54 protein-coding genes, 1 tRNA gene, 1 other RNA gene and 3 pseudogenes (2 of these 59 cut by a window edge) are annotated in these 56,338 nt (G+C 65.7%); 28 read left to right on the plus strand and 31 right to left on the minus strand.

Annotation, left to right across the window (positions count from 1 at the left end):
• The 10 genes from ACQI5H_RS04175 to ACQI5H_RS04220 form a co-directional block, all read left to right on the plus strand.
• On the plus strand, positions 1-520 hold the 3' portion of the coding sequence (locus ACQI5H_RS04175; protein WP_427078137.1) for a class I SAM-dependent methyltransferase. 158 nt of this gene lie to the left of the window's left edge; 520 of the gene's 678 nt are visible here — the last part of the coding sequence; its start codon lies beyond the left edge, outside the window; its stop codon occupies positions 518-520.
• Between the two features lie 98 nt (positions 521-618).
• Positions 619-1,362 (plus strand): helix-turn-helix domain-containing protein, encoded by a 744-nt coding sequence (locus ACQI5H_RS04180; RefSeq protein WP_427078138.1) that lies wholly within the window; start codon positions 619-621, stop codon positions 1,360-1,362.
• A gap of 557 nt (positions 1,363-1,919) precedes the next feature.
• Entirely contained in the window at positions 1,920-3,275 is a 1,356-nt protein-coding gene (locus ACQI5H_RS04185) for an FAD-binding oxidoreductase (RefSeq protein ID WP_427078139.1), read from the plus strand.
• Between the two features lie 399 nt (positions 3,276-3,674).
• Entirely contained in the window at positions 3,675-5,249 is a 1,575-nt protein-coding gene (locus ACQI5H_RS04190; protein ID WP_427078140.1) for an aldehyde dehydrogenase family protein, read from the plus strand.
• A 420-nt stretch (positions 5,250-5,669) separates the two neighbouring features.
• Positions 5,670-5,996, plus strand: a complete 327-nt coding sequence (locus ACQI5H_RS04195) for a hypothetical protein (protein ID WP_427078141.1) — start codon at positions 5,670-5,672, stop codon at positions 5,994-5,996.
• 65 nt (positions 5,997-6,061) lie between these two features.
• Entirely contained in the window at positions 6,062-7,657 is a 1,596-nt protein-coding gene (locus tag ACQI5H_RS04200) for a GMC family oxidoreductase (protein WP_427078142.1), read from the plus strand.
• On the plus strand, positions 7,647-11,156 hold the full coding sequence (gene car / locus ACQI5H_RS04205; RefSeq protein WP_427078143.1) for a carboxylic acid reductase: 3,510 nt from the start codon (positions 7,647-7,649) through the stop codon (positions 11,154-11,156). The genes ACQI5H_RS04200 and car overlap by 11 nt, the downstream gene beginning before the upstream one ends.
• A complete protein-coding gene (locus ACQI5H_RS04210; RefSeq protein WP_427078144.1) occupies positions 11,120-11,371 on the plus strand; it encodes a GMC oxidoreductase in 252 nt (83 codons plus the stop codon). Before car ends, ACQI5H_RS04210 begins: the two co-directional genes overlap by 37 nt.
• Positions 11,372-11,857: 486 nt before the next feature.
• On the plus strand, positions 11,858-13,201 hold the full coding sequence (locus tag ACQI5H_RS04215; protein ID WP_427078145.1) for an FAD-binding protein: 1,344 nt from the start codon (positions 11,858-11,860) through the stop codon (positions 13,199-13,201).
• A gap of 13 nt (positions 13,202-13,214) precedes the next feature.
• Positions 13,215-14,165: a VOC family protein gene (locus ACQI5H_RS04220; protein ID WP_427078146.1), complete on the plus strand. Its 951-nt coding sequence runs from the start codon at positions 13,215-13,217 to the stop codon at positions 14,163-14,165.
• Positions 14,166-14,504: 339 nt separating this feature from the next.
• Here the strand turns inward: ACQI5H_RS04220 and ACQI5H_RS04225 are convergent, their stop codons facing one another.
• The gene (locus ACQI5H_RS04225) at positions 14,505-14,729 is read right to left on the minus strand and encodes a hypothetical protein (RefSeq protein WP_427078147.1); all 225 of its coding nucleotides are present in this window, start codon (positions 14,727-14,729) and stop codon (positions 14,505-14,507) included.
• A 37-nt stretch (positions 14,730-14,766) separates the two neighbouring features.
• On the opposite strand from ACQI5H_RS04225, the gene ACQI5H_RS04230 reads away from it, so the two are divergent.
• Positions 14,767-15,051 (plus strand): adenylate/guanylate cyclase domain-containing protein, encoded by a 285-nt coding sequence (locus ACQI5H_RS04230; protein ID WP_427078148.1) that lies wholly within the window; start codon positions 14,767-14,769, stop codon positions 15,049-15,051.
• 32 nt (positions 15,052-15,083) lie between these two features.
• Here the strand turns inward: ACQI5H_RS04230 and ACQI5H_RS04235 are convergent.
• Together ACQI5H_RS04235 and pgm are read right to left on the minus strand one after the other, a co-directional pair.
• Positions 15,084-15,156, minus strand: a tRNA-Ala gene (locus tag ACQI5H_RS04235).
• Between the two features lie 65 nt (positions 15,157-15,221).
• A complete protein-coding gene (gene pgm, locus ACQI5H_RS04240) occupies positions 15,222-16,862 on the minus strand; it encodes a phosphoglucomutase (alpha-D-glucose-1,6-bisphosphate-dependent) (RefSeq protein ID WP_427078149.1) in 1,641 nt (546 codons plus the stop codon).
• 77 nt (positions 16,863-16,939) lie between these two features.
• Between pgm and crcB (ACQI5H_RS04245) the strand changes: the two genes are divergently transcribed.
• The 3 genes from crcB (ACQI5H_RS04245) to ACQI5H_RS04255 are packed head-to-tail and all read left to right on the plus strand — an operon-like array spanning position 16,940 to position 18,806.
• Entirely contained in the window at positions 16,940-17,338 is a 399-nt protein-coding gene (gene crcB / locus ACQI5H_RS04245) for a fluoride efflux transporter CrcB (RefSeq protein WP_427078150.1), read from the plus strand.
• Positions 17,335-17,712: a fluoride efflux transporter CrcB gene (gene crcB, locus ACQI5H_RS04250; protein ID WP_427078151.1), complete on the plus strand. Its 378-nt coding sequence runs from the start codon at positions 17,335-17,337 to the stop codon at positions 17,710-17,712. Before crcB (ACQI5H_RS04245) ends, crcB (ACQI5H_RS04250) begins: the two co-directional genes overlap by 4 nt.
• The gene (locus ACQI5H_RS04255; RefSeq protein WP_427078152.1) at positions 17,709-18,806 is read left to right on the plus strand and encodes a DUF190 domain-containing protein; all 1,098 of its coding nucleotides are present in this window, start codon (positions 17,709-17,711) and stop codon (positions 18,804-18,806) included. The genes crcB (ACQI5H_RS04250) and ACQI5H_RS04255 overlap by 4 nt, the downstream gene beginning before the upstream one ends.
• Here the strand turns inward: ACQI5H_RS04255 and ACQI5H_RS04260 are convergent, their stop codons facing one another.
• The 5 genes from ACQI5H_RS04260 to ACQI5H_RS04280 are packed head-to-tail and all read right to left on the minus strand — an operon-like array spanning position 18,807 to position 22,356.
• Positions 18,807-19,433, minus strand: coding sequence for a GNAT family N-acetyltransferase (locus tag ACQI5H_RS04260; RefSeq protein ID WP_427078153.1), 627 nt, complete (start codon positions 19,431-19,433; stop codon positions 18,807-18,809).
• Position 19,434: 1 nt separating this feature from the next.
• Positions 19,435-20,310 carry an LLM class F420-dependent oxidoreductase gene (locus ACQI5H_RS04265; protein ID WP_427078154.1) on the minus strand — a complete coding sequence of 292 codons (876 nt, stop codon included), beginning with the start codon at positions 20,308-20,310 and terminating at the stop codon, positions 19,435-19,437.
• Between the two features lie 12 nt (positions 20,311-20,322).
• Complete coding sequence (locus ACQI5H_RS04270) at positions 20,323-20,679, minus strand: DUF488 domain-containing protein (protein ID WP_427078155.1); 357 nt, start codon at positions 20,677-20,679, stop codon at positions 20,323-20,325.
• Between the two features lie 45 nt (positions 20,680-20,724).
• Complete coding sequence (locus ACQI5H_RS04275) at positions 20,725-21,420, minus strand: DsbA family protein (protein WP_427078156.1); 696 nt, start codon at positions 21,418-21,420, stop codon at positions 20,725-20,727.
• Positions 21,421-21,438: 18 nt separating this feature from the next.
• On the minus strand, positions 21,439-22,356 hold the full coding sequence (locus tag ACQI5H_RS04280) for an HpcH/HpaI aldolase/citrate lyase family protein (RefSeq protein ID WP_427078157.1): 918 nt from the start codon (positions 22,354-22,356) through the stop codon (positions 21,439-21,441).
• 143 nt (positions 22,357-22,499) lie between these two features.
• On the opposite strand from ACQI5H_RS04280, the gene ACQI5H_RS04285 reads away from it, so the two are divergent.
• Positions 22,500-23,066, plus strand: coding sequence for a hemerythrin domain-containing protein (locus ACQI5H_RS04285; protein ID WP_427078158.1), 567 nt, complete (start codon positions 22,500-22,502; stop codon positions 23,064-23,066).
• 35 nt (positions 23,067-23,101) lie between these two features.
• Positions 23,102-24,544 (plus strand): protein adenylyltransferase SelO, encoded by a 1,443-nt coding sequence (locus ACQI5H_RS04290; RefSeq protein WP_427078159.1) that lies wholly within the window; start codon positions 23,102-23,104, stop codon positions 24,542-24,544.
• A 3-nt stretch (positions 24,545-24,547) separates the two neighbouring features.
• Here ACQI5H_RS04290 and ACQI5H_RS04295 read toward each other — a convergent pair whose 3' ends face one another.
• A complete protein-coding gene (locus tag ACQI5H_RS04295; protein ID WP_427078160.1) occupies positions 24,548-25,378 on the minus strand; it encodes an LLM class F420-dependent oxidoreductase in 831 nt (276 codons plus the stop codon).
• Between the two features lie 121 nt (positions 25,379-25,499).
• Here ACQI5H_RS04295 and ACQI5H_RS04300 point away from each other — a divergent pair, with 121 nt between their 5' ends.
• The gene (locus ACQI5H_RS04300; RefSeq protein ID WP_427078161.1) at positions 25,500-26,993 is read left to right on the plus strand and encodes a flavin-containing monooxygenase; all 1,494 of its coding nucleotides are present in this window, start codon (positions 25,500-25,502) and stop codon (positions 26,991-26,993) included.
• Here the strand turns inward: ACQI5H_RS04300 and ACQI5H_RS04305 are convergent.
• Positions 26,960-27,367 carry a DUF4267 domain-containing protein gene (locus ACQI5H_RS04305; protein WP_427078162.1) on the minus strand — a complete coding sequence of 136 codons (408 nt, stop codon included), beginning with the start codon at positions 27,365-27,367 and terminating at the stop codon, positions 26,960-26,962. The genes ACQI5H_RS04300 and ACQI5H_RS04305 overlap by 34 nt on opposite strands.
• A gap of 71 nt (positions 27,368-27,438) precedes the next feature.
• Here ACQI5H_RS04305 and ACQI5H_RS04310 point away from each other — a divergent pair.
• A pseudogene (locus tag ACQI5H_RS04310) lies at positions 27,439-28,156 on the plus strand (TetR/AcrR family transcriptional regulator).
• 71 nt (positions 28,157-28,227) lie between these two features.
• Positions 28,228-28,872: a DUF732 domain-containing protein gene (locus ACQI5H_RS04315; protein ID WP_427078163.1), complete on the plus strand. Its 645-nt coding sequence runs from the start codon at positions 28,228-28,230 to the stop codon at positions 28,870-28,872.
• Positions 28,873-28,910: 38 nt separating this feature from the next.
• Here the strand turns inward: ACQI5H_RS04315 and ACQI5H_RS04320 are convergent, their stop codons facing one another.
• A complete protein-coding gene (locus ACQI5H_RS04320; RefSeq protein ID WP_427078164.1) occupies positions 28,911-30,377 on the minus strand; it encodes a phospholipase D-like domain-containing protein in 1,467 nt (488 codons plus the stop codon).
• Positions 30,378-30,563: 186 nt separating this feature from the next.
• Between ACQI5H_RS04320 and eno the strand changes: the two genes are divergently transcribed.
• Positions 30,564-31,847 carry a phosphopyruvate hydratase gene (gene eno, locus ACQI5H_RS04325; RefSeq protein WP_427078165.1) on the plus strand — a complete coding sequence of 428 codons (1,284 nt, stop codon included), beginning with the start codon at positions 30,564-30,566 and terminating at the stop codon, positions 31,845-31,847.
• Positions 31,848-31,861: 14 nt separating this feature from the next.
• Here the strand turns inward: eno and ACQI5H_RS04330 are convergent, their stop codons facing one another.
• The 6 genes and pseudogenes from ACQI5H_RS04330 to ACQI5H_RS04355 form a co-directional block, all read right to left on the minus strand.
• Positions 31,862-33,586, minus strand: a complete 1,725-nt coding sequence (locus ACQI5H_RS04330) for a CbiQ family ECF transporter T component (protein WP_427078324.1) — start codon at positions 33,584-33,586, stop codon at positions 31,862-31,864.
• Between the two features lie 12 nt (positions 33,587-33,598).
• Positions 33,599-34,123 (minus strand): annotated as a pseudogene (locus tag ACQI5H_RS04335) (ATP-binding cassette domain-containing protein); the annotation flags it as partial.
• Positions 34,118-34,723, minus strand: a pseudogene (locus ACQI5H_RS04340) (ATP-binding cassette domain-containing protein); the annotation flags it as partial. The pseudogenes ACQI5H_RS04335 and ACQI5H_RS04340, both read right to left, overlap by 6 nt.
• A 336-nt stretch (positions 34,724-35,059) precedes the next feature.
• Positions 35,060-35,503, minus strand: a complete 444-nt coding sequence (locus ACQI5H_RS04345; protein ID WP_427078166.1) for a hypothetical protein — start codon at positions 35,501-35,503, stop codon at positions 35,060-35,062.
• Positions 35,500-37,368 carry a hypothetical protein gene (locus ACQI5H_RS04350; protein WP_427078167.1) on the minus strand — a complete coding sequence of 623 codons (1,869 nt, stop codon included), beginning with the start codon at positions 37,366-37,368 and terminating at the stop codon, positions 35,500-35,502. Before ACQI5H_RS04350 ends, ACQI5H_RS04345 begins: the two co-directional genes overlap by 4 nt.
• Positions 37,369-37,371: 3 nt before the next feature.
• A complete protein-coding gene (locus tag ACQI5H_RS04355; protein WP_076121804.1) occupies positions 37,372-37,680 on the minus strand; it encodes an RNA 2'-phosphotransferase in 309 nt (102 codons plus the stop codon).
• Positions 37,681-38,073: 393 nt separating this feature from the next.
• On the opposite strand from ACQI5H_RS04355, the gene ACQI5H_RS04360 reads away from it, so the two are divergent.
• On the plus strand, positions 38,074-38,580 hold the full coding sequence (locus ACQI5H_RS04360) for a peptidoglycan recognition protein family protein (RefSeq protein ID WP_427078168.1): 507 nt from the start codon (positions 38,074-38,076) through the stop codon (positions 38,578-38,580).
• Between the two features lie 3 nt (positions 38,581-38,583).
• Positions 38,584-39,084 (plus strand): GAF domain-containing protein, encoded by a 501-nt coding sequence (locus tag ACQI5H_RS04365; RefSeq protein WP_427078169.1) that lies wholly within the window; start codon positions 38,584-38,586, stop codon positions 39,082-39,084.
• Here the strand turns inward: ACQI5H_RS04365 and ACQI5H_RS04370 are convergent.
• The 3 genes from ACQI5H_RS04370 to ACQI5H_RS04380 all read right to left on the minus strand — a co-directional run bounded on the left by ACQI5H_RS04370 (position 39,038) and on the right by ACQI5H_RS04380 (position 41,877).
• Complete coding sequence (locus ACQI5H_RS04370; protein ID WP_427078170.1) at positions 39,038-40,375, minus strand: adenylate/guanylate cyclase domain-containing protein; 1,338 nt, start codon at positions 40,373-40,375, stop codon at positions 39,038-39,040. The genes ACQI5H_RS04365 and ACQI5H_RS04370 overlap by 47 nt on opposite strands.
• Positions 40,376-40,384: 9 nt before the next feature.
• Positions 40,385-41,410: an aldose epimerase family protein gene (locus tag ACQI5H_RS04375; protein WP_427078171.1), complete on the minus strand. Its 1,026-nt coding sequence runs from the start codon at positions 41,408-41,410 to the stop codon at positions 40,385-40,387.
• A gap of 104 nt (positions 41,411-41,514) precedes the next feature.
• Positions 41,515-41,877 (minus strand): hypothetical protein, encoded by a 363-nt coding sequence (locus ACQI5H_RS04380; protein ID WP_427078172.1) that lies wholly within the window; start codon positions 41,875-41,877, stop codon positions 41,515-41,517.
• A 512-nt stretch (positions 41,878-42,389) separates the two neighbouring features.
• Here ACQI5H_RS04380 and ACQI5H_RS04385 point away from each other — a divergent pair.
• A complete protein-coding gene (locus ACQI5H_RS04385) occupies positions 42,390-42,650 on the plus strand; it encodes a hypothetical protein (protein WP_427078325.1) in 261 nt (86 codons plus the stop codon).
• Entirely contained in the window at positions 42,635-43,027 is a 393-nt protein-coding gene (locus ACQI5H_RS04390) for a DUF732 domain-containing protein (protein ID WP_427078173.1), read from the plus strand. Before ACQI5H_RS04385 ends, ACQI5H_RS04390 begins: the two co-directional genes overlap by 16 nt.
• Before the next feature lie 21 nt (positions 43,028-43,048).
• Here the strand turns inward: ACQI5H_RS04390 and ssrA are convergent.
• From ssrA to prfB, 9 genes are all read right to left on the minus strand, one after another.
• Positions 43,049-43,416: a transfer-messenger RNA gene (ssrA, locus tag ACQI5H_RS04395) on the minus strand.
• 106 nt (positions 43,417-43,522) lie between these two features.
• A complete protein-coding gene (locus ACQI5H_RS04400; protein ID WP_427078174.1) occupies positions 43,523-44,368 on the minus strand; it encodes a maleylpyruvate isomerase family mycothiol-dependent enzyme in 846 nt (281 codons plus the stop codon).
• Between the two features lie 25 nt (positions 44,369-44,393).
• The gene (locus tag ACQI5H_RS04405) at positions 44,394-45,143 is read right to left on the minus strand and encodes an EamA family transporter (RefSeq protein ID WP_427078175.1); all 750 of its coding nucleotides are present in this window, start codon (positions 45,141-45,143) and stop codon (positions 44,394-44,396) included.
• A 92-nt stretch (positions 45,144-45,235) separates the two neighbouring features.
• On the minus strand, positions 45,236-45,745 hold the full coding sequence (gene smpB / locus ACQI5H_RS04410) for an SsrA-binding protein SmpB (protein WP_427078176.1): 510 nt from the start codon (positions 45,743-45,745) through the stop codon (positions 45,236-45,238).
• A 5-nt stretch (positions 45,746-45,750) separates the two neighbouring features.
• Positions 45,751-46,644, minus strand: a complete 894-nt coding sequence (gene ftsX / locus ACQI5H_RS04415) for a permease-like cell division protein FtsX (RefSeq protein WP_427078177.1) — start codon at positions 46,642-46,644, stop codon at positions 45,751-45,753.
• Positions 46,645-47,334 (minus strand): cell division ATP-binding protein FtsE, encoded by a 690-nt coding sequence (gene ftsE, locus ACQI5H_RS04420; protein WP_427078326.1) that lies wholly within the window; start codon positions 47,332-47,334, stop codon positions 46,645-46,647.
• A gap of 43 nt (positions 47,335-47,377) precedes the next feature.
• Positions 47,378-47,857: a hypothetical protein gene (locus ACQI5H_RS04425; protein ID WP_427078178.1), complete on the minus strand. Its 480-nt coding sequence runs from the start codon at positions 47,855-47,857 to the stop codon at positions 47,378-47,380.
• A complete protein-coding gene (locus ACQI5H_RS04430; RefSeq protein ID WP_427078179.1) occupies positions 47,854-48,858 on the minus strand; it encodes a mechanosensitive ion channel family protein in 1,005 nt (334 codons plus the stop codon). Before ACQI5H_RS04430 ends, ACQI5H_RS04425 begins: the two co-directional genes overlap by 4 nt.
• The gene (gene prfB, locus ACQI5H_RS04435) at positions 48,848-49,954 is read right to left on the minus strand and encodes a peptide chain release factor 2 (protein ID WP_427078180.1); all 1,107 of its coding nucleotides are present in this window, start codon (positions 49,952-49,954) and stop codon (positions 48,848-48,850) included. Before prfB ends, ACQI5H_RS04430 begins: the two co-directional genes overlap by 11 nt.
• Positions 49,955-50,110: 156 nt before the next feature.
• On the opposite strand from prfB, the gene ACQI5H_RS04440 reads away from it, so the two are divergent.
• Positions 50,111-51,472 (plus strand): FAD-dependent oxidoreductase, encoded by a 1,362-nt coding sequence (locus ACQI5H_RS04440; RefSeq protein ID WP_427078181.1) that lies wholly within the window; start codon positions 50,111-50,113, stop codon positions 51,470-51,472.
• Here the strand turns inward: ACQI5H_RS04440 and ACQI5H_RS04445 are convergent, their stop codons facing one another.
• Both ACQI5H_RS04445 and ACQI5H_RS04450 read right to left on the minus strand, forming a co-directional pair.
• Positions 51,473-53,056 carry an FAD-binding oxidoreductase gene (locus ACQI5H_RS04445; protein WP_427078182.1) on the minus strand — a complete coding sequence of 528 codons (1,584 nt, stop codon included), beginning with the start codon at positions 53,054-53,056 and terminating at the stop codon, positions 51,473-51,475.
• Between the two features lie 10 nt (positions 53,057-53,066).
• Positions 53,067-53,270: a hypothetical protein gene (locus ACQI5H_RS04450; RefSeq protein WP_427078183.1), complete on the minus strand. Its 204-nt coding sequence runs from the start codon at positions 53,268-53,270 to the stop codon at positions 53,067-53,069.
• A gap of 112 nt (positions 53,271-53,382) precedes the next feature.
• Between ACQI5H_RS04450 and ACQI5H_RS04455 the strand changes: the two genes are divergently transcribed.
• From ACQI5H_RS04455 to ACQI5H_RS04465, 3 genes are all read left to right on the plus strand, one after another.
• The gene (locus tag ACQI5H_RS04455; RefSeq protein WP_427078184.1) at positions 53,383-53,811 is read left to right on the plus strand and encodes a pyridoxamine 5'-phosphate oxidase family protein; all 429 of its coding nucleotides are present in this window, start codon (positions 53,383-53,385) and stop codon (positions 53,809-53,811) included.
• A 408-nt stretch (positions 53,812-54,219) separates the two neighbouring features.
• A complete protein-coding gene (locus ACQI5H_RS04460) occupies positions 54,220-55,347 on the plus strand; it encodes a PPE family protein (RefSeq protein ID WP_427078185.1) in 1,128 nt (375 codons plus the stop codon).
• A gap of 119 nt (positions 55,348-55,466) precedes the next feature.
• Positions 55,467-56,338 carry the 5' portion of a PPE family protein gene (locus tag ACQI5H_RS04465; protein WP_427078186.1) on the plus strand. Its footprint extends 250 nt past the window's final position, so only the first 872 of its 1,122 coding nucleotides appear in the window; the start codon lies at positions 55,467-55,469; its stop codon lies off the right edge, out of view.

Below are 56,338 nucleotides of genomic sequence, written 5' to 3' on the forward strand. Positions count from 1 at the left end.
CGCCGAACTGTCTCTGACCCTGGCCGCGCAGGGCTGCACCGTCGTCGGCATCGACCTCGCGCCCACCGCCGTCGCAGCGGCGACCAAGGCGGCCGCCGAGCGTGGCCTTACGACCGCCAGCTTCGCCCAGGCCGACATCACCTCGTTCACCGGTTACGACGGTCGGTTCAAGACGGTGGTCGACAGCACGCTGTTCCATTCGTTGCCGGTCGAGGAGCGCGACGGCTACCTGCGCTCGATCCACCGCGCGGCGGCCCCGGGGGCCGGCTATTTCGTGTTGGCGTTCGCCAAGGGCGCCATCCCCGCGGAGTGGGAAACCAAGCCGAACGAGGTCGACGAGAACGAGTTGCGCGCCGCGGTGAGCAAGTTTTGGGAGATCGACGAGATCCGGCCCGCCTACATCCACGCGAACATTCCCCCGGACGCGGACGGGCCGCCCGAATTTCTACAGCGCGACCGCGACGAGAAGGGCCGCATGAAGATGCCTGCCTACCTGCTGACGGCGCACAAGGCCGGCTGACGCTCTCGATCGTCGAGTCGGCGTCAAGCAGTGGGTCAGGCGGTGCCGATGCCCGGGCCTAAAAGGGGTCCATGGTGGGCCAGTCCGACTTGGGTCGCATGACCGGTCGTGTGGCCAGCGGTAGATGTGTGGGCGCGGCGTGCGGCTCGTTTCACAACGACGGTCGCCGGGTCATCGAGAGCGCGTTTGAGCTGCTTGGTCACCTGAGTGCGTTGGAGCCGGTGCGGCTGGTCGATTTAGCGAATGCAAGCGGGATACCGCGGGAGACGGTCCGTCGAATGCTGCAGCAGTTAATCGCAGTCGGGGCGGTCAGTCGCGAAGGTATCCGTTATCGGCTCGGCGCAAGCCTGCTGGAGCTGGGCGCGCAAGTGGGCTCGGAGCGGCGATTGCGGGCGGCCGCCCGGCGACCGATCGCCGAACTCGCAACGACCACCGGTGCCGCAGTGCACTTGTCCGCGATGATCGGCGGTGAGCTGGTGTACCTGGAAGCGGTGGACGCCCGGGTTCCAGTGGGATTCACAGCCGAACCCGGAGCTCGGGTACCGCCGAGAACCGCGGCCGCGCGCGCCCACACCGAATTGGGCAGCACCGCACCGATCGTGGACCCCGGCGAGGTGATAGCGGATCTGAGTTGTGTCGCGGTAGCGATTCCGCTGGGCAACGGCGCGGTGGCGGTCGTATCGGCGCTTGTCCCGGGACCGCGACCGCCGCTCGGAGTGTTGGCTGCCACCAGGGCCACCGGCACCCGGATCGTCAGCCTCCTGTTTCCGCCGCGCGACCGGGACGACAAGGGCCGGATGAAGTTGCCGGCCTACCTGCTGGCGGCGCACAACGCCGGCTGACGCTCTGGATCGTCGCGTCGGCGTCACCCGCGTCCGGGATAACTTCGTCGACATCATCGGTGAACAAAAATTGCTTGTTCTCGATCGGCATAGTTTGCTGTGTTTGCGCGTTGAACCCTGCGATGTCATGACGATTACGGTGGCATCAGAGCATAGGCATCGGTGATGCGCGGCGCGCCTGTTTAGTGTGCCCTCGGATCGTTTCCTTCTTCGTGTACCGAAAATTGGTGATCGGCGAGAAAAGCTCACTCAGTGGGCGCAGCCTGGCCGTCGGCGCAATCGCTTCTTAACGTCAAACGTGTGACGGGAGCGAGTGCGGAAGATTGGCGCGGAAATATTACTGGCGCAGTTGGAATTCAGGCTGTGGATTGTATTTTCGACTCTCCCATCGCCGTGATGCACCGGTGTGGGAAGCGCTTGCCCGGCGCGCCAATGACATGACGCCGCGGTACTTCCGTTGCCGTCATGAGTCGCTGGCGGCACTGCAGCGCGCTCGAAGCCGTCGCGTCAGGACGGACCTTCTTGCTCGACGTCGTCGTCAACCCTTAGGAGACAGATTGAGTACAACCGATGTGATAACCGCAGCCGCTGACGACCTGGCGAGCCGGATAGGTTCAGCGCAGGTGCAGGTGCCCGATGGCGCGCCGTTGGTCTGGAATGCAGCGGTGCAACATCGTCCGGCATTGCTCGTACGGCCCCGGTCGGCGGGCGACGTACAAGAAGCCATCCGTGTTGCGCGTGACCGGGGGATGCGGCTCTCGGTGCTCGGCGGCGGCCACGACTGGCTGGGTCGCGCTGTGTGCGACGGCGGTCTGGTGATCGACATGTCCGGGATGCGAAGTGTCGCAGTCGATACCCGGGCCCGGGTCGCGACAGTGGGAGGGGGTGTCATTGCGACTGACTTGATCGACGCGGTCACGCGGTACGGGATGGTTGCCGCCACCGGTGTCTGCGGTGCCGTTGGTATGGCCGGCTTGACCCTTGGCGGGGGCTACGGGCCGCTCAACGGGCGGTTCGGACTTGCCTTGGATAACCTGCTCGGCGCCGAGGTCGTCCTGGCGGATGGTCGAGTCGTCACAGCCGATGCCACACATGAGCCGGAGCTGTTCTGGGCCCTGCGCGGTGGTGGCGGGAATTTCGGTGTGGTCACCTCGATGCGTGTGCGGTTGCATCCGGTGGACCGCTTGATTGGCGGGATGATCATGTTTCCATGGTCGCAGGCCGCGATGGTGTGGCGTGGGCTAGGCGAGGTGATGTCGACAGCGCCTGACGAGCTGACCGTGAATAGTGGACTGCTGGTTGGCCCAGACGGCAGTCAAGTGGCCTTCCTTGCACCGGCCTTCAGCGGCGACCTTCGTGCAGGCGAAGCATCCGTCGCTGCGCTCATCGCGCTGGGGACGCCCCTGAGCAGCGACGTCGGGCCCATGACCTACGGCCAAATGTTGCCCCTGTTTGACCAGGCGTGCATCGGTGGACGGTACTGGGCGGTTCGCACCCGCACAGTCGCCGGCTACACACCCGGGGTCATCGATGCGCTCGTCGAGGCCGGGCGCACGGCGACCTCTCCGCCCAGCGCCATCTTCATCCACCACTGTCACGGCGCATCGACTCGCATCGCGCCAGACGAGACCGCGTTCGCCAACCGTCGCGAACATTTCGTTTTCGAAATCGCCGCCGGCTGGCAGGAAGGCGACGGCGCCCGTCATCGCCCCTGGGCCGACGCGCTGTCGGCCGCGCTTGCACCGCACGCACTTCCCGGCGGCTACCAAAACCTCCTTGGACCCGATGACCACGATCAGATCGCAAATGCCTACGGCGAGAACGGCATCCGACTCACCGCCGCAAAAACACACTATGACCCCGACGGTGTCTTCACCGCCATTCCGCTTCCCAGCGTCGGCCAGAAGGAGTGACCGAATGTCGTACATTGTCGATAGTCACCACATCACCATGTCGGTGAACGGCGCGCAGGAGGATGTGGACTTCCACGTCAACGTGCTCGGGCTATGGCTGATCAATCGGACGGTGCTGTCTGACGGGACCCGAACAGGTCGCTGCAGCCGTCGTGGCTGCCGTGCAGCGCGGTCACGGAGACGTGTACCTGCCAGTGCGCCTGACATTTCTCCATCGGGTCCTGCGGCTGCTGCCGACCTGTTGGAGTGAGTGGATGCTACGCGTCTCCAAGTTCGACAGACTGATGGCCAACGCGGTGCACTCCCCCGAGCGTAGTTCCTACAACGCACGAATCAACAACGCCGGCTGAATGATTCATTCCGCCGATGCCTTTCACCACACCGGAAAGATCACCGAAGATGACAAGCACAGCACATGCCAACCACGCCGAGACCCAGCGGCAACTAACCGTGAGTTGTCCGGCCACCGGCGACACCGTCGGCTCGGTGCCGGTGCATTCGTCCACGGATGTCGTGGCAACTGCGACGAGACTGCGTGCGGCGCAACCGCGTTGGGCTGCACTTGGTGTGAATGATCGCGCGAAGTGGCTCGGCAGGTGGCGAGACTGGATCTTCGACCACAGTGACGAACTGCTGACGTTGGTGCAGCTGGAATCGGGCAAATCATGGGGCGACGCCAACATTGAGATCCTGGCCGGTACACAGACCATCAACTACTGGTCAGACAACGCCGCAAAGTTTCTCGCCGACCAGTCGGTCAGGCCTTCGGGCCTGGCCAACATCGCGAAAAAGGTTGTGGTTAGCTACCATCCGCACGAGTTGGTCGGGGTTATCACTCCGTGGAACTACCCGCTCGCGATGCCATTGCTGGATATTCCGGCTGCATTGATGGCCGGCTGCGCGGTCCTGTCCAAGCCCTCGGAGGTCACCCCGCTGGCATGGCAGCGCGCGGTACAGGGCTGGAAAGACATTGGTGCGCCCAATGTTTTGGACCTCGTCACCGGCGCGGGCGACACCGGGGCCGCCGTGGTTGACGCGGTCGACATGGTGATGTTTACCGGCTCGGTGGTGACCGGTCGTCGGATCGGCGTGCGCGCCGCCGAACGACTCATTCCCTGCAGCCTGGAGCTGGGCGGCAAGGACGCGATGATCGTGTGCGCGGATGCCGACCTCGACCGCGCGGTCGATGGCGCGACCTGGGGCGGGTTCTTCAACGCGGGCCAAACCTGCATATCCGTCGAACGAATCTACGTCGAAGCCCCCGCCTATGACACCTTCGTCAACAAACTCGTCGAACGGGCTAACGCCTTGCGACAGGGAATGGACCGCAGCCGCGATTACTCCGTCGATGTGGGGGCGATGGCCACCGAGCAGCAACTCTATACGGTGGCTGCCCATGTGCAGGACGCGGTTTCGAAAGGCGCCAAGGTCCTTGCCGGTGGCACCGCGGCCGACGAGGGGTTGTTCTACCGGCCCACCGTGCTCGTCGATGTCGATCACTCGATGGCCTGCATGCGCGAGGAGACCTTCGGCCCGACGCTGCCGGTGATGAAGGTCAGGAACGCCCAACACGCGGTCGAATTGGCCAACGATTCGATTTACGGCCTGTCGGGCAGCGTCTGGACCTCAGACAAGGCCAAAGGCATGGCACTGGCCCGGCAGATGAACGCGGGAGCGGTGAACATCAACAACGTCTTCATGAACGTCTTTCAATTCCCGGCCCCGATGGCCGGTTGGTCAGAGTCCGGGATCGGTGCGCGTAACGGCGGCGCATCGGGCATACGCAAGTATTGCAAGACCAAAAGCATTGTCGCCGACCGAGTGTCGCCGAAGAAGGAACTCTTCTGGTATCCATACACGCCGCGTAAGGGCCGGGTGCAATCGCTTGCTGCGCGGCTACTGGGAGCCAAAGACTGGCGGCGCCGCTTCAATCGACGGAACCTAATGTCGACTCGCGAGACTTCGGCGCAGTAGCGTGGTTTGAACTAAGCCACATATTGGATTTCAGCCGGGTTGCGCGTCGAGGAAGGCGTGCCAATGCTGAAGGACTCATTGGGTGTCCGCAACCAGACGCCCAACGGCGCTCAGACGTACATCTCGTTAAACCTCGAGAACCTGCCGCCGCACAGATTGTTACGATCGCCTCTGGCGTCCGGGCGAGGGCAACTCCCGTGCGATCCATCCGGTGCGGTAGCGATTCCGCTGGGCAACGGCACTGTGGCAGCGCTGTCGACGATCGTCGCGGGACCGCGACCGCCGCTCGGACTGCTCGCCGCCACCAGGGCCACTGGCGCCCGTATCGCCGGGCTCCTTCGTACACCGTGAATTGGTGATCCAGCCCACTCAGTGGGCACAGAGTGGCCGCTTGTCGACCCGATTCTTAACGTCATGGGCGTGACAGCCACGAATCCTAAGGAAAATGGCTCAGAGGTAGGTACTGCAGGAGCTGTCAGAATCTCAAGGCGACAAAGCATTCTGGCTAAAACGTCGTTGCTGAGCCGGCGCCCAGGCTGGGACCACCTACGCGACCGGCTGGAGTGTGAAATTAACGTCGGTTCAAAACAATTCGCGATGAGCGTACGCACAACCGCACCTGATGCCATCGACTCGGCGCGGGTAAGCGGGATCGTCAACAAGAACATCGTGAACCGGCCAGCGCTTCGGCTGCGCCTCGTCAAGTTCAAAGAAGTAGCAACGCGCATGCGCCCGTATAGCCGTTAGCGATATCCGTTCATCGGTTTCCTGGAAAACACGCCGCCGAGTTGAGGTTACGGAAGGAAGCTCCAATGGTTTTCGCACGTGAAGTCGCGGATTATGTCGTGGTAGGTGCGGGATCGGCTGGAAGTGTGGTTGTCCGGCGGCTGCTCGAGGCCGGCCGCAGCGTGCACGTCATCGAGGCCGGCTCGGCCGATACCGACCCTCGGATTCACTCACTGCAGGGCTGGCCGCTGCTACTGGGCAGCCCACAGGACTGGGGAATGTTCACCGCGCCACAGCAGCACGCCAACAATCGCAGGCTGTTCTGGCCTCGGGGCAAAGTCCTGGGGGGAAGCAGTTCATTGAACGGAATGATCTACATGCGCGGGCATGCCAGTGATTACGAGCGTTGGGCGCAGGTGACCGGCGATCCCAGTTGGGGGTGGGATCAGGTGTTGCCGTTGTTCAAGCGCTCGGAGGCACACGAACTGGGCGGCGACGAGTACCACGGCGCCATCGGACCATTACCCGTGTCCACCATCTCTAACCCGCACCCACTCTCCGAAGCATTCGTCGAGGGGGCATTGGCCCTTGGGCACAAATGGATCGAGGATTTCAATGCCGAGGAGATGGTCGGTGTCGGATACAACCACATCACTGCGTTGCGTGGCGAACGGATGAGTGCGTGGAAGAGCTTCGTCGCGCCGATGCAGGTTCATCCTCGGTTGACGGTGACCACCAGCGCCCTCGTCCATCGGGTACTTCTGGAGAAGGGTCAAGCCGTCGGGGTCGAGTACTCACAAGGAAGCCAACCCCTTCAGCGTGCATACGCCCGCGCGGAGGTAGTGCTCAGCGCAGGTGTCTTGGGCTCACCAAAAGTATTGCTGCTCAGTGGGATCGGACCGAGTGCACATCTGCAATCCGTCGGCGTTACCACGATCGTGGACCTGCCCGCAGTCGGAGCGAATCTGCACGATCATCTGTTGGTCAGCAACATCTATGAGGCCAAGAAGCCCCTGACGGTCGGTGCCAACAATCTGCTCGAGGCACAGCTCTACGCGCGCAGCAGCGGGTGGCAAGGAGCTGCACCGAATTTGCAGCCGCTGTTCATCCACATTCCCTACGCCGCGGGAGGGGGCCCCGTGCCCGAGCATGGGTATACGATCGCCGCGGGATTGGTGGCGCCGAAAGCGCGGGGCACGCTGCGGCTGGCCTCCGCCGACCCGAGCGACCCGCCGCTGGCGGATCCCAATGTTTTGGCCGACCCCAGCGATCTCGAGGCGATGGTCGACGCGGTCGAAATCTGCCGCGACATCGGAGCTTCAGCGGCATTCATGCTGTGGCGCAAGGCCGAAGTCGCTCCGGGGCCCGCAGCTGCGAATCGCAACGCCTTGCGCGCCTTCGTCCGGCAGGCGGTGGGCACGTACCACCATCAGGTCGGCACCTGCAAGATGGGCGCAGCAGATGACCCGAATGCCGTTGTCCAGCCGGATCTTCGAGTGCGTGGCGTCGAGGGTTTGCGAGTCGCGGACGCCTCGGTCATGCCCACGATCACCACCGGCAACACCAACGCCCCCACCATCATGATCGGTGAGCACGCGGCTGATCTACTGCTGAACGGTGACCACTTTGCTCGGCGCGCGTCGAGGGATGACCATCGATCCAGGGTATTTCATGCCAACTGATATTTGCGGCGAGCGGCTGCGATGTCGCATTGCCGAATTGTCCGCCACTGATCCGCAGTTCGCCGCCGCCATCCCCAGCGATACCGTCGCCGCGGCGCTCGGGCAGCCTGGTCTGCGACTCCCGCAGATCGTTCAGGCCGCGCTGGACGGTTACGCGGATCGACCGGCGGTCGGTCGGCGGGCGTTCGAATTCGTCACCCACCCCGCGACCCGACGCACATCGGTGCGGCTGCTGCCGCGCTTCGACACCATCACCTACCGGCAGCTGGGCGACCGCATTGGCGCGCTCGCCCGCGCGTGGGCCGCCGATGGGATGTCTCCCGGCGATCGCGTCTGCATTTTCGGTTTCACCAGCGTCGACTACCTCACTATCGATGTGGCGCTGGGCCAGATCGGTGCCGTGTCGGTGCCTTTGCAGACCAGCGCGGCGCTCCGCCACCTGCTGCCGATCGTGACCGAGACCCAGCCGAACCTCATCGCGTCCAGCGTCAACGAGCTGCCGGACGCCGTCGAGTTGATCCTGACCGGGCGCGCGCAGGCGCAGCTGGCGGTGTTCGATTACCAGCCGGAGGTCGATGATCAGCGCGACGCCCTGCAAGCGGCCCGCACACGATTGGCGGACACCGGTGTGATCGTGGAGACGTTGGACGACATCCTCGCCCGCGGCACGTTCCTGCCCGCGGCCGACGTCGCAGTGCCTGGCGAAGACGACTCGTTGGCCTTGTTGATCTACACCTCCGGCAGCACAGGCGCGCCCAAGGGCGCGATGTACCGAGAGAGTGCCGTTGCCAAGATGTGGCGACGGTCGACCCGCGATTTGGTTGGGGCGAGCGCCGCGTCGATCACGTTGAACTTCATGCCGATGAGCCACGCGATGGCTCGCTTCGTGGTGTACGCGACGCTCGGCAATGGCGGCACAGCGTATTTCGGCGCCACGAGTGACCTCTCGACGCTGCTGGAGGACCTGTCCCTGGTTCGCCCCACAGAGTTGTACTTCGTTCCGCGGATCTGTGAGACGCTCTACGGCGAATATCAGCGCCAGGTCGATCGGCGGCTCGCCGGCAGCACCGACCCCGTGGAGCGTGCGGAGGTTGAAGCCGTCGTGCTGGCCGAACAGCGGCGGTGCCTGCTGGGCGGGCGGTTCGTCTTCGCGATGACGGGCTCGGCGCCCACCTCCCCGGAGCTGAAGGTCTGGGCGGAGACCCTGCTGGAGATGCACCTATTCGACGGCTACGCCTCGACCGAGGCCGGCATGGTTATGTTCGACAACGAGCTACAGCGTCCGCCAGTGATCGACTACAAGCTTGTCGACGTGCCGGATCTGGGGTATTTCTCCACCGACCGGCCGCACCCGCGCGGGGAGTTGCTGCTCAAGGCCGAGAGCATGTTCCCCGGCTACTACAAGCGGGCCGAAACAACGGCCAACGTGTTCGACGAGGACGGGTTCTACCGGACCGGCGACGTCTTCGCCGAGGTCGCGCCCGACCGGCTGGTGTATGTCGATCGCCGCAACAACGTGCTCAAGCTCGCACAGGGCGAGTTCGTCACCCTGGCCAAGCTGGAGGCCGAGTTCGGCAACAGCCCGCTGGTGCGCCAGATTTACATCTACGGCAACAGCGCGCAACCATATCTGTTGGCGGTGGTCGTGCCCACTGAGGAAGCTGTGGCCCGCAACGAGATTGATGCGCTCAAGGCTCTGATTGCCGACTCGTTGCAGAACGTCGCGAAGGATGCCGGGCTGCAGTCCTATGAGGTGCCGCGCGACTTCCTCATCGAGACCACGCCGTTCACGCCGAAAAATGGTCTGCTCACCGATATCGGCAAGCTGGCGTGGCCGAAGCTGAAGCAGCACTACGGCGAGCGGCTCGAGCAGCTCTACGCCGAGCTGGCCGCCGGCCAGGCCAACAAGGTGAGCGACCTGCGCCGCGGTGGGGCAGAGCGTCCGGTGCTCGAAACCGTGAGCCGCGCCGCGGCCGCGATGCTGGGCTCCGCGACCAGTGACCTATCGCCCGAGGCCCACTTCACCGATCTGGGCGGGGACTCGTTGTCCGCCTTGACATTCGGCAACCTGCTGCGCGAGATCTTCGACGTCGACGTGCCAGTTGGCGTCATCGTCAGCCCGGCCAACGATCTGCGGGCGATCGCCGACTACATCGAGGCCGAGCGCCAGGGCACCAAGCGTCCCAGCTTCGCCTCCCTGCACGGCCGCGACGCGACCGAGGTGCGCGCGAGCGACCTGACCCTCGACAAGTTCCTCGATGCCTCGACGCTGGCCGCCGCGCCCGAGCTGCCCAAGCCGGCCTCCGAGGTGCGCACCGTGCTGCTGACCGGCGCGACCGGCTTCCTTGGCCGCTACCTGGCGCTGGAATGGCTCGAGCGGATGGACATGGTCGACGGCAAGGTGATCGCCCTGGTGCGTGCCCGCACGGACGAGGAGGCACGGGCGCGGTTGGACAACACGTTCGACAGTGGTGACCCAAAGTTGTTGGCGCACTACGAGGAATTGGCCGCCAACCACCTCGAGGTGCTCGCCGGCGACAAGGGAGAGGCCAACCTCGGCCTAGACCAGCAGACCTGGCAGCGACTGGCCGGCACCGTCGACCTGATCGTCGACCCGGCCGCCCTGGTTAACCACGTGCTGCCCTACAGCGAGCTGTTCGGCCCCAACGCGCTGGGCACCGCCGAGCTGATCCGCCTCGCGCTGACCACCCGGCAGAAGCCGTACGTCTACACCTCAACGATCGGCGTGGGCGATCAGATCGAGCCGGGCAAGTTCGTCGAGGACGCCGACATCCGCCAGATCAGCGCAACCCGCAAGATCGACGACAACTACGCCAACGGCTACGGCAACAGCAAGTGGGCCGGCGAGGTGTTGCTGCGCGAGGCGCACGACCTGTGCGGCCTGCCCGTCGCGGTGTTCCGCTGCGACATGATCCTGGCCGACACCACGTATGCGGGCGAGCTCAACCTGCCGGACATGTTCACCCGGCTGATGCTGAGCCTGGTCGCCAGCGGCGTGGCACCCGGTTCATTCTACGAGCTCGACGCCGACGGCAACCGCCAGCGCGCCCACTACGACGGGCTGCCCGTCGAGTTCATCGCCGCGGCGATCTCCACCCTGGGCACCCAGACCGAGGGGTTCCAGACCTACCACGTGATGAACCCCTACGACGACGGCATCGGCCTCGACGAGTACGTCGACTGGCTCATCGAGGCCGGTTACCCGATCCAGCGCATCACCGACTACCGCGAATGGTTGCGCCGCTTCGAGGGCGCGATGCGGGCGCTGCCGGACCGCCAGCGCCAGTACTCGCTGCTGCCGCTGCTGCACAACTACCAGAAACCGGAGAAACCGATTCAGGGATCACTGGCGCCAACCGACCGGTTCCGCGCCGCGGTGCAGGAGGCGAAAATTGGCCCGGACAAAGACATCCCACATGTCACGGCGCCGATCATCGTCAAATGCATCACCGACCTGCAGCTGCTCGAACTGCTCTGAACTTCGCGAATGTGAGCGGTATCCCCCGCGCCCCGTGGCGCAAGGCCGAAATCGCTCCGGGACCCGCAGCTGCGACTCGCAACGCCTTGCGCGCCTTCGTCCGGCAGGCGGTGGGCACGTACCACCATCAGGTCGCTACCTGCAAGATGGGCGCAGCAGATGACCCGAATGCCGTTGTCCAGCCGGATCTTCGAGTATATGGCGCTGGACGGTAACAACTTTCAAGACTGATAAGCGTGGTCAAGGCCACAGCCGGTGGCGATCTTGGTATGGCATCGCATGCGCGGCGCGGTTGTGTCGTATGCCTTGGGATCGTTTCCTCCTTTATGCACCTTGCATTAGTGATCAGCGAGAAACGCCCAATCAGTGGGCGCGGACTCGCCGTTGGCGCTGTTGCTTCTTAGCGTCATGAGTGTGATGGAAGCAAATGCTGTCACGAATGGCGCGGAAGTATTGCTGGCGCAGTTGGAATCTCGGGGCGTGGACTGCACTTTCGCCTCTCCCATCGCCGCGATTCCCACAGGAATGCGGCGTTCCGCTGCTCGTCGTCCTTGGCGGCAACCGCAGCACGCATATCAAATCCGCAAAGAGCATGTGTGGCAACGTCATTCAACTCACGCCCTCCGCCGCAACGCGCACAGAAGCCATTACCTCGGCACAAACACTCTCGCTCGACTTCGTCGTCAACCCTTAGGAGACAAGTGAGTACAACCGATGTGATAGCCGCAGCCGACGATCTGGCGAGCCGGATAGGTTCAGCGCAGGTGCAGGTGCCCGACAGTGCGCCGTTGATCTGGAATGCGGCGGTGCAACGTCGTCCGGCTGTGATCGTTCGGCCGGACTCACCGCGTGACGTACAGGAAGCCGTCCGCGTGGCGCGTGACCGCGGGTTGCGGCTCTCGGTGCTCGGCGGCGGCCATGACTGGGTGGGGCGCGCTGTGTGCGACGGCGGTTTGGTGATCGACATGTCCGGGATGCGAAGTGTCACCGTCGATACAAGTGCGCGGGTCGCAACGGTGGGCGGGGGCGTCTTAGCGGCTGAATTGATCGACGCGGTCGCGCCGTACGGGCTGGTTGCCGCCACCGGCATCTGCGGTGGCGTTGGCATGACCGGCCTCACGCTTGGCGGGGGCTACGGACCGCTCAACGGGCGGTTCGGACTTGCCTTGGACAATCTTCTCGGCGCCGAGGTTGTCCTGGCCGATGGCCGAATCGTCACAGCCGATGCGACCCATGAGGCGGAGCTGTTCTGGGCACTGCGCGGTGGTGGCGGCAACTTCGGCGTGGTCACTTCCATGCGGGTGCGGTTGCATCCGCTCGACCGATTGATCGGCGGGATGATCGTGTATCCGTGGTCGCAGGGTGCGACGGTGTGGCGTGGGATTAGTGAGGTGGTGTCCACAGCACCGGACGAGCTGACCGTGGAAAGCGGCGTGATGTCCGGCCCGGACGGCAATCCGGCGGTTTATGTTGTGCCGGCCTGGAGTGGTGATCATCGTTGCGGCCAAGCCGCGGTCGACGCGCTCGCCACGCTCGGAACGCCGCTGATAACCCAAATCGGGCCCATCACCTACGGCGAAGTGCTCGGCCTGTTCGACGTGGGGTATGTCCCCGGATTGGCCCTGGAGGTTCGCACTCGTACGGTGGCGGCCTACACGCCCGAGGTCGTCGACGCGCTGGTCGAGGCCGCGCGGACACTGACCTCGCCGCGCAGCGTCATCCCGATCCACCCTTGTCACGGCGCATCGACTCGCGTCGCCCCCGACCAGACCGCGTTCGGGATCCGCCGCCCACATTTCGTCGTCGAGATCGTCGCCGGCTGGGAAGACGGCGACAGCGTCCGTCATCGCGCCTGGGCCGACGCGGTCTCGGCCGCGCTTGCCCCGCACGCGCTTCCCGGCGGCTACGCCAACCTGCTCAGGCCCGACGACCACGATCAGATCGCAAACGCCTACGGCGAGAACGCCATCCGACTCGTCACCGCAAAGAAGCACTACGACCCCGACGGTGTCTTCACTGCCATTCCCCTTCCCGGCGTCTGTTAGAAGGAGCGATCGAATGTCGTACATCATCGATAGCCACCACATCACCATGTCGGTGAACGGGGCCCAGGAGGACGTCGACTTCCACGTCAAGGTGCTCGGGCTGCGGCTGATCAAACGCACGGTGCTGTTCGACGGGACGATCCCTGTCTATCACCTCTATTACAGCAACGCGGACGGCGACCCGAGCGCAGTGCTCACGACGTTCCCCTTCGCCCAGACCGGGATCTCCGGCCGACGCGGCACTAACCAGGCGCGTGAGGTATTGCTCGCCGTTCCCGCGGGTTCACTGGACTACTGGTCCGCTCGGTTACAGCGGCGGGCCGCCGACGTACACGACGCGACCGTATTCGATCGCCGCCGCGTGTTGTTCCGGCATCCGTGTGGCATCGAATACCAGCTGGTCGAGGTCGACGACGACCCTCGTATTGGTTACAGCGGCAATGGCGTGCCCGAGGAGTACGCCATCCACGGCATCTACGGCGTCGGTGTTCACGTGACGGGGCCCGACACCGCCGTCGATTTCGCCGCCAACCACCTCGGCGCTCACGAGGGCCGGACGGAAGGCGACAGGTTTGCGTTAGAGGTCGGCAAGTCCGGCCTCGGCGGCGCGGTCGAGCTTGTTGTCAATCGCAATGACGAGCCTGGCACTTGGACTTACGGCGCCGGAACCATCCACCACTTCGCCTGGAACGCAGACACTCTCGAGAATCAGAACGACCTGAAATTCGAGATCGAGGGTGCGGGCTACACCGATTTGTCCGAAGTCCGAGACCGCAAGTACTTCAAGTCGGTCTACGTCAGGGCGCCCGGCGGTGCCCTCTTCGAACTGGCCGTGACACACAACGAGGGCGGCTGGGACTGCGACGAGTCGCCACACGAGCTGGGCACCCGATTCCAGCTGCCGGAGCAGTTCGAGGCACGGCGCGAGGAGATCCTCGGCTGCCTCGAACCGATCGGGCTCTGAGACTCGGCCGTCACCCCAGAGGCGATATCGACGCGGCGTGTCTCGGTCTTCCCACCGCCTACATCACCGGCGACAGCGATCATGCGATGCCGCAACCGGGGCCCGAATTTGCCGCCCGGCTCGGTGTCGAACCCATCGTCGTTCCGGGGACGCATAGCGGAATGCTGACCCATCCCGACGAAGTGGCCAAAGCGATCCTCGCGGCCACAATTTCCAGTCCTCATTAGGACCAACCTCGACCACCTGTCCACAGCGGCGGCTCCTGGTCGTTGTACATGCTTTTGGGCCGCCATCGCTGTCTGCGCAACAATCGGCCGGCGTGGTGCTCGGCCACATCCTTCAGATACTCGACGTCGTCGCTGGTCCAGGGTGCTGGCCGGTCCCGTCCAACCACCACCTCGGTTGGCCGTCCTGCTCGTAGCGGGTTATCCGGTAACGCCAGGCGACATGCCTGCCCTCGGCGTCGACGTGCCAGTCCAGCAGTCGCGGACGAACGGCCTCGGGGATCGGCTGGAACGATGCCCAGGGGTGGGTTATCCGGATCTCGACGAACCCGCGACCCATGAATCAACCCTAATAGAAGTGATCGAGACCGCGTCAGGTGTCGGTGCTGCCATTTGCCGACCGCGGCAAGTCCGACCTGGTCGTCAAGATCGGCATAGATGAGGGGCCGTGTCTCGCAGTGATGTTGAACGAGCGGCAGGGCTATTTCGGCGAGACGGTCAGTATCGCAGCGCGGGTGCAGAGCCTGTCGACCTCGCAGGAGATCCACATCACCTGGCCCGCCGTCGGCGCCATCCTGGAAAAGGAGGCGATCCACCCCGTTCAGAAGGAGGCCGCACTGCGCGGCATCGCCGACAAGATCGTGGTGTACGAGATTCCATAACTTTCAACCGCACGACACGATTGGAAATTGAGTGGAGCTAAGGGGACTCGAACCCCTGACCCCCACACTGCCAGTGTGGTGCGCTACCAGCTGCGCCATAGCCCCGAGAAGTTGTGCCCATCGAAGCTACACCACTGGGAACATGCGTTCAAAGTCGCAGGCCAGGACCCCTACCCGATGACTTGGTTCACCACCTCGCGGGCGGTCTTTTGCACCTCGGCCAGATGCTCGGGGCCGTTGAAGGACTCGGCATAGATCTTGTACACGTCCTCGGTGCCCGATGGCCGCGCGGCAAACCACGCATTGGCTGTCGTCACCTTCAGCCCACCCAGCGGCGCGTCGTTGCCGGGCGCGGCGGTGAGCTTGGCGGTGATCGGCTCCCCGGCCAGTTCGGTCGCGGTCACCTCGTCGGGCGACAGCTTGGCCAGCCGGGCCTTCTGGTCGCGGTCTGCGGGCGCGTCGACCCGCGCATAGGAGGGGGTGCCGTACTCGGCGGTCAGCTCCTCATAGCGCTGGGAGGGACTCGAGCCGGTGACGGCCAGGATCTCCGAAGCCAGCAGCGCCAGGATGATCCCGTCCTTGTCGGTGGTCCACACCGTTCCATCGCGGCGCAGGAACGACGCCCCCGCCGACTCCTCGCCGCCGAACCCGATGGTGCCACCGAGCAGGCCGTCGACGAACCACTTGAATCCGACCGGCACCTCGACGAGCTTGCGGCCGAGGCCGGCGACCACACGATCGATGATCGACGAACTCACCACGGTCTTGCCGACCGCGATGCCCTCCGGCCACGACGGCCGATGGGTATAGAGGTAGTCGATGGCGACCGCGAGGTAGTGATTCGGATTCAGCAGCCCGGCGTCGGGCGTGACGATGCCGTGGCGGTCGGAGTCGGCGTCATTGCCAGTGGCGATCTGATAGTGGTCGCGGTTGGCGAACATCGTTCGGATAAGCCCAGCCATCGCATCCGGAGAGCTGCAGTCCATCCGGATCTTGCCGTCGTGGTCCAGCGTCATGAACCGCCACGTCGCGTCGACCAACGGGTTGACCACCGTCAGCTCGAGATTGTGCCGCTCCGCTATTGCGCCCCAGTAATCCACGCTCGCCCCGCCGAGCGGGTCGGCGCCGATCCGCACCCCGGCCGCGCGAATCGCATCCACGTCGACCACATTCGGCAGGTCCTCGACATATCTGGCCAAATAGTCGTAGCGCTCGGCGGTCGCAAGCGCCCGGGCCAGCGGCACCCGCTTGACGCCCGCTCCCGAGCGCAGAATCTCGTTGGCGCGCTTGGCTATTGCGTTGGTGGCATCGGTGTCGGCCGGTCCCCCGTTGGGCGGGTTGTATTTGAAGCCGCCGTCGGACGGCGGGTTGTGCGACGGCGTCACCACGATGCCGTCGGCCAGCGCGTCGGTGCGGCCGCGGTTGTAGGTCAGGATCGCGTGGCTGACCGCCGGCGTGGGCGTGTACCGGTCGGCCGAGTCGATCATGGCGACCACTTCGTTGGCGGCCAGCACCTCAAGCGCCGACACCCAGGCCGGCTCGGAGAGGCCATGCGTATCACGGCCGATGAACAACGGCCCGGTCGTGCCGTGTGCCGCGCGGTACTCGACGATGGCCTGGGTGATCGCCAGAATGTGGGCCTCGTTGAAGGCCCCATTCAACGACGAGCCGCGGTGACCCGACGTGCCGAACGCCACCTGCTGAGCGACGTCGTCGGGATCGGGTTCGATCGCGTAGTACGACGTCACGAGGTGAGGCAGATCGACGAGGTCTTCGGGTCGGGCCGGCTGGCCGGCGCGCGGGTGAGCCATGTACCAATTCTGCGCGTGCGCCACTGGCATGTCCCTCTATGCTGCGAAGCGTTCATCGGCTGGAAAGGAACCAACCCGTGGCCCAACACGATTATCGCGAGTTGGCCGCGGTTTTCGCCGGCGGTGCGCTGGGCGCCCTGGCTCGTGCCGCCCTGAGCACTCTCACGGTCGCCGATCCCGCGAGCTGGCCATGGCCCACCTTCACCGTCAATATCGTCGGCGCCTTTCTGGTCGGTTATTTCACGACCCGGCTGCTAGAGCGGCTGCCGCTGTCGAGTTACCGGCGTCCCCTGCTCGGCACCGGATTGTGCGGCGGCTTGACCACTTTCTCGACGATGCAGGTCGAGACGCTGAAGATGATCGAACACCGCCATTGGGGCCTGGCCGTTGGCTACACCGTCGCCAGCATCGTGTTGGGGTTGCTGGCGGTGCACCTGGCCACCGTGTTGGTTCGGCGGGTGCGGGTGCGCGGATGACGGGCGGCGCGGCGGTCTTGGTCTGGGCCGGCGTCGTACTCGTCGGCGGCGTCGGCTCGGTGCTGCGTTTCCTGGTCGATCGCGCGGTGGCCCGGCGCGTGGCGCAGCCGTTTCCGTTCGGCACACTCGCGGTCAACGTCAGCGGTGCGGCGCTGCTCGGGCTGCTCGGCGGGCTGGCGCTGAGCAGGGACGCGGCCCTGCTGGTCGACACCGCGTTCGTCGGCGCCTACACGACCTTCTCCACGTGGATGCTGGAAACGCAGCGGCTCGGCGAGGAGCGCCAGACGTGGGCGGCGGTCGCCAACATCGTCGTCAGCGTCGTGCTGGGCATGGCCGCGGCATTGCTCGGACAATGGATCGCGGACCGGATATGAACCAGCCCTGCCTGAAGTTGACCGCGTACTTCGGCGAGCGCCAACGCGCCGTCGGCGCGAGCGGGCGGTTTCTGGCCGACAAGATGCTGGACCTGTTCGGCACCAGCGACGTCGCGACCAGTGTGATGCTGCGCGGCATCGCCAGCTTCGGGCCCAGCCACGAGCTGCGTAGCGACATATCACTCAGCCTGTCCGAGGACCCTGGCGTGGCGATCGCTGCGGTCGACGTCGAATCGAAGATCCGTTCCCTGGTCGACGACGTCGGCGCGATGACCGGTCGCGGGCTGGTGACGCTGGAACGCGCGCGACTGGTCACCCCGCAACTGGGCACCGATGCGCTCGCGAACTTCGACACCCACAATGGGGACGCCGCCAAACTCACCGTGTACGTGGGACGCCAAGAGCGCGTTGCCGGCAGAAGGGCGCACCACGCGATATGCGACCTGCTGTACCGACACGGGTTTGCGGGGGCCATCGTGCTTCTCGGTGTCGACGGGACGGCGCACGGCGAGCGCTACCGGGCCCACTTCTTCGGGCGCAACGTCAACGTTCCGATGATGATCATCGCCGTCGGGTCGACGGCGCAAGTTGCGGCCGCCGCAACCGAACTGGCCGCCGCGACACCCAATCCGATATTGACCGTCGAGCGGGTGCGGCTGTGCAAACGCGACGGTGAGCTATTCGCCCGTCCCCAGCAGCTGCCGGCGACCGACGACCAGGGACGCACACTGTGGCAGAAGCTGATGGTGTACACCGCCGAGGGCACCATCCAGGAGGGGCTGCCGATCCACCGGGCGCTGGTGCAGCGACTGCTGCATTCGGAAACGGCCCGAGGGGCGACGGTGCTGCGCGGCATCTGGGGATTTCACGGGAACCATAAACCCCACGGGGACAAGCTGTTCCAGCTGGCGCGGCGGGTTCCGGTGACCACGATCATCGTCGACACCCCGCACTCGATCGCGCGCAGCTTCGATATCGTCGACGAGGTGACGAGCCGACACGGGCTGGTGACCAGCGAGATGGTTCCGGCGGCGCTGTCGCTCGACGAGACCCAGCGGCTCGGTGACATCACCCTGGCACGTCACGAGTACTGACTAGGCTTCTCGGAGCCGGGGGACATCCTCGGGTGTTCGGGGCAACGCGTACAGGGCCATCCGCCGGTTCGACATGTCATGTTCGCCCAAGAACACGCAACCGCCACGCTCGCAAAACTTGCGCGCCAGGACATTACGGTGATCGGGATCGAACATCACCCGGCGACATCGCGGGTCGAGGTTGAGCATGCTACCCAGCATGTGCGGCAGCAAAAAGCTCGCATGTCCCTGCTGAATGTAGTCCAAATCGGCCATCGCGACGTGTAGGCCCAGATCGTAGGGGTCGTACTCGTATCGAGTGGCGATGGAATCCTTTGCCGCCCTGTATAACTCGATGTATGCGCGGTCCGCCCCTCCATGGCTGGCGACGAACGGGCGCGAAAACTGGCTGTCGAGTTGCGCACGCAGGTAACGATGCCAGCGCTCCGTCGGCCAGGCGTACTCCCACGACTCGGCCAGGTGCGGCAGGTTCATCCACTCGGAGATCATCTCCGCGTCGGAGTCCGGGTCGGCGAGGCGCAAACCGTACGGCGCGGGCAATTCCGGTATGGGCGGTGGCGGGACGGCGCGCACCTCGTCCGGGATATCGGTCAGCTCGCGCCGCAGTATGGGTTCGGCTTCAGTCATGTCAACCGGGGAGCCTACCCATCCATCGATCGGCCAGCGCCGAAACCCAGTCGGCGGCCACCCCGGGACGGTCGGGCGGCGCCTCGACCAGTACCAACTCGTCAACGCCCAACTCCACGAGTGCGTCGATATCGCGAACGCTTGGCTCACTCAAGGCGACGGCCACCTTCAGTTCGGGGCGGTCACGCCCGGCCTCGGCGCACAGCCGTCGCAGCTTTCCGATCCGTTCGCGCACCGCCTCGACGCCGGCGAGGTTGAAGCCGTACCAGCCGTCCGCCCATGCCGCGACGCGCCGAAGTGCCGCGTCGCTGTTGCCGCCGACCACGATCGGGATGCCGCCATCGCGGACCGGCTTGGGGTTGACCCGAATCGAATCAAAGCCGGCGAACCTCCCGTCGAACGAGCCGACATCGTCGCGCCACAACGTACGCATGGCGGCGACGTATTCGGCCGTGCGAGCCGCGCGATGTTCGAAAGGCACTCGGAGCGCGGCGAATTCCTCCCTGGACCACCCAACCCCCACCCCGAGTGTCAGTCGCCCGCCGCTCAACTGGTCCAGGCTCGCGGCCTGTTTGGCGACCACGACCGGATTGTGCTCGGGCAGCAGCAACACACCCGTCGCGATGCCGACCCGCGATGAGGCGGCGGCGACGAAACTCAGTGCGATCATCGGATCGAGCCAATCCGCTTGTGCCGGAACGCCGATGACGCCGTCCTCGGAATAGGGATAGCGTGACTCCGACCGGTCCACCATGACAACGTGTTCGCCGGCCCACAAAGTGGCGAAGCCGCACCTGTCCGCGGCCGAGGCGACGGCGTCGATCACCGCGCGGTCGGCGCCGGTGCCGATTCCCAGCGCGTGCAATCCCAGCCGCATCGCGCGACCGTCTCAGCGGCTTTTCAGGAGCTTGGCCAGGACGGCCGCTTGGCTAATGTCGACGTCCCGGGTCGCGGTGACGAGGGTGACGGCGCCGCGTTTGGTCAGCTTGCGCAGTTCCTCCAGCGCGGGGCTGTCGCGCAATTCCGCCGTGTAGCGCGATGCGAATTCGTCGAACCGTTCCGGCTTGTGCTGGTACCACTCACGCAGTTCTTTCGATGGCGCGACGTCCTTGCACCAGGTCCCCACCCGCGGGTCGTCCTTGCGGACTCCCCGCGGCCAGATGCGATCGACCAGGACGCGCTGGCCGTCGTCACCGCCGGCGTCGTCGTAAACCCGCGCCACCCGGATGCGCTTTCTGGCGCCCACACGGTCAGGGTAGCGCTGTTGATCGAGCGCATACCCGCGAAAGCCTCACCCTTGGCCGGTGAGATGCTCGACGTCGATGACCTCGCCGCGATTGATACTCACCCAATCGCGCCCATCGAGGTAGGGCCGCAGACGACGGCCGATGAGTTCGACGTCGGCCGGTGCCTTCGGCCGCTGAAGCTCGTAGACATGCGGCAACTCGGCCATCCCCGTCACGACGCTCCACAGCTTCAGCGAATCCGGCCCGGTCGGCGGGTCCACCAAGACCGGCCCGAACAGGCACTGGCCGGACAGGAACAGCGTCGGAACGCCGTATCCGCCCGCGTCGACGACCCGCTGATGCTCGGCGCGAACCTCGTCATGGGTGGTCGGGTCGTCCAGCGCCGCATCCAACGTCGCCGCGTCGACGCCGATCTCGCCCAGCAGGCGTCGCGCCACCGCCGGGTCGTGCGGCTTGCCACCCGCGGCGTGCAGTTCGTGCCCGATCACCGCGTACCACCGATCCAGCAGCGACATGTCGGTGCGACGCAGCAGCGCCCCGATCCGCATCAGCGACCAGCCGTAGGACCAGTCCCGCTCCCACGGATGCTTCTTGCCGTCTTCGCGATTGATCTCCTCGAGGCTGAAGAACCGCCAATTGATCGTGATCCCCACGTGCTCGCGGACGTCGCGGATCCATAGCGACGTCTGGTAAGCGAACGGACACATCGGGTCGAAGTGAAAGTCCACGACGGTACTCATCGAGCCCTCCGTCTTGCGTCAGTAGTGATACGTGTCCGACGGTGCCGGCATGTGGACCGGTTCGTCCTCGAAGTCCGACGCTTCGATGCCATAGGAGCGAGCCAACTCGAGGATCTTGGTGGCCCGGGCGATGCGCGGCAGGTCGGACCCATTGCGGATCTCTCCCCCGTCACGTTCGAACTCGGCGAAAAACTCCTTGGCCCAGCCGATTTCGTCTTGCGACGGCGACAGCCCCTCGTTCACCACCGCACACTGCTCCGGCGACAGGCAAATCTTGCCGGTCATGCCGAACTCGACGGAGACGGCCGTAGCCTCGATGAGCTTGAGCGCGTTGGAGCCGATCGTCGGGCCGTCGATGGCGCTGGGCAGGTTGGCCGCCCTCGCGGCGATCGTGAAGCGCGACCGAGCGTAAGCCAGCGTGGTCGGGTCCTCTCCCAGCCCGGTGTCGCGCCGGAAATCGCCGATACCGAAGGCAAGCCGGAAGGTACCCTTGGCCGCGGCGATTTCGGTGACGCGCTCAAGACCGCGCGCCGTTTCGACCAGCGCCACGATCGGAACGTCGGGCAGTCGCTTCGCGGTCTCGGTGATGTGGTCCACCGATTCGACCATCGCCAGCATCACTCCCCCGACCCGGGTGCGGGCCAGCGCGGCCAAATCGTCGGCCCACCACGGGGTGCCGAAACCGTTGATGCGAACCCAGTCGGTGTTGTCGCCGCCGAGCCAACGCACGACGTTGTCGCGGGCGGCGGCCTTGTCCTTCGGCGCCACCGCATCCTCGATGTCCAGGACCACGATGTCGGCGCGCGAGCGCGCCGCGGCCTCGAACCGGTCGGCGTGCGCGCCGTTGACCAATAACCAGCTGCGCGCGAGAACCGGATCGATCCGCGAGCCTATGTCGGCGGGATCCGCAGCGTCGATGTTGACCTCGTCATACATTCCCTAAACCGTAGCGATATCGAAAGAGGGCGGTGGAGGCTGGTCACGCTGGACCGTTTGAGCGTTGCCCCCGGGGGTACCTTCCGCCGAAGCGGTGCACAGCCCCAAGCCCGCGCTCCCTTGCACCAATGGAGGTATCGGCGATGGCCGACATGCTTGTTCAATCGCCCGACGAAGTCGTGGCGTTCCTCAAAGCGCAGCACAACCTCATCGAGGACATGTTCGACGAAGTGCTGCACGCGTCGGACCCGCAGGCGCGCGAAAAGCCGTTCGTGGAGTTGCGACAGTTGCTGGCCGTGCACGAGACCGCCGAGGAGATGGTGGTGCACCCCCGTGTTCGCCGCGAGGCCCGCTCCGGCGACACGATCGTCGACGCCCGGTTGACCGAAGAGCACGACGCCAAGGAAGCGCTCTCGCAGATCGAGAAGCTCGACATCACCTCGCAGCGGTTCATCGACGAGCTCACCAAGCTGCGCGACGCCGTGCTCGACCACGCGAAGCACGAGGAGAACGAGGAGTTCCCGGTGCTGAAGCGAGAAGTCGACGCCGACGATCTCAAGCGGATGGGAACCGCGGTGCGGGCGGCCGAGGCCATCGCGCCAACCCGCCCGCATCCCGGCGTGGAATCGGCGAAGCTGAATTTCGCCGTCGGCCCGTTCGCGTCGATGCTCGACCGGGCCCGCGATTTGATCCAACAAGCCGTCGGCTAGTCGCGACCGGCGGCAGCTTCCGTAGTCTCGGTGGCGTGAGCGTCACACCGGAGATGGCCGTCGCCTTGGGCGACCGATTCTCCCGCGAGTTGCCGGAGATGGCCGTCCGCTGGCAAGCCGAGACGCCTCCCGATCCGCAGCTGCTCGTGCTCAACGAGACACTGGCCGAGGAGCTCGGCCTGGATGCGGAGTGGCTGCGGACTCCCGACGGGGTCCGGTTTCTGGCTGGCAACCGCGTCCCCGACGGCGCCGTACCCGTCGCCCAGGCATACGCCGGGCATCAGTTCGGCGGTTACCAGCCGCGGTTGGGCGACGGCCGCGCGCTACTCCTGGGCGAGCTCGTCGACGGCCACGGGCGCGTGCGCGACATCCACCTGAAAGGGTCGGGTCCCACGCCGTTTGCGCGCGGTGGCGACGGCCTGGCCGCCGTAGGGCCGATGTTGCGCGAATACATCGTCAGCGAGGCGATGCACGCCCTGGGCGTCCCGACCACGCGATCCCTGGCCGTCGTGGCTACCGGACGCCCGGTCCAGCGCGAGGCGCTGCTGCCAGGCGCCCTGCTGGTCCGCGTGGCGGGCAGTCACCTGCGGGTGGGCAGCTTCCAGTACGCCGCATCGACCGGCGACATCGGCCTGCTGCGACGGCTGGCCGACCATGCGATCGCGCGCCATCACCCCGGCGCTGCGCAGGCCGAGCGCCCGTACCTCGCTCTGTTCGAGGCGGTGGTCGCCGTCCAGGCCTCGCTGATGGCCCGGTGGATGCTGATCGGGTTCATCCACGGCGTGATGAACACCGACAACATGACGATCTCCGGTGAAACCATCGACTACGGGCCATGCGCGTTCATGGAGGCCTACGACCCGGAGACGGTCTTCAGCTCGATCGATTTCTGGGGCCGCTACGCCTTTGGCAACCAGCCGGCGGTCGCCGGGTGGAACCTCGCCCGATTCGCCGAGACCCTGCTTCCGTTGCTCTCCGACGACGGCGAGGAGGCGGTCGCGCTCGCGGAGGAGGCGTTCGGAGTGTTCCGTGTTCGCTATGACGCCGTCTGGCTATCGGGCATGCGCGCCAAACTCGGTCTGCCGGCCGGGGTCGCCGATGAGGTCGTCAGGTCGTTGGTCGACGAATTGCTCGTCCTGTTGCAGGAGAACGGCGTCGATTACACCTCGTTCTTCCGCCAGCTCGGGCAGGTGGCCCGAGGAACCGCCACATCCGAAGGCGGCTTCGACGATTGGATGTCGCGCTGGCGGGCCCTGGGCCCCAACGCCGAGTCGATGGATCGCGTCAACCCGGTCTACATTCCGCGCAACCATCGGGTCGAGGAGGCGCTGGCCGCGGCCACGGCCGGCGATCTCGATCCGGTCGAGCGACTGCTGCAGGCGGTCAGCGCCCCTTATGAGGAACGAGCCGGTCTCGAGCGCTACGCCAGCCCGGCACCCGAGGATTTCGGGCCCTACCAAACCTTCTGCGGCACTTGAGGTTTACGCCAGCTTGTCGAATTCCGCCTGCAGCTCGTCCAGACGGCGAAGGGTCGGATCGCGGGGCTCGGTGGGCAGTTCCACCAGAACATGATCGACGCCGAGGTCGCGGTAACCCTCGAGATCTTTCGCCTTCCATTCCTCGCCCAGGTGGACGTGGATGATGGGCACGTCGTGATCGGCGAGCGCCCGCAGTTCCGTGAGCGGACCCGACAACAGGTCCGCCGACGGGGTCAGGGAGATCCAGCCGGCCTTTAGCTGGGCGATGCGCTTGAAGTTGGCCGGCCCACCACCGAGATACAACGGCGGATAGGGCTTCGTCAGCGGCTTGGGCCAGCTGTAGATGGGATCGAAGTTCACGAATTCTCCATGGAATTCGGCCTTTTCGTTCGTCCAGATCTCGATCATCGCGCGCAACCGCTCTTCGGACAGGCGTCCCCGCACCGAGGGATCGACACCGTGGTTGGCGATTTCCTCACGCAACCAGCCGACACCCACGCCGAAGCGGAACCGTCCCTGCGACACCAGATCCAGCGACGCGACATCTTTGGCGGTCAGGATCGGGTCGCGCTGCGGGAGCAAGGCGATACCGGTGCCAAGGGTCAGGTTCTCGGTGGCGACTGCCGCCGCCGTCAGCGCCACGAACGGATCCAGGGTGCGGTAGTACTTCGGGGGAATCGGACCACCGGCCGGATACGGCGTCTTCGCATCGACGGGGATGTGCGAGTGCTCGGCGAGGAACAGCGACTCGAACCCGCGCTCCTCGAGCGCCTCGCCCAGCTCCACCGGGCCAATGCCCTCGTCGGTGACAAATGTCAGGACCCCGAAACCCATGTCCGCTCCCATCGTCGTTGGACGGTGACAGTCAACCCCATCGGGGCGCGTTTCATTCCGGCAGACCGCGGGTGAGCGAAAGTCATCGCGAATCGGTTCGAGTCGTGGGACAGTTCCGGAGGTGACGAGGAGCCCGAAAAGCGTCGCCATCGTCGGCGCCGGACCCGGCGGGCTGATCGCGGCTCGATGGCTGCTGTCGCAGGGATTCGAACCCACGATCTTCGAGCAGGGGCCCTCGCTTGGTGGCCAGTGGACGGGCTTGGATGGTCGCAGCGGCGTATGGCCGGCCATGTACACCAACAGCAGTCGTACCGTGACGGCCTTCAGCGACCTCGAGCACGCGAACAACCAGGTGTACCTGCCCAACCGCGAAATTCTCGACTACCTGCACCGCTACGCCCAAACATTCGGGCTCACCCGACGCATCCGGCTGGGCACTCGGGTCGAACTGATCAGCCGGGACGCAGCGAAGTGGCACGTGCGTCACGCCGGCGGGCACGAGCCCTTCGACCGGGTAGTGGTGGCGAGCGGCAGGTTCCACACCCCGGCGATCCCACCCGTTCCAGGTCTCGAAAACTTCTCCGGCTCCCTGCGAGCCATCCCCAGCTACCACTATCGAGACGGCGGCGCGTATCGCGACAAGCGTGTCCTGGTGGCAGGCTGCGCGATCAGTGCCCTCGAGGTCGCGGCGGAACTCACCCAACTCGGCGCACACGTCGTCGTCACCCAGCGGCGGCAGAGGTACGTCGCACCCAAGTTCGCCGCCGGCGTTCCCTCCGACCATCGCCTCTACACCCGATACGGAGTTTTGGCGAACGAGGCGCTTCCGGCAGCCGAGATCGAAAGGCAGCTCAAGGAGATCGTGATCGAGGCGGCGGGCAGCCCCGAGCAGTACGGCGCACCGGCGCCCGACCCGTCGTTGTTCGCCGCCGGTGTCACGCTCAACCAGCACTACCTTCCGCTCGTGGCAGAGGGCCGAATCACGGTGCGGCCGTGGATGAAATCCGTGTCGGGCGCGACGGTCACATTCCTCGACGACCATGCCGAGGAGTTCGACGCGATGGTGTTGGGCACCGGGTTCCATCTGTCGCTGCCGTTTCTCAGTAACGAAATCCGGGCGACCCTCGACCTCGACACCTACCACATGGACGCCGACCGCTACACCTTTCATCCCGAGCTTCCGGGGCTGGCGTTCGTGGGCATGTGGGACCAGTCGGGCGGATACTTCGTGCCGCTCGAACTGCAGGCCAGGTGGATCGCATACACGTGGGGCGGGACGATCCCGGCCAGCAGCGAGATCGACCAGCGGCTGGCGATCGATGCCTATCGCGCCACGCGGGGCTCTCCGCAGAAAACGCAGATGAACCTGGTCGCGGTCACTTTCGCCCGGGCCGCCGGCGTCGAACCCCGGCTGGATAACTGGCCACAGCTGCGCCGCGCTCTACTGTTCGGTCCACTGGCACCGAGTTGCTTTCGCCTCGAGGGCCCGGACGCGCTGCCCGGCGCGCCCGAGGCGTTCGCGCGCGAGGCCGCCGCTTTCGGCACGATCACGTCGAACGAAATGACCGAGCGCGAAAGGTGCTACTGGTCGCTGATCGGAGGTGCGGTCCCCTGACGCTTCGGTCTGCGGCGGGTAGCGCCCCACAGCCCGACGCCGATGCCGATGACCGCGCCACCGAGGCCGATGAGCTGCTGGGGGCGCTTGAGTTCGCCGTGCACGCTCATCCCGCCGATCAGGTCGGCCGCGTCGGCGCCACCGGAGGCGAGGAACCAGCCCCGCGTGTTCTTGCCACGCAGCGCCGCCGTCGCAAGCAGACCGCCGAGCAGGGCGTCGCGATACCCCATCGATCGCAGCAGCAGACGTGCCGTCGGCGTCGGCTCTTCGCTGTCACCCCACAGCCGGTTCGCACCGAGTGGGTCGACGAGGAAATGGACGCCCGAGGCGAGCCGGATGGTGCCCGCGACGAGCCCGGCACGGTCGATCGACATGGCCGCAGCCTAGCGCGACGGCAAACGACGAAGGTGGGATCCGCGAATGGAGAGGATTACCGTGGTTGTTGATGACGGATCAGGGGGACCCGCTCACTCGTCGGCATGGTTACGCGAGCCGTCCAGTCACGCGGCGGCGAAACAAGCTCGCCCCCGACCCCGATGTGCGTCGCGCCATCGTGGCCGCCGCGTCGAAAACCGTCCGCGAGCAGGGAGTCCAGGGGCTGAGTGTCGCCGCGGTCCTGGATCGCGCGCAGCTGAGCACTCGCGCGTTCTACCGGCATTTCGAATCGAAGGATCAGCTGGTTGCGGCGCTGTTTTTGGAGGTGACGCGCAATGAGGTGCTGCACCTGAGAACGAAGATGGCCTCGGCCGCCACCCCGGCCGCGGCGGTGGCCGCCTGGATCGAGGGCCGACTCGACCTCGCCTTCGACGAGAACCTCGACTCGGAACTGCAGCCAGGTTGCGCTGGAGGCCCAGGCCGCGATGTCCGCTTCACCCGAGCTGGTGTCGCCCGCGTACAACGCGATTCTGGAGCCACTCGTCGAGCAGCTTCAGCGCGGCCTGGAACTCGGCGTGTTTCGTGACATCCTTCCGGCGACGGCCGCGAAGTCGATTCACGGCGTCGTGTGGGGACACACTCACCGCCAGCGGGCAACGGGCCCGTTGGCGCGCGCCGACGTTCGCAAGCGTGCGCTGCGGTTCTGCCTGCGGGGATTGGGCGTGCCGCCCGAAACGATCGCCCAAGTCATTGCGAGCAGCGCGGGGGCGGGCGCAAGCGCCGGCTGACAGCCCCGCGGAGCGCCCACCGCCGTTCACCGGGTGGCGGCGCACAGTGGGCGATGGCTACCATGACCGTCATGGCCGAGCCGGGCCCGGCGGCCGATAAGACCGCCGGACTCAACAATGACGAGACTGTCGCCGTACCCAATTCCGCAGCGCCGGAAGTGGCCGAGCTGGCGTGGTCGAGCAACGACGACGACGGCGACGGCGAACGTGACGGCGGCGATCGCCGCGACGACGACGGCCAACCCGCCCGGGCGGGTGACCGCCAATCATGGCGTGCCACTTGGCGTATCGCGGCCGCGCTCGTGGCGGCCGGTCTGGTTCTCGCCGGGGCGATCGTATTTGGGCGTTCGCTGTTGGCCGGCGATACCAAAGCTGCCGCGCCCAGGCCGGCGGCACCGGCTACGCCGAAGGGCGGCGCGACTCCTGGGTCACCGGCGGGTTCACCGCCGTCATCGATCGTGTCCACGCCGGATCAGGACAACAAATACATTCAGGCGCTCAATGATCGGGGCATTTCATTCGCCAATCCGGACGCCGCCATCGCGAACGGCAAGCTGGTCTGCAGCGACATCGGCCGAGGGGTCTCGGTGCCGCAGATCACCGCGGCGTTTCGCGCGAGTAATCCCGGACTCGCCGACTCAGCCAACACCTACGTGACAATCTCCGTCCAGACCTACTGCCCCCAGAACAACAACCTGGTCGGCGGAGGGGCCTGAAACGACTGCGCGCCAACGTATTACGTGGATACGTTCGGTCAATCCCTGAATCCGGCTATGAACCGTTGCACGCTTCGGGTCAGTGACCGCGGGACATGGTCGGGATCCATGAGGTCGTTCTCCGCCAGCGGGCTCGCCTCACCGGCCACCGTCTGCTCGGTAACGGGCCGCAACGACTTGCCGTCCCCCCGTAGCACCTCGATGGCCTCGACGAACGATCCGCGCTCATCCATCGCGCTCTCGAGCTCGTCGACGGACACGTCGAGATGTTCGGACACCAATTCATGCCGCACCGAAGTGATTTGGCGACGCACGTTATCGTGCTCCGGATTGTTCGATTCCGCCTCGATGGCGATGTCGCACTCGCTGTCGAAGCCCAGCGACCGGTTGTTGAGATTCGACGAGCCGATGCGCAGTAACCGATCGTCGATGATCAGCACCTTCGAGTGGACGTAAATCGGTTCACCGCCATCGGTCACCGGCCAATAGACACCCAATCGCCCATGTTCGTCGGCGTCCCACAGGACTTGAATGAGCCGGTGCCGCGCGCTGTCCATCGTTCCCCGCTCGAGGGGATTGTTGCCCCTGCGGGGAATGACGATGACGATCTCCGGGCCGTCGGCTTCCCTGAGTCGAGCGGCAAGCGCATCGACCAGACGCCGGGCCGCAAGATATTGGTTCTCCAGATAGATGGTGTCGCGTGCCGCCGCGATGGCCGCAAGGTTGAGCGCCTCCACTTCCCGCACCTCGCGGCGGTCCTCGAGTTCCGGAAGGGTGCGAGAGATCCCGACGTCGACGTTGCGCAGCGTAGCTTCCAGCCCGCGCGGCCAGGCGACATGCTTCGGGTCGACCGGCTCCAACGACTGGCCTGTCGCGGTCAGCCACCGGGCCCGTGCCTGCTCACCGAGCGCGCGCGCCGCCGCACCGTCAACTGCCGCGGCTACCTCGTGTCGCGGCCCATACCTGCGCCCCATCGTCCGGCGGCCGCGACTGTCGTGCCGATGCGCACGGGTATCCCATCGGTCAAGGGTGAGGTCGACGCCGCCGCAGAAGGCGACCGCATCGTCGATGACCACGATCTTCTGGTGATGAACGGCGCCGATCGGATGCGCGCCGTCGATAGCGAGATGCATCCGCTTGCTGCTGATCTGGTTCAGCAGCGCCACCGGCGTTACCCCGAACCAGATGCCGTCAAACGCAGGGAGCAGACGCAGATTGGACTTCAGCACGTAGATCTCGAGATCCGGTCGTTTCCGCAGCATCCAATACAGGAAGGCGCCCAGCTGGTTGGGGCCGGGAAGCGTCTTGGCGCCTCGCTCGAACGTCGTCCGGGCGTCGAAATCCCATCCGGCGAGGATTATTCGGTGGTGAGCGCGCAGCATCGCCGCCTTGACGTGCCTGAAGTAATCGGCCCCGTCGATGATGTAGGCGAACTGATCGGCGCGCTCAATTCGCCAGCACGTCTGGCCCGGAGCTAGCAATCGATCGTCGCCCACCGCGGACATAGCGCGTGTCTACCACATCGGCGCCCTGTTCACCGGCTCGGTGCCGGGCTCGGCGCCGTTCTCAGTGGCTTCTCAGCAACACGCGAATACCCTGGCGCTTCCATATTGCTTGGCGCAGAGACCCTTAACGGTAGATCCGGATTGCGAGTGCGAGATGAGCAAGCCAAGGGGCGTACCGGAAGGCCCGTGATGCGAATCGCGTCCGTGATCGCCCGCCAACTGCTGGACTGCAAGGCTCGGCCATTGGTCGAGGTTGAAATCACCACCGATACCGGCCATGTCGGTCGCGGGGCATCGCCGACCGGTACATCGGTCGGCGTGCACGAGGCGTTCGTGCTGCGTGACGCGGACCGGGCCGAATACGACGGGCTGAGCGTGCACCGCGCCATCTCCGCCGTGACCGACGAAATCGCGCCCGTTCTCGTTGGCGCGGAACTCGACGACCCGCGGTCCCTGGACCGGGTCCTGATCGAACTCGACGGCACGCCGGACAAGCATCGGCTTGGCGGAAACGCCATCTACTCCACCTCGGTCGCACTGCTGCGCGCGGCTTCCGCCGCGGCGGGCATGCCCACCTACACCTACGTCGGCACACTGCTGGGGCTCGCGCCGCCCACCACTGTGCCGGTGCCCAGCTTCAACATGATCAACGGCGGCCGTTACGGCGATATCTTCCAGACGTTCAACGAGTTTCTCGTCGTGCCCTATCGCGCCGCCTCGATCCAGGCGGCGGTAGAGAAGGGTGTGAGCTTGTTCGGCGTGCTCGGCGAGATGCTCGCCGAGCGGTATGGCCGCGCGCCGCTAGTGGCGTCGTCGTACGGGTATGTCGCTCCGTCCAGCGACCCGCGCGTCGTCCTGCAAATTCTGACCGAAGCCGTCGAGCGCGCCGGCTGTGCCGACGTCATGGCATTCGCCCTGGACTGCGCGTCCAGCGAGGTGTACGACGAGGCCTCCCAGACATATGCGTTCGACGGCGAGCGGTTGAGCGCGAACGCCCTGATCGACTACGTCCGTGGGCTTTCGGAGGAATTCCCGATGTTGTTCGTCGAGGATCTGCTCGATGGGGATGACTGGGATGGGTTCGCCGACGCCGTTCGGGGCATTGACCGTTCGATCATCCTCGGCGACGATCTGATCGTCACCAACCGCGACCGCTTGGAGTTGGCCGTAAAGACATCGGCCGTCGACGGTTTCATCCTCAAGCCCAATCAAGTCGGGACTATCGCGGAGGCGCTGGACTGCTGGGAGTACGCCTCGCACAACGGCATTCTCGCGATCCCGTCGGGCCGATCGGGCGGCGTCATCGACGACGTCGTGATGGACCTGGCGGTGGGATTAGGGGCGCCGTTTCAGAAAAACGGCGCCCCGCGGTCGGGCGAGCGCATCGAGAAGCTCAACTTTCTGCTGCGCGCGGCCGAACGCATCCCGAGCTGCGCGCTGGCGGACGTGCCGGCCTTGGCGAGGTTCTGAGCGACGACAGGTCTTTAGACGCCCAGCACCAGCCCCGCCGTCAAGCCGGCCGCACAGACCGCCGACACGATCGAGAGCGCCACCCAGTCGGCCCGTTTCGGCCGCGACGGGCCCGCCGAGATCTGCCCGGTGCCGCCGCGAGCGGTGATGGCGTCGCCCATCTCGTCCGCACGCCGCAGCGTCACGGTGATGACCGCGACGACGAGGTCGATCACGTCCGCCGCCAGTCGCCGGAGCCGGGCCGCGCGGGTTCGCGGTGTTTGTTTGGGCCGCAACCGGCGAGCAGCGTAGAGCACGCGGAACTCGTCTATCAGCATCGGAAAGGTGCGCAGTGCGAGTCCCAATGCAACCGACCAATCATCGACCGGGATCCGCAATGGTCGCAGCCGGCGACCCAGAGTGGCCACCGCCGGCGCGATTTCGGCGACATTGGTCGTCCAGGACACCACCGCGCCCAGGCCGAGCAACACGACCGAGAGCGCGGTGAAGCGCAGGAAATCCAACAGGCCGCCAAGACCGAGTGAAAACGCGCCCACATGGATCTGCGGACTACCGCCGGCCAACGACGCGGTTGCACCGACGACGATCAGCAGGATCGGAAGCCAGCGCGGCACCGACGGCAGCGCGCCCCGGGGAATGCGTGCGACCCAGGCTCCGGCGAGAACCAGGGCGGCGACGAGTCCGATCGCCGCCCATCCCGGGTAGATGGTCAACAACACCGAAATGGCGCCAACGGCAAGAAGTTTGGTGCCGGCCCATAGTTCGTGGATGGCGGAGCGTCCCGGTACCGGGCGCAACAGCACGACTGGGCGGCGCTGGCGGCTGGTCGGGTGCTTGGCCGCCGGGGCGGCCGTCTCGTTGGTATCCCCCGCATGCGGCGACCCCGACTCCAGCCGACCGTCTCGTAGGTGCAGGATGCGCGGGCACAGTTCCTCCAGGCCGGCGAAGTCATGCGAGATGACCACCACGGTCAGGCCGGTCTCACGCCGCCGATCCGCGAGCAGGCGCACCAGTCCGCGCTGGCTGGCCGCGTCCAGGCCCGCCAGTGGCTCGTCGAGGATCAGTACCCGTGGCGACCGGGCCAGCAATCCGGCCAGCACCACGCGGCGCATCTGGCCGCCGCTGAGTTGATCGATGGGCCGCTTCGCTAGTGCGGCGTCCAGGCCGACGGCTGCCAGCGCCGCGATCACCCTGTCGTGATCGTCGGGCGAAAAGCCCGCTGCGGCAGCGACTTCCAGATCGACGCGGCTGCGCATCAACTGCAGGCGGGCAGCCTGAAATTGGAGCACGACCGCGCCGACCTGCTCTGCAGCGGGGCGCTCGTTGACCATGCACGTGCCGGTGGTGGGCACCGTCAGTCCCGCCATGATCCAAGCCAGCGTCGACTTGCCCGAGCCGTTGTCACCGTGGATCAGCAGCCCGTCGCCCTCGTGCACCGCGAAGCTGATGTCGCGGAGCGCGGTCTGCGCCCACGGAGTGCCACTGCCGTATTCATGGCCGACACCGGTGAGTTCGAGCACCGGTGCGTGTGATCGGCGTACGACGGCGGCTGTCGGCGCCGGCGCCCGTGCTGCTTCGACCATTGCGGTGTTGTCCGCCGATTCGCTGAGGTCGATCGTGCGGTCGGCGTGCTCGGCTTCGTTGTCGTAGTGGGTGATGTGCACCAGGGCGGTTCGGTGCCGGTCGGTCAGACCGGACAGCACGTCGAGCAGCGCATCGCGGCCGCGCTGGTCGACCATGCTGGTGACCTCGTCGGCGATTAGCAGCGCGGGCTCTCGCGCCAGCGCCGCGGCCACGGCCAGGCGCTGCAGTTCACCGCCGGACAGGCCGCCGGTGTCGCGTTCGGCGAGGCCGGCCAGCCCGACTTCACCGAGCAACCGTTCGATATCAATGGTCTTGCCGGGCGGCAATCCCCAGACCACGTCGTCGGCGACGCGCGTGCCGAGCACCTGGCTTTCCGGGTGTTGCATGACGACGGCGGTGCCGCCGAGTTCGCCGAGGCCCACCGCGCCGGGGCGTTCGACGGTGCCCGATGTCGGTTCGCGGCCGGCCAGGATCAGCATCAGCGTGGTTTTCCCCGACCCATTGGCACCGGTGACGGCCACGTGTTCGCCCGCCCGCATGTCCAGGCTGACCGCACGTAACGCATCGCGGTCAGTGTGCGGGTAGCGAAGGCGCACTCCGTCCAGCCGCACCGGGATGGGCTGGATCGGCCCGGAGCCGACGGGCGCATCCAGTTTGTGCACATCGGGAATTCCCCTGAGGCGCACCAGCACTCGCGACAACGCCCACCAACCGATCAACGAGGCACCCATGATCGCAATGACGGCGTATCCGACGATGAGCCACTGCCAGTACTGCAGCGCGTCGGCGGAGAATTGCTTGAGGCCGTGCGCGAACGCCTGTAGATGAGGCACGCGCGAGATCGCCGTCGCGACCCCGTCCACCGTGGCGGTGATCGTGTGGAAGATCAGCTGCCGAAGTCGCACCAGGAAGGTCAACGCGATGACCACCGTGACCCCGACGGCAACACCGGCGCCGAAGGACGTCGCGAGCACGGTCGGTGTGCCGCGACGGCGGCGCTTGACGATTCCGGCCAGTCCACCGACATAGGCACACAGGGCGACCGCCCCGAACCCACTCAGGCCGACGACAAGGAAGCCGATCACACTCGCGGCGACGGTCGCGGTGATCAGAACGCGGAGCCGGTAGCGATAGCTCAGCAGACCCATCGGCACGGTGCCCAGCAGTCCCAGCGCCCCCGCGTGCGGGAGGATGACCGCAATGATCGCGATCGCGGCGCACAGGGCGCCCATCACCGCGGCGTGCGCCAACTCGGCGGGTCGCAGCGATCGAGCCGGACCACGTCCGCTCATCGGTTGCGTGTGACAGTCGTCGGTGTCCTCCGGAACATGCGTCCAAACCAATTGCCGCGTCACCTAATCGAGACCTCGACGGGTGCGCCTGGCGGGCGAAAAAGCTGCTGTAAACATGGGAGCGCCAGCGTATGGACAGACCGCTGAGAAGCCGCTGAGAAGGGCCTCCCGACGATTTCTCCGCAGTGGCGTGGCTATACGCGCGCCAAAAAAATGCCTACCAACCTGCCGGTTCGTTCTATCCTCTAACGGGATTCAGCCCGCTCGTCAGGTGCGGTTTTGGTTTCGCGTCTCGACTGCGCGCCAACTCGTCGGTCAGAGCCTGCCTGAACATTTTCATGGATTCGATTTCCAGTACTCTGGCCGGTCCATTTCGAGAATGCCATTGTGTGCAAAGGGAAAATATTTCTCGATGCGACCTCTAACCCACTCAAGCCTTTGGGTAGTGGTCGGAAAATCAGCAGGCAGCTTGTCTTTTATTATCTCTTCGCGTGGAACACCCCGCTTTATGGCGAACATAACGATGTATTGCCATTTCCCGGAGCGATCGGTGGGACCAAACACGTTGGGAGCGTCAAGGGGTGCAATCATACAGTTGATGGAACCTTCTCGGGGCGAGTCATATATCTGGATTTTGCAATCCGTCGAACGGAAGTAGACGACCGAGCTTTTCGGCCCGCCTTCGTCCACGTCGCCGTCGTAAGCATCCAGCTGAAAGCCAAGTTCGGTTAATAGCGGCTCGACAATTGACCGAACTTCAAGCAAGAATTCTTGCGTCATTTTCCTCCGTCCGCAATACGCACCCACGAGTCCCCGACTTGCCGATAACCATATGACGCTGCGTTGCTCTTTAAAAATGCTATCTCTCTAGCTGAGAAAGAATCCGGATCCACGATTAAAACATCGTCAACAGAAGAAAACTTGCCGAGCAATTCGTAGTCGATACGAGATACTCCGCGCTCCATTTGAGTTCGGAGGAATTGTTCGTTGACTTGCCATGTAAGGTCTTCGGCTTGTGGTCGGCTTAGCCCATGGATCATGGCATCCCACGCCGGGTTGCCGGTATCGAAGTAGATCCCGCCGTGCCCTCTGCCTTCGCCGATGTAGCCGCCGTCCTGGCCGCCGAACTTGCCGAGGACAACCCGGTCTGGGTTATCGCCCACGTAGTGGGTCGACATGTCAGCGAGTTGTTGACTGAGTCCTGGCGTGGGCCCTCCGTGCGCGAACGCGTAATTGAGATCCTCCGCCGCCCCAGCTGCCCACGGATTGTAGGTCGGAGGGTGATCGAAGCCGAGCGGTACATGGGATGAAACCACCGGACCCGTTTCGAGCGCACCGGTGCCAATGTCGCCCAGTCCAGCTTTAACGGCCGCACCCTCCCCGCCGAAGAGCAGCCCGGGCAGCGTCGTGGCAGCGTCGGAGGCTTTGCCGCCGAGATAGTAGGCCGCGCTCGGCGAGTCCAACGCGTTCTTGACTTCCCCGGCCACCGCGCCAATCGGGTTTTGGGCCGTCTCGACGGTGCCCTTCAACATCTGCGTCCATGATTCGAGGACACCCGGCGCTCCAGGTCCTCCTTGACCGAGGAGGTTCTTGATCCCTTGTTCGGTGGCAAGCCAGCGGTCGCCGAACCCTTCGCCGAATCCCGGTGGCGGCGGCGGTGGTGGTTCGGGGGGAACATAGTGGGGCCCGCCGGTTGCGATCCATTGCTGGGCCTGCTGCAAGTAATCATTTAGTCGTGCCTCGATCTGATCCGGCGGCACACCGTCGCTGCGCAGCATTCCGCGGATGATCCCCTTAACGTTCTCCAGTTCTGCGGGCTTTGGCGGAGGCGGCAGTGCACCAGGAACAACCGGCTGTTGAAGCCGTCTCAGCAGGTCCAGCGGGCTGCCGGGTGGAGGTTGTTGATCACCAGCGCCGGGGGGATCATTCCTGCCGGTCGGCAGCAAGAGGTCTTCAAGCGACGGCGGTTTGCCCCCGGCGCCCGCGGGAGCCGGCGGTCCCTTCGGCGGAGCACCGCCGGGCTCCGCATCTGCGGCACCGCCGGGCAGCATCATGTCCTGCCACGTCCGGGGCTTCTCCCCCGGCGCGGGCTTCGGTGAACCTTGCGGCGGCGGCGCACCACCCGGCTGGGATCCCACGGAATCCAGCGGTACGTCGCCAACGGACGCGCCAACCGCGGTGGCGAGCTCGTGGTCGGCGTTGTGGGCATGCACCTTGCAGGCGTTGAGCTCGCCTTGCAATATCTGCAGTTCCTGGGCGAGGTCGATTCGATTCGTCCCAATCCCGTTGGGGCCCACGTCGATTCGCCAGTCCTGCGTGATGGACCAGCCGTTGGCCTGAGCGGCTCGTTCGACGTCATCCAGCTCGCGTTTGCACGCGCCCACGTCCGCCTCGGCGTGCGACACCGCCGCCGCCACCCGCTGCGACTCCGCGCCGTCCGCCTCGATGTCGCGGCGAATCTTGCCCACGTCGGCGCGGAAAGCATCCCCCGCTTCCCCTTGCCATTCGGCGAGAACGTTGTGGGCCTGCTGCAGGCTGTCGCCCAAGCGCTGCAATGTATTAGCGCGTCCGCTGGCCGTCTGGAAAACCGAGTGAATCGCGTTGAGATCCCAGCGCTTGACGTCGGCAGGAGTCAGGGGCGCCACCCGCTACTCCCGTCCCTGCACCGACCTGAGCGCCTGGGCCGATGCATCCTCGTTCTCGACGAAGTTGACCATCGCGTCGCCCACGTGGATCCCCAAACCGCCCACTTGGAGCTTGTGCTGATTGTGTCGGGCCTCCCACCGGGCCGCGAGCTCGGCCAACGCAAGCTGTGAGGACCCGACCCAGCCCGGCGCGGCCTCGGCCAGCCCGTCCTCGTGGCTGACGAAGTCCGAAGCGGCCTCACCAACGGCGTTGAGGATGTGGTTGCTCCCGACGTGCAAAGCGACGGGATCTACTTTTAACTCATCGGCCACGAAGGGCGCCCTTTTCTGTCTGCGGTGATGCGCAGTGAAGCTTAGCCCGTTTGGCGAGGCCACGCCCCTCACCTCGAGTGGTCGAACTGCTGGCGGTCCGAGCATTCTCCGGCCTCGGCCCGGCTATCACCTCGTATGGTGAAGACGGTGTGTGAACCAGCGCCCAGCCGGTCCGATCTACGGCCGGACTTCGTCAGCCGCCGCCAGCTGCTAGGGCTGGCCGGCAGCGTCGGAGTGGCGTCTATGGTCAGCGCCTGCACGCCAAATTCGGGTCTGAGTTCGGCACCGACCAGTGCCAAGCTGACCGCGACCAGTTCGGCACCGTTGCTATGCCGAGACGCGTGGGGCGCGCGCCCAGCCCGCCCCGGAGGAAAGCCCCACACCATCACCCGCATGACCCTCCACCACGAGGCCGTCGTCCTCGGTGACAACCGCAACGCCCCGGGCCACCTCAGACAGGACCAGCGCTATCACCAAGACCAGCACGGATGGATCGACATTGCCTATCACGTCGGCGTCGACCGCAACGGCAACATCTATGAACTGCGGAACACCGAGTTGGCGGGCGACACTGCAACGGACTACAACACGACCGGCCATTTTCTGGTCCTCTGCGAAGGAGACTTCGATCAGGAGGCCGTGTCGGAGGCCCAACTGCGGGGGGCCGCGCTGGCGTTCGCCTGGGCCGCGCGGAACTTTGGCATCGCAACCGACACGTTGGCGGGCCACCGGGACCTAGCCCAGACTTCGTGCCCGGGCGCGAGTCTGTATGCCCACCTCTCCTCGGGTGACCTCAAGCGCCGCGTCGACGATCTGCTGGCCGCGGGCGGAGCGGACCTCCAGCGCTTCTGCGGACCCGATGCGGCCGCACGAGTCGCGGCTATCGAAGCCGGCACCTGATAGATGGTCGCCGTCTACCGCGCCCCGATGCGATCCCGCAACGATGCCGTCGATCCGCAAGCCGCCATCGACCGCGCTCGCCGGCTCGGCGTGTGCGGGTTCGGGCAGAGCGTAAGTCAGCCGGCGGAAGAGGAGCGCCTCGTCCGTCGGGTCGCCCGGTTCGCCGAGCTCGACGACGGCTCATTCGTGTGGACCCGCGACACCGACGGGTGGTTCTGGTTAGGCCGCATCGGCGGGCCATACTTCTACGACGCCGAAAAGACCGCTGCGGCTGTTGATTTGGTGCACGTACGACCCTGCGAGTGGCTGTCCGTTCCGTTACTGGAACAGGATGTGCCGGCGGCTGTCGTTGCCACATTCCGTCGGGGCGGACGGAACTTTCAGGAGATCCACCACCCATCGATCAAGGAAGAAACACAAAGGATTTGGAAGGCGCGGAGAAAACCGCCCGCAGGGGTCAACCGTCGACGGCGAACAGCCCCCACTCGCCCGCCACGCCCTTGAGGACGTGCTCGCCGCGGGCGGCGAAGCTCAGGCCCGACCCGGCGACCAGGTCGACGACGATGCGCGAGACGAGCACCTCGCCCGCCGCGGCCGCGGCTGCAACACGCGCTGCGACGTGGACGGCGATGCCGCTGATGTCGTCGTCGCGCAGCTCGACCTCGCCCGTGTGGACGCCCGCCCGCACCTCGACACCCAGGCTCCGCATCACGTCGCGGATCGCCACGGCACACCGGATCGCGCGGGCGGGCCCATCGAACCGGGCGAGGAAGCCGTCGCCCGTCGTGTTGACCTCACGGCCGTGGAAGCGCTCGAGCTGGCGCCGGACCTGGGCGTCGTGCCTACCGAGCAGCTCCTTCCATCGCTCGTCGCCGAGCTCGACCGCCCGCTTCGTGGAGTCGACGATGTCGGTGAACAGCACGGTCGCCAGGACACGCTCGACCGCGGGCAGCGGACGGACGCCCGTGAGGAACTCCTGGATCTCGTCAAGCAAGGTGTCGGCGTCGCCCGTGAAGAACAGGTGGTCGGCACCGTCGAGCTCGACGAACTTGGACCCGGCGATGCGGTCGGCGACGTAGCGACTCATCTCGAGGCTCACCATCCGGTCGTTGCGCCGATGGAGCACGAGCGTCGGCACCCGGATCGCCGGCAACACGTCGCGGATGTCCAGTTGCGGATAGAGCGCGAAGATGTTGCGGACCATGCCCGGGCTGGCGGCGACGCGCTGCAGCCGCGCCCACCACCCTCGCAGGGCGGCGTCGTCCCGGCGACTCGGGGCCCACGCCCCCAGTCCCACGCCTTCGCCCCAGCCCTTGGCGCTTATCTCGATCAACGCCGAGAGCTGCTTCTCGGTCACGCCGAGCGGGTAGTCGGGCGCTTCGAGCAGGCGGGAGAACGTGCCGTATAGGACGAGCGCCTTGACGCGGTCGGGATGGCTGGCCGTCATCAGCATCGCCATCGTGCCGCCCTCCGAAATGCCCACGAGGTCGGCACTTTCACATCCGGCCGCGTCCATGACGGCGCGCATATCGTCGACGGACTCTTCCAACGTCGACGCGTGCATCACCGGATCCGAGAGTCCGGTGCCGCGTTTGTCGAAGGCGACGACGCGACGGAAGGACGCGAGCCGTGAGTAGAAGTGGGCGACCGACGGCTCCTCCCACATGATGTCGAGGTGCGAGATGAAGCCGGGTGCGACGACGAGGTCGGGTCCAGCTCCGGTCACCGAGAACGCGATGTTCAGGCCGCCGCTCTTGGCATAGCGGATTTCCGGCGCCCTGCCCGCGACGTTCATGGTCGAACCTTACGCCGTGTTGAAGGCAAAAACCGTTGTCGAATCGTAGGTCTCGCCCGGGTTGAGCGTCGTGGGCGGGAAGTTCGGCTGATTTGGCGAATCCGGGTAGTGCTGGGTCTCCATCGTGAATCCCGCGCCCTGCCGGTAGATATGCCCGCTTGTGCCTGTGAACGCCCCGCCGATGAAGTTGGACGTGTAGAACTGCACCCCTGGCTCGGTTGTGGACACAGTCAACGTGCGCCCGGTCTGCGGATCCTCGACCTTGGCTGCCTCCACCAGCCCCGTGTTGTTGCCGCGGTTGATCACCCAGTTATGGTCGTAACCCTGGGCCAGCAACAGCTGCGGGTCATTCGCGGTGATATGCGCGCCGATCGGGGTCGGCGATGTGAAATCGAATGGTGTGCCCTCCACCGGGGCGATCTGCCCGGTCGGGATCTGTGTCGAATCGGTGGGCAGATAGTTGTCGGCGCGAATGGTGACCTTCTGGTCGTAGACGTCGAGCGCGTCCTCACCCGCCAGGTTGAAGTAGCTGTGATTGGTCAGGTTGATCACCGTCGGCGCATCGGTGGTCGCGCGGTAGTCGATGCGCAATTCGTTTTTCTGGTTCACGGTGTAGGTGACGGCTGTCGTCAGCGTGCCGGGATAGCCCATTTCGCCTGCGGGACTGACATATTGGAGCTTCAGGCCGACGCTGTCGGTACCGCTCTCCTGATTGGCTTGCCACACCTTCGTATCAAAACCCGCGCTGCCACCGTGCAGGCTGTTGCCGTTGTTGTTGATCGGCAAGTGATACTCGCTGCCGTTCAAAGAGAATGTTCCCTTGGCGATCCGGTTGCCGTAGCGGCCGATGATCGCACCGAAATAGGTTTTGGCGGATCCGGTGTTGTTCAGGTAGCCGTCCAGCGTCGGAAAGCCCAGCACCACGTTGCCGTTACGCCCGGTGCGATCGGGCACCTCGATCGACTGAATGATGCCGCCGTAGTCCAGGATTCGCACGCGCATGCCGTGCCCGCTGCTAAGCGTGTAGCGGTTCACCGGGGTCCCGGCCGCCTGACCGAACGGCTCGCTGGCGATCGACGGCGGCCCGGCGGATGTAGTGGTCGCCTTGCTACATGCGGCCAACCCCGCGACGAGGGCGATCAGTTGAAGCAATCTTTGGCCGCGCATGGACGCTCCTCGCACTGGGCCACCTCGTGCAGGACGTCCTTAGCGTGCACTATCCCGGAACCTCCGGGCTCGTGGGACTCGTTGGGGTCGCAGACGTCGGGCTCGTAGGACTTGTTGGGGTCGCTGAACTCGTCGGGGTCGCTGAGCTCGTCGGGGTCGCAGAACTCGTCGGGGTCGCAGAACTCGTCGGGGTCGCAGAACTCGTCGGGGTCGCAGGGCTCGTAGGCCGCACAGGGCTCGTAGGACCTGTTGGGCTCGTGGGATTCGCGGGCGTGGGACTCGCGGGCGTGGGACTCGCGGGCGCGGGACTCGCGAGGCCTGGGCCTTCGCCACACCAGTCCGCCACATCTTTCGGGTACTGCTCAAGCGGTGGAGGACAACGCTGCCCCGGCGGGAAATTGGCGCCGGCGTTGAGCAGATCGCAGGGCACGTAGACCTGCTTGCCCGTGGGAGTGTTGGTCAGACACTTCGTCGGCGGTTCGCCATGGGCCTCCACGGGAAGGATGGCCACCACCACCGCCACGGCGCCGAGCACCCAAGCAAGATGGCGATAGGTCATGAGAGCTCCTCGTCTAGCTGCGAAAGTTCATCACCGGACTTCACTGGTGGCAATCCCAAGCAAACGAAATATTGCCCCCGCAACAAGAATTAAAGCCGCTCACCCCAGGCATAATCCAATTCGCGTCTGTTGACGTAGTTGCGGCGCATACCTTATTTTTCGCTTTGACCAGCACTTTCTTGGCGGAGCTGCAGAGAACGAACCCGTCAGGTTTGGGCGAGCGCGCCGACGACGCTGCTGCCGGCGGTCACCGGGCCGCTGAGTGGGGCGGCAAATCACATCGGACAGCTGGCCTCCGGGCTGAGCGCCGCGACCAACGGGACCGATCAGCTCCACACCGGTGCCCAGCAGCTCGAGGGCGCGATCGGCCAACTCTCTGACGGCGCCGATCAACCGTACAAATCAGTTGATCGCGTGTCTGCTCAGCGCCACCGGACTCAGGTGTTTCCGCTTCACTTGCCGTCGGCTCGTCGTTCGCTCTTGGTTCGTCTGACGCCTGAGACACCAGCGGGAACTCGTACGAAGATAGAGCCATGCGAACGCTTGTAGCGCTGACGAGCCTTACCGCCGCAATCGGCTTGGCCGCGCCAGCGCCCGCCGATCCCGGCCCGGACTCGAGCTTCCTGGGTGCGCTCGATAAAGCCGGCATTACCTATCACAGCGGGCCCGAGGCCGTTGCGGCCGCCAAACAGGTCTGCGACTGGGAGAACCAAGGTCAGGGCCGAAGCGACGTCATCTCGGCTATTTCGGCAAGCAATCCAGGATTCACGATGTCCAGCGCCGTTCAGTTCGCAACCCTGGCGGAGGCGTCTTACTGTCCTTCGCGTCCACCGGAACCAGTCGTGCAGGCGCCGCCGCCGGCACCGCCCGATTGGACGGTAGTGCTGGGAATTCTGGGATCATTACCCACACCCGGGGCGGCCTAGCCAGGCCTTCAGCCAGGAACTCGGTGGAGCTGCCGGGAATCGAACCCGGGTCCTACGGCATTCCCTCAAGACTTCTCCGTGCGCAGTTCGCTATGCCTCTACTCGGATCTCCTGTTCACGCGAACTAGCCAGGATGACGATCCCAGTCGCTGTGTATGTCCCGATGAGTCCCGCGACCGGACTCACCGGTGGATCCCTCTAGCTGACGCCAGGGTCCGGGCCGAGGGCGTTCCCGGTCTGACGGACTAGCTGTCGCTTAGGCAGCGAGAGCGTAGTCGCGCTGATGTGAATCGGCGCTTATATATTTGCAGCGACGCTTACGGTGGTCTCTTGCCTGCACCGGCACGCTTCCCTTGATTCGATGCGCGAAGTCGAAACCGTTCAGCCCCTTGTCTATGCGTTCTTCGCTCATCCCCGCCGACTTTCGGCAGGACAATCCATGGTACGCCGTGTTCAACCAGCGGCAACGGAATTATCTTCCGTACGAGGCTGCGGTCAGATCACAAAGTTCAGGTGCTCGACGACCTGCGTGGCCACGTCTTTGTCGCCGTCGAGTTCGATGTCCTGGCTGCGGGCGGGGCTCATCGGGCGCCCGCCGGAAAGCCTGGTGAACTGCAGCCCGTCCATCCGGATCGTCGCGGTCGGTTCCTGGCCGCCGAAGTCGTCGACCAACTGAGCCCGGCCGTCCACGCTGACGTGGATGTTGCGGGCCACCGGGCCGGTCAGCTCGAACAGAATGCGTGAACCTTCGGGCGCTTTGGCCAGCTTGCCCACCACGTATCCCATCGTCGCCGCGACCTCGTCGAGGGAAAGCTGCGACGCGGCCCCGTCGAGCTCGCTGTCGGACGACGGCCGCGACAGCGCCTCGCGCATGTCCTGCTCGTGCATCCAGCAGTCGAACACCCGCACCCGCATGAACCGCCCGTAACTCTCCGGGCCCACCGGCGTCGCGGTGACCGCCTGCCACTCCTCATCCGACAGGGCGGTCAGGGCCGCGCGGCGATCCTTGGTCACCGAGCGGAACTGCTCGAGAACCTCTGAGCCGGGCAGACTGCTGAGATGACGCACCCAGCACTCGTTCATCGCACCGATGTCGTTGCGCACGTGGTCGAGCGCGGAGACGTCGACGTCTGGTTGCGGAGGTGCGACGCCGGCCAGGAACGACTCGGTGCCGATGATGTGCGACACCAGGGCCTTTACGTCCCACGCGGGCAGCGGACTGGCCGCGCACCAGCCACTCTCGGGCAACCCGTCCAGCAGCGCGTCGATGTCGTCCCACACGGCGAAGAGACCGGACAGGACGTCGGATTTATCGAGTTCGGTGATCTGACGAGTGGCCATGGACGGATCCTAGGCCGATCACTGCCTAGCTTGCGGCGATCATCGCCACCGAGCCCATGGCCAACACCATGCCGACCCCCTGGGAGCGGCTCAGCCGCTCGCGCAGCACCACCATCGCCAGCACCACCGTCGCCGCGGGGTACAGCGAGATCAGGATGCTGGCCAACGACAGCAGCCAGGTGTGCAGCGCGAGCAGCATCGTGACGTTGGCGCAGATGTCCAGCAGGGCGACACCCAGTGCCAGCTTCAGCGGCTGCCCGCCCGGCAATCGCAGATTCTTGCTGATCGCGGCCATGGCGAACACCACCGCGGTGGCCGACACCCGGGCGAACAACAGTGGCCAGAGCTTGGACTCCTGGGGCGCCTGATGGAGGAAAACGAGGTTCAGCCCCATCGCCGATCCCGCGAGGAGCGTGAGCCAGCCCACCTTCGGTGTGAACCGATACGGCGTGATGCCGTCGACGCTCGCCTCGCGGCTGACCAGTAAGACCGCGACCAGGGCCAGCACCACACCCAGCGAAGCCGCCTGGCCGGGCCGCTCCCCCAGCGCCACGCCGACCGCCACAGGCACCGCGGCATTGAGCACGGCCGCCAGCGGTGAGACCACCGAGATCGGCCCGGCCGCCAGCGCGGCGAACAACGCCCAGACGCCGAACGCCATGCCGATGCCGTACAGACAGCCCCACACGACCGCGCCCGTCTGGATTGGTCCGCCCACGGCGATGGCCAGCGCGGCGGTCAACACTGTCTCGATCGGGTAGGCCACGAGCATCACTCGCAGCGCAGCTACCCGTCGAGCGGCTACTCCGCCCACGAAATCGCTGACGCCGTAGGTAACGGCCGACAGCTGGGCGTAAGCCGCCCCGATCAGTTGATGCCCTTGGCTCGCCGGCCCATCTCGCGATGCACTTCGCGTTGCGCGTCGCGGCGGGCCAAGTCCTGGCGCTTGTCGTACGCTCGCTTGCCGCGTGCAAGCGCGAGCTCGACCTTGACCTTTCCTTCGGAGAAATACAGAGACAACGGCACGAGGGCGAGGTTACCATCACGTATCTTGCCGACCAGTCTGTCGATTTGTTGCCTATGTAACAACAACTTTCGATTGCGACGTGGCTCATGGTTGGTCCAGCTACCATGCTCGTACTCGGGAATGTGCAAGTTGCGCAACCAGACTTCGCCGTCGTCAACGGTTGCGAACGCGTCGGCCAGTGACGCGTGCCCCTCCCGAAGGCTCTTCACCTCGGTGCCCTGCAAAGCCACTCCGGCCTCGAAAAGTTCGATGACCGAATAGTTGTGTCGCGCTTTGCGATTGGTGGCCACAATCTGTTTGCTGCCACGCTTGCCGCCCGCGGCCTTGTCCCGGCCCGAGTTATTGGCCACAGCTACTACCGCCGCACGTAGAGCCGCAACGTCGCATAGGCGGTCAGGCCGGCCATCGACACGCCGAGCAAAAACAGAATCGGCGAGATGTAAAGGATGTCGGCGTAGTCGACCCGTGCGATCAAATTGGCTTGATAGAACTGGTTTAGCGCGTTGTCGAGGAAGAACGCCCGCACCACGATCAAGCCCAGGATCGCGATGCCCACACCGACGGCCGCGGCGAACATCGCCTCCACCAGGAACGGCAGCTGGGTATACCAGCGGCTGGCCCCGACCAGTCTCATGATCCCGATCTCGGTGCGCCGGGTATACGCCGCCACCTGAACCATGTTGGCAATCAACAGAATCGCGCCGACAGCCTGCACCAGGGCGACGGCGAAGGCGGCGTTGCTCAAGCCGTCCAGGACCGCGAACAGCCGGTCGATCAGATCCTTCTGGTTGAGCACCGATAGCACACCGGGCTGGCCCTGCATCGCGGTGTCAAAGTCCTTGTGCTGCTCGGGGTTTTCCAGCTTGACGATGAACGACGCTGGGAAGGAATCCTTTCCCGCAACGTCCTTGTACTGCGGGAACTTCCGGATAGCGTCCTCGTAAGCGTCCTGGCGATTGAGGAACCGCACGGACTTCACGTCCTGGCGCTTCTCGATCGTCTCCCGCAACGCCTTGCACGGGTTGGCTCCGCAGGCGGGGTCGTTGGCGGAGACGTCCTCGGTGAGGAAGACCTGCGTTTCCACGCGATCGAGGTAGATGGCACGCGAGTGGTCGGCCAGCAAGACGACCAAGAGGCCGCCGCCGAACAGACCGATCGAGATCGCGGTCGTCAGAATCATCGCGACCGTCATGGTGACATTGCGACGAAGACCGGTCAGGACTTCGTTGAGCAGGAAACCGAAGCGCACTTAGCGATCCATTCCGTAGATGCCGCGCTGTTCGTCGCGAACCAGCCTGCCCAACGACAGCTCGACGACGCGCTGCCGCATCGAGTCGACGATGTGGTGGTCGTGCGTCGCCATCAGCACCGTCGTGCCGGTGCGGTTGATCCGCTCCAACAAATCCATGATGTCCTTGCTGGTGTCGGGGTCGAGGTTGCCGGTGGGCTCGTCGGCCAGCAGCACCAGCGGCCGGTTGACGAATGCGCGGGCAATCGCGACCCGTTGCTGCTCGCCGCCGGACAACTCGTGCGGCAGCCGGTTGGCCTTGCCGGACAGGCCGACCGTCTCGAGCACGTCGGGCACAACCCGATTGATCGCTTCCCTGCGTTTGCCGATGACTTCCAGCGCGAAAGCAACGTTTTCGAACACCGTCTTTTGCTGAAGCAGCCGGAAGTCCTGGAACACGCAGCCCAGTACCTGGCGCAGCTTCGGAACGTGCCGGCCCGGCATCTTGTTGACGTGGAACTTCGAGACCCGGATGTCGCCGGTGTTGGGCGTCTCCTCGGCCAGCAGCAGCCGCATGAACGTCGATTTGCCCGAACCCGACGGGCCGATCAGGAAGACGAATTCACCCTTGTCGATTTTGACGTTGATGTCATCCAACGCCGGGCGGGCCGACGCTTTGTACTTCTTGCTGACATGGTCCAGGGTGATCATCACGGCACGCCAGTGTAGCGGTGAATTTCGCTGGCCCGGACGATCAGCTGGCCGGTGGCGCCGATGTCGGCACCGGACCGGGCCCCGGCTGGGGTTGCTGCGGCGCCGGTGACGGGCTCGCGCTCGGCGGGCAGAAGGGCGGCGGCAGCAAACACGGCGGCGTCGGCAGCACGAACGGGGGCGTGGTCGTCGTGGTGACCGGCGGCGGCGGTGGCGGGGGCGGCGGCGTGGACGTGGTCGGCGTCGGGGTGACGGTCACGGTGGGCGCCGGCTGCTGCACCCTGCTGCGCGGCACCCAGGTGTAGTTGGGGTCGGGCACGAACCCGGGCGGCACCACCTGCGGCGCCGCAGGCTTGGGGGGCGGCTCCGGGCGGTAAGTGTCGTAGACCCACCACACCGCCAGGAACGCCACGATCAACACGACGGTCGAGGTGCGGACCCGCCCGCCGAACAGGTGACTCAGTGGCCGGCGCTGTTGGGCCTCGTCGTCGCCCTTCTCGAAAATATTCAGCGTCAGCTTCACCGCTGATGCACCCGGCCCTGGGTCTGTTCCGCGGCTTTGTCGGCTTGCTCGCCGTCGGCCGCGCCCGCCTCCGCCGCGGGCACACCCGCGTCGTCGACGACGCCGACCGTCGCGTCGGCCGCGGTCACGATTCCGGCGCGGGCGAGCGCCCGGATGACCAGGACACGCAGCTGCCGGCCTACCTCGAACTGCTTGCCGGGCAGCGTGCGGGCCACCACACGCAGGGTGACCGTGTCGACGGCGATGCTCTCGACCCCCATCACGGTGGGAGCGTCTAACAGCAATTCCCCCAATAGCGGGTTGTCGAGCGCCCGCTCGCATTCCTGGTGCAAAACCTCATTGACCCGGTTGAGGTCGGCGCTGGTCGACACCGGGATGTCCACCACCGCGCGTGCCCAGTCCTTGGACAGGTTTGTCGCCTTGACGATCTGGCCATTGGGAATGGTCAACACCTCGCCGTCCGGTGAACGCAGCCGGGTCACCCGCAACGTCACGTTCTCGACGGTGCCGCTGGCCTCCGTCGAGGAAACAATGGTGAGGGTGACCAGGTCACCGAAGCCGTACTGCTTCTCGACGATGATGAAAAACCCGGCAAGCAGATCCCTGACCACTTGCTGAGCCCCGAAACCTAGCGCCGCACCCAGCACCGTGGCCGGCGCGATCAACCCACCCATGGAGAACTGCAGTACACCAGCAACCTGAACGAGGACCCAGATCGCGATGACCACGATCGACACCCACTGGATCACCGACGCGACGGCCTGGCGGTGCTTGGTTGCCTCCGAGCGCACCAACGCGTCGCTTTCGGTGAAGCCCACATCGAGTTGCCGGGTCACCTGCTGTGCGATCCAGCTGACGAAGCGTGCCGCCAGCACCGCCGCGATCAGCAGCATGATGATGTGCAGGCCCCTGCCGAGGATCCATTCGCCGATCGCACCGCGCCAAAAGCCGTGCCAGCGATCCGCCATCGATGCAGCGAGAACAGTTGTGTTAGTCGTCATCTTTTCGGTTGCGCCACCGGATTCCCGCTTCCAGGAACCCGTCGATGTCTCCGTCCAGAACGGCCGCCGGATTGCCCACCTCGTACTCGGTTCGCAGATCCTTGACCATCTGATACGGGTGTAGTACGTAGGAGCGCATCTGGTTTCCCCAGGAGCTGCCGCCTTCGCCTTTCAACGCGTCCAGCTCGGCTCGCTCTTCTGATCGCTTGCGCTCCAACAACTTTGCCTGAAGCACTCGCATTGCCGAAACTTTGTTCTGCAGTTGCGACTTTTCGTTCTGACAAGTTACGACGATACCCGTTGGGATGTGGGTTAAACGAACCGCGGAGTCGGTGGTGTTGACCGACTGTCCGCCGGGCCCGCTGGAGCGGTAAACGTCCACTCGCACATCGCCTTCCGGGATGTCGATGTGATCGGTGGTTTCGACCACCGGAAGCACCTCGACTTCGGCGAACGATGTCTGACGCCGGCTTTGGTTGTCGAACGGACTGATCCGTACCAGTCGGTGGGTGCCCTGTTCGACGGACAACGTGCCGTAGGCGAACGGCGCATGCACGGCGAACGTCGCGCTTTTGATCCCCGCTTCCTCGGCATAGGAGGTGTCGAACACCTCGACCGAATACTTGTGTTGCTCGGCCCACCGGATATACATCCGCATCAGCATCTCGGCCCAGTCGGCGGCGTCCACCCCGCCTGCGCCCGAACGAATGGTGACCAGCGCCTCGCGCTCGTCGTACTCACCTGAGAGCAGGGTGCGCACCTCGGCGGCTTCGATGTCCGCGCGCAGGGCCTTGAGCTCCGCGTCCGCCTCGGCCTGCGCGTCGGCCTCGCCCTCCTCGGCGGCCAGTTCGTACATCACCGGCAGGTCGTCCAGGCGCTGCCGCAACTCCTCGATCCGTCGCAGCTCGCCCTGTGTGTGCGATAACTCACTCGTGACGCGCTGCGCACGGGCCTGGTCGTCCCACAGGTGCGGGTCGGACGCCTCGTGCTCGAGCTTCTCGATGCGGCCGCGCAGACCGTCGACATCGAGCACCCGCTCCACCGTGGTCAGGGCGGAGTCAAGGGCGGCGATGTCGGCTTGACGGTCGGGTTCCACAGCCGCCCACGTTACCGGGGGCTTTGCGCTCGGCGAGTGCTCAGGTCACGACCAGCGGTCATGCGTTTAGCATCGAGTCACGATCATGTGCAGCCCCCGACTGCGCCGCGACAGCCCCTCTGCGCGCAGGCCGGGCACTAAACAGAAGGCTCGAGTATGCGCCCATACCATGTCGCCATCGTCGGCTCCGGACCGTCGGGGTTCTTCGCCGCAGCATCGTTGCTGAAAGCCGCCGACACCTCCGACGAGATCGACGTGGCCGTCGACATGATCGAGATGCTGCCCACGCCGTGGGGGCTGGTGCGCTCCGGTGTCGCTCCCGATCACCCCAAGATCAAATCGATCAGCAAACAATTCGAGAAGACCGCCGAGGACCCCCGCTTCCGCTTCTTCGGCAACGTCGTGGTGGGCGAGCACCTCGAGGCGTCCGCACTCGCCGAGCACTACGACGCGGTGATCTACGCCGTCGGGGCGCAGTCGGACCGCTCGCTCAACATTCCCGGTGAGGACCTGCCGGGCAGTGTCGCGGCCGTCGATTTCGTGGGCTGGTACAACGCGCATCCCAACTTCGAGCAGATATCGCCCGATCTGTCGGGCAGTCGCGCGGTGGTGATCGGCAACGGCAACGTCGCGCTCGACGTCGCCCGCATCCTGATCACCGACCCGGGCGAGCTGGCGCGAACCGATATCGCCGATCACGCGCTGGAATCGCTGCGCCCATGCGGTGTGGAGGAAGTGGTGATCGTCGGCCGGCGCGGTCCGCTGCAGACCGCGTTCACGACGCTCGAGCTGCGCGAGCTGGCAGACCTCGAAGGCGTCGACGTGATCGTGGATCCCGCGGACCTGGAGGGCATCACCGACGAGGACGCGGCCGAGGTGGGCAAGGTCTGCAAGCAGAACATCAAGGTGCTGCGCGACTATGCGGGCCGCGAGCCCCGCCCGGGACACCGTCGAATGGTGTTCCGGTTCAAGACGTCCCCGATCGAGATCAAGGGTGACGGCAAGGTGGAGCGGATCGTGCTGGGCCGCAACGAATTGGTCGCCGATCAGAGTGGGCGGGTGGCCGCCAAGGACACCGGTGAGCGCGAGGAACTGTCCGTGCAGCTGGTGGTGCGGTCGGTCGGTTACCGCGGTGTGCCCACCCCGGGACTTCCGTTCGACGACAAAAGCGCGACCATTCCCCACGCCAACGGCCGGGTCGAGGGCAGCCGCAACGAATACGTCGTCGGATGGATCAAGCGCGGGCCGACCGGTGTGATCGGCACCAATAAGAAGGACTCCCAGGACACCGTCGACACGCTGCTGGCCGACCTGGCCCGCGCTAACGGACTGGCCGACTTCCCCGAAGACCATGCCGACAAGCTGGCCGACTGGCTGGCCTCGCGTCAGCCGAAGCTGGTCACCTCCGCTCACTGGGAGGTCATCGATCGCCACGAGCGGGCCGCCGGGGAGCCGCACGGACGCCCGCGGGTCAAGCTGCCGAGCCTGGCCGAGCTGTTGCGCATCGGCCACGGCTGATCACGCGTCGATAAGCACCCCGGGATTGAGAATCCCGGCCGGGTCCAGCGCGGATTTCGCCGCGCGCAGCGCCGCTGCGAACGGGTCGGGACGCTGCATGTCGTACCACGGGCGGTGATCGCGGCCGACGGCGTGGTGGTGAGTGATGGTGCCGCCGGCGGCGATGATCGCCTGCGACACGGCGGCCTTGATCTCGTCCCATTGCGCGTCCAGGGAGTCCCATCGGCCGCCGGCATAGATGCCGTAATACGGAGCCGGGCCGTCGGGATAGACATGGGTGAACCGGCAGGTCACCACGCCGGTCCCGCAGATCCGTTCGATCGCCTCGCAGGCCGCCCCTGTCACCGCGTCGTGCAGGGCCTCGAATGCGTCCCAGGTACACGCGGTCTCGAACGTTTCCGCGATGACGCTGCGGCGGGCCAGCGCGTCGCGCTGGTACGGCATGCGCAGAAAGGCCGAACGCCAATTCCCGGAAGCGTCCGATTTGCTTGCATCGCTTGTGTTTTCGCGATCGCGTCGCGCGGTCAGGACGCCGTGGTGTTCGGCGGCGATCGCCACGGCGCGGTCGAGCCACGCGTCGACGGGGTGATCGGCGGATTCGAAAGCCAGCACCAGCATCCCTCCCCCGACCGCGGCGCCGGCGTTCAGGAATGCCTCGGCCGGATCCAGCAGCCGGCAATTCGACGGGTACAGGCCGGCCTGTGCGATCGTCCGGGTCGCGGCGAGCGCGTTCGCCCAGTCGTCGAACTCCAACGACGCGGTGACCTGCCACTTCGGCCGGTTTTGCAAGCGCATCCACGCCTCCGTGATGATGCCCAGCGTGCCCTCGGAGCCCAGGAACAGCCGATCTGGGGACGGTCCGGCACCGGATCCCGGGAGCCGCCGCGATTCGCTCACCCCGGCCGGGGTGACGACCCGCAGCGATTCCGTCAGGTCGTCGATGTGGGTGTAGAGCGTGGCGAAGTGCCCGCCGGCGCGGGTGGCCAGCCAGCCGCCCAGGCTGGAGAACCCGAACGACTGCGGATAGTGGCGCAGCGTCAAATCGTGTGGGCGCAACTGGTTTTCGATCTCCGGCCCGAGGGCTCCGGCCTGGATGCGGGCGGATCGACTGGTCCGGTCGAGCTCGAGCACCGCGCCCATGGCGGTGGTATCCACCGTGACGGCCGGCCCATCGAAGCGCGGTTCGATGCCGCCGACCACCGAGCTGCCACCGCCGTAAGGGATCACCGAAATTCCTTGGGGTGCTGCCCAATCCAGGACGTCGATCACGTCCTGTTCGCGACGGGGCCGCACTACGAGGTCGGGAATGTGGTCGAGGCGGCCGTGCAGGTTGCGCACGACGTCGCGGAATGCCTTGCCGTGCGCGTGGGCAGCCCGATCGGCGGGGTCAACAGAGCACAGATCGGCCAGCGACGACGGCGGGGCCACCCGTGGCTCGGCCAACCCGAGCGCGTGGGGGTCAGGCGGCCGGTGATCGGTTAGGTCGTGCCCGGGAAGCAGCGCCGCCACGCGTGCGACCAGCTCACGTGTCTCGTGCTCCGAAAGCGCGTCCTCGACGGTGCCCCAGCCCCACCACGAACGCATAGTTGCGGTGTCAGCGTTTCAAGACGACGACGGCGGTGCCCACGATCAGCAGCAGGATGGCCGTGGCGATGGCCCAGCCGGCGCCGGCGAGCCACCAGATGACGGCCAGCGCCACGAGTCCCGGTGAGACCGCGAAGAGCGCTATCCCAGGGTTCTGCCTGATCACCGCGAGGGCGCTCTTTGCCCGGATCGGATCGATTTCTCCGCGTGCCATGCCATCAGGATGCCAGTTCGGGAATCACAGCGAAATACCTAAGGTCCTTACTGCCCACACGGATTCGCCGTAGCGTCGACGTGAGGTGGTCCGCCGGGGAAGGATTGGGTCCATGACTGATGAGCCGGTTACCGTTCTGTCGGAAGACGAGAGTTGGCGACGGCTGGGCGGTGTCGCCCTGGGCCGACTAGTCACCACTTTTGCTGGTGAGCCCGAAGTTTTCCCCGTTAACTATGTGGTTCAGAACCGGACTGTGCTGTTTCGCACCTCCGAGGGCACCAAATTGTTTTCCGCCGTTGCGACCCACACTGTGGTTTTCGAGGCCGACGATCACGATGTCGCCGAAGGCTGGAGCGTAATCGTCAGGGGCCGTGCAAAGGTGCTGCGCACGCCCGCCGAGATCGAGGAAGCCGAAAACGCCCAGCTCATGCCTTGGACAGCGATTCGAAAAGTTCACTACGTCCGGGTAACGCCGTCCGAAATCACGGGCCGCCACTTCAAGTTCGGTCCAGAGCCAGATCCCAACGCCAGCTTTGGCTGACGGCCTGCCTCCGTTCGCCATCCGACCAGCGCAGCAGCGCATCAACATGGTGCGCGGTCAAGTCTGGAATCATCTGGGACCTTCGCAGCGACCTATCTGTCTGCAAGTGCACGACTTGCGGACAGCCGAATTCCGCCGAACTTGCTCTGTAAGCCGGACCAAAACGCGATACTGGGCGTCTCGGGCTCAAGACGATACATAGCTGAAGGCTGCAGAAATGCCCCGTGCGCATGCCCCGCCAGTTCTTTTTTGGCGACGCCCGCCGCGACCCTAGCGGCCCCGTTCAGCCATCCAATCTGCGATAACGCAGGCCCAACCCTTCTTCAGACCACCGCCGACCCGGCGGTGGTGGCGTTGTCGACGCCGATGAACCTCACCGCAAACAACTCACGAAGGAGATGCGACACAATGGATTTCGCATTTTTTCCGCCGGAAATCAATTCGGCCCGAATGTATACCGGACCCGGGGCCGTATCGCTGTTGGCCGCAGCGGGCAGCTGGGACGCGCTGTCCGCCGAGTTGAGCACCACAGCCGAGTCCTACGAGTCGGTGCTCGCCGGCCTGGACTTACAGTGGCGCGGGCCCGCGTCCGAGGCGATGGCGGCCACCGCCACCCGCTACATAGGTTGGCTGCAGACGACAGCCGAACAGACAAAGCAGACGGCCATGCAGGCCAGGACGGCCGCGGCGGCCTATGAGCAGGCCTACGCGATGACGATTCCCCCACCGGCGGTCACCGCCAACCGGACACAACTGACCTCGCTGATCGCGACGAATGTGCTGGGCCAGAACACGGCGGCGATCGCGGCCACCGAGGCGCAGTACGCCGACTATTGGGCTCAGGACGCCGCAGCGATGTCCGCCTATTCCGCCTCCTCGACCGCAGCGACGACTGGGTTGCCTCGGTTCTTTTCTCCGAACAGTGCCACCAACGAGTCCGGGCTCGCCGCTCAGAGCGCCTCTGTCAACCAAGCCAACGCCACTGCTGCCGCCACCCGGTCCGCGGCGGAGGCGGTTTCTGGAGCGGCTGTGCAGCCGGCCGCCGCGGTGGCGGCCGACCCCGGGATCGATCTGGACCTCAGCGCCCTCGACATCATCCAGGCGACCGGCCAGTCACTGAATTCCGTCTACTACATGGAGGCAACCGCCTCCGGGATCATCGGGGCCGAGAACAACCTGGGCATGTTGCCCAAGGTCGCCGCGGCTCCGGGCGCGCTCGCGCCGGCGCTCACCGCGGCACCCCAGGTTGGCGGTGGCGCGGGCCTGGGCAACGTCACCGCAACCCTTTCCCGCGCCGGGACCATCGGGCCGATGTCAGTCACGGCGAGCTGGTCAGCACCGGCGACCAGCCAGATCGCGCGGTTAGAACCCGCCGGCTTCACCACCATTCCGGGCACCGAGGAGGCGGTGGCGTCCGGCTACCCGGGCTACCCCGGGATGCCGGCGGGAAACGTCGCTCGGGGCGCGGGCGTGGGTGCTCCGCCGCGCTACGGCGTCCGGCTCACAGTGATGCCGCGCCCGCCCGCGGCCGGGTGACCGTCAGCTGACTAGCAGTTGTGGTCGCGAACGTTTCGCGACCACACCGCCGCAGTGCTGTTCGCTGCACACGATGCCTATCGAGATGCCTATCGAGATGCCTATCGAGATGTAACACAATGGATTTCGCCTTCTTGCCACCGGAGATCAACTCCGCCCGGATGTACACCGGCCCCGGGGCGGCGCCGCTGTTGGCCGCTGCCGGAAGCTGGGATTCGCTGTCGGCCGAGTTGGGCATCGCGGCCGCCGTGTATGAATCGGTGCTGTCGGGGCTGACCGGCTTGCATTGGCTGGGGCCGGCATCGGAGGCGATGGCTGCCGCCGCCACCCCGTATCTGGGGTGGTTGTACGCGACCGCAGAGCAGGCGGAGCAGACGGCGATCCAGGCCCGGGCGGCCGCGGCTGCCTACGAACTGGCATATGCGATGACGGTGCCCCCGGCGGCGGTCGCGGCCAACCGGATTCAGCTGGCGTTGCTGATAGCAACGAACTTCTTCGGCCAGAACACCGCGGCGATCGCGGCCACCGAGGCGCAGTACGCCGAATATTGGGCCCAGGACGCCACCGCGATGTACGGCTACGCCGCCAGCTCGGCGGTGGCAACGCAATTGCCGCGATTCTCCCGTCCGCACCAGACCACCAACCCAGAAGGCCTGACCGCCCAAAACGCTGCGGTCACCCGCGCCAATGCCGGCGCCGCCCCCAACAGCCCTGCGCCACAGTCGGTTTCGGCGGCACCGTCGGCGGCTCTCCCGCCACTAACCGACCCGGAAGACGAGGAATTGGCCCTGCTCAACGTCATCCAGGCCGCGGGCACCACGCTGAACGGCATCTGGAAGATGGAAGCGACCCCCGCCGGCATCATCGGAGCCGAGAAGGACTTGGGGATGTTGCCGACGCTGGCGGCGCCGGCGCCCCAGCTCGGCGGCGCCTCAAGCCTCGGTGGCGGTCCTGGTCTGGGCAACGTGACCGCGACGCTGGCCCGGGCCGG

This window comes from Mycobacterium heidelbergense, assembly GCF_050205645.1.
Classification (GTDB): Bacteria; Actinomycetota; Actinomycetes; order Mycobacteriales; family Mycobacteriaceae; genus Mycobacterium; species Mycobacterium heidelbergense_A.

Excerpts from the sequence above, each read along its gene's own strand:
- ACQI5H_RS04365 (WP_427078169.1), top strand. The coding sequence starts at position 38,584 with ATGGTCGCCGTCTACCGCGCCCCGATGCGATCCCGCAACGATGCCGTC.
- ACQI5H_RS04200 (WP_427078142.1), top strand. The coding sequence starts at position 6,062 with ATGGTTTTCGCACGTGAAGTCGCGGATTATGTCGTGGTAGGTGCGGGA.
- ACQI5H_RS04430 (WP_427078179.1), bottom strand. The coding sequence starts at position 48,858 with ATGACGACTAACACAACTGTTCTCGCTGCATCGATGGCGGATCGCTGG.
- ACQI5H_RS04190 (WP_427078140.1), top strand. The coding sequence starts at position 3,675 with ATGACAAGCACAGCACATGCCAACCACGCCGAGACCCAGCGGCAACTA.
- ACQI5H_RS04450 (WP_427078183.1), bottom strand. The coding sequence starts at position 53,270 with ATGGCACGCGGAGAAATCGATCCGATCCGGGCAAAGAGCGCCCTCGCG.
- ACQI5H_RS04400 (WP_427078174.1), bottom strand. The coding sequence starts at position 44,368 with ATGGCCACTCGTCAGATCACCGAACTCGATAAATCCGACGTCCTGTCC.
- ACQI5H_RS04370 (WP_427078170.1), bottom strand. The coding sequence starts at position 40,375 with ATGAACGTCGCGGGCAGGGCGCCGGAAATCCGCTATGCCAAGAGCGGC.
- ACQI5H_RS04345 (WP_427078166.1), bottom strand. The coding sequence starts at position 35,503 with ATGACGCAAGAATTCTTGCTTGAAGTTCGGTCAATTGTCGAGCCGCTA.
- ACQI5H_RS04330 (WP_427078324.1), bottom strand. The coding sequence starts at position 33,586 with ATGGTCGACCAGCGCGGCCGCGATGCGCTGCTCGACGTGCTGTCCGGT.
- car (WP_427078143.1), top strand. The coding sequence starts at position 7,647 with ATGCCAACTGATATTTGCGGCGAGCGGCTGCGATGTCGCATTGCCGAA.
- ACQI5H_RS04280 (WP_427078157.1), bottom strand. The coding sequence starts at position 22,356 with ATGTATGACGAGGTCAACATCGACGCTGCGGATCCCGCCGACATAGGC.
- ACQI5H_RS04455 (WP_427078184.1), top strand. The coding sequence starts at position 53,383 with ATGACTGATGAGCCGGTTACCGTTCTGTCGGAAGACGAGAGTTGGCGA.
- ACQI5H_RS04275 (WP_427078156.1), bottom strand. The coding sequence starts at position 21,420 with ATGAGTACCGTCGTGGACTTTCACTTCGACCCGATGTGTCCGTTCGCT.
- ACQI5H_RS04285 (WP_427078158.1), top strand. The coding sequence starts at position 22,500 with ATGGCCGACATGCTTGTTCAATCGCCCGACGAAGTCGTGGCGTTCCTC.
- ACQI5H_RS04305 (WP_427078162.1), bottom strand. The coding sequence starts at position 27,367 with ATGTCGATCGACCGTGCCGGGCTCGTCGCGGGCACCATCCGGCTCGCC.
- ACQI5H_RS04320 (WP_427078164.1), bottom strand. The coding sequence starts at position 30,377 with ATGTCCGCGGTGGGCGACGATCGATTGCTAGCTCCGGGCCAGACGTGC.
- ACQI5H_RS04255 (WP_427078152.1), top strand. The coding sequence starts at position 17,709 with ATGAACCAGCCCTGCCTGAAGTTGACCGCGTACTTCGGCGAGCGCCAA.
- ACQI5H_RS04445 (WP_427078182.1), bottom strand. The coding sequence starts at position 53,056 with ATGCGTTCGTGGTGGGGCTGGGGCACCGTCGAGGACGCGCTTTCGGAG.
- ACQI5H_RS04440 (WP_427078181.1), top strand. The coding sequence starts at position 50,111 with ATGCGCCCATACCATGTCGCCATCGTCGGCTCCGGACCGTCGGGGTTC.
- ACQI5H_RS04390 (WP_427078173.1), top strand. The coding sequence starts at position 42,635 with ATGCGAACGCTTGTAGCGCTGACGAGCCTTACCGCCGCAATCGGCTTG.
- pgm (WP_427078149.1), bottom strand. The coding sequence starts at position 16,862 with ATGGCTCACCCGCGCGCCGGCCAGCCGGCCCGACCCGAAGACCTCGTC.
- ACQI5H_RS04315 (WP_427078163.1), top strand. The coding sequence starts at position 28,228 with ATGGCCGAGCCGGGCCCGGCGGCCGATAAGACCGCCGGACTCAACAAT.
- ACQI5H_RS04180 (WP_427078138.1), top strand. The coding sequence starts at position 619 with ATGACCGGTCGTGTGGCCAGCGGTAGATGTGTGGGCGCGGCGTGCGGC.
- ACQI5H_RS04265 (WP_427078154.1), bottom strand. The coding sequence starts at position 20,310 with ATGCGGCTGGGATTGCACGCGCTGGGAATCGGCACCGGCGCCGACCGC.
- ACQI5H_RS04210 (WP_427078144.1), top strand. The coding sequence starts at position 11,120 with ATGCATCACCGACCTGCAGCTGCTCGAACTGCTCTGAACTTCGCGAAT.
- crcB (WP_427078151.1), top strand. The coding sequence starts at position 17,335 with ATGACGGGCGGCGCGGCGGTCTTGGTCTGGGCCGGCGTCGTACTCGTC.
- ACQI5H_RS04225 (WP_427078147.1), bottom strand. The coding sequence starts at position 14,729 with ATGGGTCGCGGGTTCGTCGAGATCCGGATAACCCACCCCTGGGCATCG.
- ACQI5H_RS04220 (WP_427078146.1), top strand. The coding sequence starts at position 13,215 with ATGTCGTACATCATCGATAGCCACCACATCACCATGTCGGTGAACGGG.
- ACQI5H_RS04260 (WP_427078153.1), bottom strand. The coding sequence starts at position 19,433 with ATGACTGAAGCCGAACCCATACTGCGGCGCGAGCTGACCGATATCCCG.
- ACQI5H_RS04360 (WP_427078168.1), top strand. The coding sequence starts at position 38,074 with ATGACCCTCCACCACGAGGCCGTCGTCCTCGGTGACAACCGCAACGCC.
- ACQI5H_RS04295 (WP_427078160.1), bottom strand. The coding sequence starts at position 25,378 with ATGGGTTTCGGGGTCCTGACATTTGTCACCGACGAGGGCATTGGCCCG.
- ftsE (WP_427078326.1), bottom strand. The coding sequence starts at position 47,334 with ATGATCACCCTGGACCATGTCAGCAAGAAGTACAAAGCGTCGGCCCGC.
- ACQI5H_RS04460 (WP_427078185.1), top strand. The coding sequence starts at position 54,220 with ATGGATTTCGCATTTTTTCCGCCGGAAATCAATTCGGCCCGAATGTAT.